This is a genomic window from Streptomyces sp. NPDC026575, assembly GCF_055567415.1.
This window is the reverse complement of sequence record NZ_JBVHQM010000003.1, coordinates 171,418-229,088: the sequence shown is the minus strand read 5'-3', so window position 1 is coordinate 229,088 and position 57,671 is coordinate 171,418. Positions and strand designations below refer to the sequence as shown.

Annotated in this window: 39 protein-coding genes, 3 pseudogenes and 3 CRISPR repeat arrays (2 of these 45 only partly in view); of the genes and pseudogenes, 23 read left to right on the top strand and 19 right to left on the bottom strand. The window is 68.0% G+C overall.

The window, feature by feature from the left end; genetic code table 11:
• Nucleotides 1-4,070: the 3' portion of a P-loop domain-containing protein gene (locus tag ACZ4NB_RS05420; protein WP_467658456.1), read on the top strand. Its footprint begins 172 nt before the window's first position; 4,070 of the gene's 4,242 nt are visible here — the last part of the coding sequence; its start codon lies beyond the left edge, outside the window; its stop codon occupies nucleotides 4,068-4,070.
• Between the two features lie 4 nt (nucleotides 4,071-4,074).
• Nucleotides 4,075-4,929 (top strand): lipase family protein, encoded by an 855-nt coding sequence (locus ACZ4NB_RS05415; RefSeq protein ID WP_467658455.1) that lies wholly within the window; start codon nucleotides 4,075-4,077, stop codon nucleotides 4,927-4,929.
• Here ACZ4NB_RS05415 and ACZ4NB_RS05410 read toward each other — a convergent pair.
• The 14 genes and pseudogenes from ACZ4NB_RS05410 to ACZ4NB_RS05345 form a co-directional block, all read right to left on the bottom strand.
• A protein-coding gene (locus tag ACZ4NB_RS05410; protein ID WP_467658649.1) for an IS5 family transposase occupies nucleotides 4,868-5,718 on the bottom strand; the annotation gives its coding sequence in 2 pieces (ribosomal slippage) (nucleotides 4,868-5,376 and nucleotides 5,376-5,718; 852 coding nt in all). The two genes, ACZ4NB_RS05415 and ACZ4NB_RS05410, sit on opposite strands and share 62 nt — an antisense overlap.
• Before the next feature lie 40 nt (nucleotides 5,719-5,758).
• Nucleotides 5,759-7,579, bottom strand: a complete 1,821-nt coding sequence (murJ, locus tag ACZ4NB_RS05405) for a murein biosynthesis integral membrane protein MurJ (protein ID WP_467658453.1) — start codon at nucleotides 7,577-7,579, stop codon at nucleotides 5,759-5,761.
• Between the two features lie 282 nt (nucleotides 7,580-7,861).
• Nucleotides 7,862-8,037: pseudogene (locus ACZ4NB_RS05400) on the bottom strand (DNA helicase); the annotation flags it as partial.
• 230 nt (nucleotides 8,038-8,267) lie between these two features.
• Nucleotides 8,268-11,163: direct repeats of the CRISPR family, unit length 28 nt; unit sequence GTCGTCCCCGCACCTGCGGGGGTAGTTC.
• A gap of 353 nt (nucleotides 11,164-11,516) precedes the next feature.
• The gene (gene cas2e, locus ACZ4NB_RS05395; RefSeq protein WP_467658452.1) at nucleotides 11,517-11,855 is read right to left on the bottom strand and encodes a type I-E CRISPR-associated endoribonuclease Cas2e; all 339 of its coding nucleotides are present in this window, start codon (nucleotides 11,853-11,855) and stop codon (nucleotides 11,517-11,519) included.
• Entirely contained in the window at nucleotides 11,852-12,838 is a 987-nt protein-coding gene (gene cas1e / locus ACZ4NB_RS05390) for a type I-E CRISPR-associated endonuclease Cas1e (RefSeq protein ID WP_467658450.1), read from the bottom strand. The genes cas2e and cas1e overlap by 4 nt, the downstream gene beginning before the upstream one ends.
• Nucleotides 12,831-13,628: a type I-E CRISPR-associated protein Cas6/Cse3/CasE gene (cas6e, locus tag ACZ4NB_RS05385; protein ID WP_467658449.1), complete on the bottom strand. Its 798-nt coding sequence runs from the start codon at nucleotides 13,626-13,628 to the stop codon at nucleotides 12,831-12,833. The genes cas1e and cas6e overlap by 8 nt, the downstream gene beginning before the upstream one ends.
• 4 nt (nucleotides 13,629-13,632) lie before the next feature.
• Entirely contained in the window at nucleotides 13,633-14,424 is a 792-nt protein-coding gene (gene cas5e, locus ACZ4NB_RS05380) for a type I-E CRISPR-associated protein Cas5/CasD (protein WP_467658448.1), read from the bottom strand.
• Nucleotides 14,424-15,584, bottom strand: coding sequence for a type I-E CRISPR-associated protein Cas7/Cse4/CasC (gene cas7e, locus ACZ4NB_RS05375; protein ID WP_467658446.1), 1,161 nt, complete (start codon nucleotides 15,582-15,584; stop codon nucleotides 14,424-14,426). The genes cas5e and cas7e overlap by 1 nt, the downstream gene beginning before the upstream one ends.
• Nucleotides 15,585-15,692: 108 nt before the next feature.
• Complete coding sequence (gene casB, locus ACZ4NB_RS05370) at nucleotides 15,693-16,838, bottom strand: type I-E CRISPR-associated protein Cse2/CasB (RefSeq protein ID WP_467658444.1); 1,146 nt, start codon at nucleotides 16,836-16,838, stop codon at nucleotides 15,693-15,695.
• Nucleotides 16,835-18,538, bottom strand: coding sequence for a type I-E CRISPR-associated protein Cse1/CasA (gene casA / locus ACZ4NB_RS05365; protein WP_467658443.1), 1,704 nt, complete (start codon nucleotides 18,536-18,538; stop codon nucleotides 16,835-16,837). Before casA ends, casB begins: the two co-directional genes overlap by 4 nt.
• A gap of 290 nt (nucleotides 18,539-18,828) precedes the next feature.
• Nucleotides 18,829-21,744: a CRISPR-associated helicase Cas3' gene (gene cas3, locus ACZ4NB_RS05360; protein WP_467658648.1), complete on the bottom strand. Its 2,916-nt coding sequence runs from the start codon at nucleotides 21,742-21,744 to the stop codon at nucleotides 18,829-18,831.
• Between the two features lie 145 nt (nucleotides 21,745-21,889).
• Nucleotides 21,890-26,494: direct repeats of the CRISPR family, unit length 28 nt; unit sequence GTCGTCCCCGCACCTGCGGGGGTAGTTC.
• A gap of 92 nt (nucleotides 26,495-26,586) precedes the next feature.
• A CRISPR array of direct repeats spans nucleotides 26,587-27,042; the repeat unit is 28 nt; unit sequence GTCGTCCCCGCACCTGCGGGGGTAGTTC.
• Nucleotides 27,043-27,168: 126 nt separating this feature from the next.
• The gene (locus tag ACZ4NB_RS05355) at nucleotides 27,169-27,759 is read right to left on the bottom strand and encodes a hypothetical protein (protein WP_467658442.1); all 591 of its coding nucleotides are present in this window, start codon (nucleotides 27,757-27,759) and stop codon (nucleotides 27,169-27,171) included.
• 30 nt (nucleotides 27,760-27,789) lie between these two features.
• Nucleotides 27,790-28,269 (bottom strand): hypothetical protein, encoded by a 480-nt coding sequence (locus tag ACZ4NB_RS05350; protein WP_467658441.1) that lies wholly within the window; start codon nucleotides 28,267-28,269, stop codon nucleotides 27,790-27,792.
• Nucleotides 28,270-28,605: 336 nt separating this feature from the next.
• Nucleotides 28,606-28,884 (bottom strand): helix-turn-helix domain-containing protein, encoded by a 279-nt coding sequence (locus tag ACZ4NB_RS05345; protein WP_467658439.1) that lies wholly within the window; start codon nucleotides 28,882-28,884, stop codon nucleotides 28,606-28,608.
• A gap of 754 nt (nucleotides 28,885-29,638) precedes the next feature.
• On the opposite strand from ACZ4NB_RS05345, the gene ACZ4NB_RS05340 reads away from it, so the two are divergent.
• From ACZ4NB_RS05340 to ACZ4NB_RS05330, 3 genes are read left to right on the top strand one after another with little or no spacing between them, the layout of a single operon-like run.
• Entirely contained in the window at nucleotides 29,639-30,019 is a 381-nt protein-coding gene (locus ACZ4NB_RS05340; RefSeq protein ID WP_467658438.1) for a hypothetical protein, read from the top strand.
• Nucleotides 30,016-33,222 carry a WD40 repeat domain-containing protein gene (locus ACZ4NB_RS05335; protein ID WP_467658437.1) on the top strand — a complete coding sequence of 1,069 codons (3,207 nt, stop codon included), beginning with the start codon at nucleotides 30,016-30,018 and terminating at the stop codon, nucleotides 33,220-33,222. The genes ACZ4NB_RS05340 and ACZ4NB_RS05335 overlap by 4 nt, the downstream gene beginning before the upstream one ends.
• A gap of 2 nt (nucleotides 33,223-33,224) precedes the next feature.
• Nucleotides 33,225-33,446, top strand: coding sequence for an Imm49 family immunity protein (locus tag ACZ4NB_RS05330; protein ID WP_467658436.1), 222 nt, complete (start codon nucleotides 33,225-33,227; stop codon nucleotides 33,444-33,446).
• 110 nt (nucleotides 33,447-33,556) lie between these two features.
• Here the strand turns inward: ACZ4NB_RS05330 and ACZ4NB_RS05325 are convergent, their stop codons facing one another.
• Nucleotides 33,557-33,769, bottom strand: coding sequence for a LexA family protein (locus ACZ4NB_RS05325; RefSeq protein ID WP_467658434.1), 213 nt, complete (start codon nucleotides 33,767-33,769; stop codon nucleotides 33,557-33,559).
• Nucleotides 33,766-33,999 (bottom strand): hypothetical protein, encoded by a 234-nt coding sequence (locus tag ACZ4NB_RS05320; RefSeq protein WP_467658433.1) that lies wholly within the window; start codon nucleotides 33,997-33,999, stop codon nucleotides 33,766-33,768. Before ACZ4NB_RS05320 ends, ACZ4NB_RS05325 begins: the two co-directional genes overlap by 4 nt.
• Before the next feature lie 340 nt (nucleotides 34,000-34,339).
• On the opposite strand from ACZ4NB_RS05320, the gene ACZ4NB_RS05315 reads away from it, so the two are divergent.
• Nucleotides 34,340-34,966, top strand: a complete 627-nt coding sequence (locus ACZ4NB_RS05315) for a hypothetical protein (RefSeq protein ID WP_467658432.1) — start codon at nucleotides 34,340-34,342, stop codon at nucleotides 34,964-34,966.
• A 246-nt stretch (nucleotides 34,967-35,212) separates the two neighbouring features.
• Complete coding sequence (locus tag ACZ4NB_RS05310; protein ID WP_467658430.1) at nucleotides 35,213-36,910, top strand: cutinase family protein; 1,698 nt, start codon at nucleotides 35,213-35,215, stop codon at nucleotides 36,908-36,910.
• On the opposite strand, the pseudogene ACZ4NB_RS05305 reads toward ACZ4NB_RS05310, so the two are convergent.
• Nucleotides 36,892-37,674, bottom strand: a pseudogene (locus tag ACZ4NB_RS05305) (radical SAM protein); the annotation flags it as partial. The gene ACZ4NB_RS05310 and the pseudogene ACZ4NB_RS05305 sit on opposite strands and share 19 nt — an antisense overlap.
• 15 nt (nucleotides 37,675-37,689) lie before the next feature.
• Here ACZ4NB_RS05305 and ACZ4NB_RS05300 point away from each other — a divergent pair.
• Nucleotides 37,690-37,889, top strand: a pseudogene (locus ACZ4NB_RS05300) (TldD/PmbA family protein); the annotation flags it as partial.
• A 1,954-nt stretch (nucleotides 37,890-39,843) separates the two neighbouring features.
• Nucleotides 39,844-40,761 carry a DUF5655 domain-containing protein gene (locus ACZ4NB_RS05295; protein WP_467658428.1) on the top strand — a complete coding sequence of 306 codons (918 nt, stop codon included), beginning with the start codon at nucleotides 39,844-39,846 and terminating at the stop codon, nucleotides 40,759-40,761.
• Nucleotides 40,762-40,854: 93 nt separating this feature from the next.
• Here ACZ4NB_RS05295 and ACZ4NB_RS05290 read toward each other — a convergent pair whose 3' ends face one another.
• Nucleotides 40,855-41,604, bottom strand: a complete 750-nt coding sequence (locus tag ACZ4NB_RS05290; protein WP_467658427.1) for a DNA-methyltransferase — start codon at nucleotides 41,602-41,604, stop codon at nucleotides 40,855-40,857.
• A gap of 609 nt (nucleotides 41,605-42,213) precedes the next feature.
• Between ACZ4NB_RS05290 and ACZ4NB_RS05285 the strand changes: the two genes are divergently transcribed.
• From ACZ4NB_RS05285 to ACZ4NB_RS05240, 10 genes are all read left to right on the top strand, one after another.
• The gene (locus ACZ4NB_RS05285) at nucleotides 42,214-43,335 is read left to right on the top strand and encodes a C40 family peptidase (protein WP_467658425.1); all 1,122 of its coding nucleotides are present in this window, start codon (nucleotides 42,214-42,216) and stop codon (nucleotides 43,333-43,335) included.
• Nucleotides 43,336-43,418: 83 nt separating this feature from the next.
• Nucleotides 43,419-43,727, top strand: a complete 309-nt coding sequence (locus ACZ4NB_RS05280; protein WP_030068283.1) for a DUF6112 family protein — start codon at nucleotides 43,419-43,421, stop codon at nucleotides 43,725-43,727.
• Nucleotides 43,727-44,416 (top strand): hypothetical protein, encoded by a 690-nt coding sequence (locus tag ACZ4NB_RS05275; RefSeq protein WP_467658423.1) that lies wholly within the window; start codon nucleotides 43,727-43,729, stop codon nucleotides 44,414-44,416. The genes ACZ4NB_RS05280 and ACZ4NB_RS05275 overlap by 1 nt, the downstream gene beginning before the upstream one ends.
• 31 nt (nucleotides 44,417-44,447) lie before the next feature.
• Nucleotides 44,448-45,833, top strand: a complete 1,386-nt coding sequence (locus ACZ4NB_RS05270; protein WP_467658422.1) for an SCO6881 family protein — start codon at nucleotides 44,448-44,450, stop codon at nucleotides 45,831-45,833.
• 96 nt (nucleotides 45,834-45,929) lie between these two features.
• Nucleotides 45,930-47,402, top strand: coding sequence for an SCO6880 family protein (locus ACZ4NB_RS05265; RefSeq protein ID WP_467658421.1), 1,473 nt, complete (start codon nucleotides 45,930-45,932; stop codon nucleotides 47,400-47,402).
• Between the two features lie 44 nt (nucleotides 47,403-47,446).
• Nucleotides 47,447-47,902, top strand: coding sequence for a DUF6238 family protein (locus tag ACZ4NB_RS05260; RefSeq protein WP_467658420.1), 456 nt, complete (start codon nucleotides 47,447-47,449; stop codon nucleotides 47,900-47,902).
• Between the two features lie 19 nt (nucleotides 47,903-47,921).
• Nucleotides 47,922-49,430, top strand: coding sequence for an ATP-binding protein (locus ACZ4NB_RS05255; protein ID WP_467658419.1), 1,509 nt, complete (start codon nucleotides 47,922-47,924; stop codon nucleotides 49,428-49,430).
• 284 nt (nucleotides 49,431-49,714) lie between these two features.
• Nucleotides 49,715-50,821, top strand: coding sequence for a hypothetical protein (locus ACZ4NB_RS05250; protein WP_467658418.1), 1,107 nt, complete (start codon nucleotides 49,715-49,717; stop codon nucleotides 50,819-50,821).
• 85 nt (nucleotides 50,822-50,906) lie between these two features.
• Nucleotides 50,907-51,620 carry a hypothetical protein gene (locus tag ACZ4NB_RS05245; RefSeq protein WP_467658416.1) on the top strand — a complete coding sequence of 238 codons (714 nt, stop codon included), beginning with the start codon at nucleotides 50,907-50,909 and terminating at the stop codon, nucleotides 51,618-51,620.
• A gap of 27 nt (nucleotides 51,621-51,647) precedes the next feature.
• The gene (locus ACZ4NB_RS05240; protein ID WP_467658415.1) at nucleotides 51,648-52,418 is read left to right on the top strand and encodes a hypothetical protein; all 771 of its coding nucleotides are present in this window, start codon (nucleotides 51,648-51,650) and stop codon (nucleotides 52,416-52,418) included.
• A 546-nt stretch (nucleotides 52,419-52,964) separates the two neighbouring features.
• Here the strand turns inward: ACZ4NB_RS05240 and ltrA are convergent.
• Nucleotides 52,965-54,476 (bottom strand): group II intron reverse transcriptase/maturase, encoded by a 1,512-nt coding sequence (ltrA, locus tag ACZ4NB_RS05235; protein WP_467658414.1) that lies wholly within the window; start codon nucleotides 54,474-54,476, stop codon nucleotides 52,965-52,967.
• Between the two features lie 689 nt (nucleotides 54,477-55,165).
• Between ltrA and ACZ4NB_RS05230 the strand changes: the two genes are divergently transcribed.
• The 4 genes from ACZ4NB_RS05230 to ACZ4NB_RS05215 all read left to right on the top strand — a co-directional run.
• On the top strand, nucleotides 55,166-55,402 hold the full coding sequence (locus tag ACZ4NB_RS05230) for a hypothetical protein (RefSeq protein ID WP_467658412.1): 237 nt from the start codon (nucleotides 55,166-55,168) through the stop codon (nucleotides 55,400-55,402).
• A gap of 6 nt (nucleotides 55,403-55,408) precedes the next feature.
• Entirely contained in the window at nucleotides 55,409-55,531 is a 123-nt protein-coding gene (locus ACZ4NB_RS05225) for a hypothetical protein (protein ID WP_467658411.1), read from the top strand.
• Nucleotides 55,532-55,671: 140 nt separating this feature from the next.
• Entirely contained in the window at nucleotides 55,672-57,465 is a 1,794-nt protein-coding gene (locus ACZ4NB_RS05220; protein ID WP_467658410.1) for a type IV secretory system conjugative DNA transfer family protein, read from the top strand.
• A 111-nt stretch (nucleotides 57,466-57,576) separates the two neighbouring features.
• Nucleotides 57,577-57,671 carry the beginning of a hypothetical protein gene (locus ACZ4NB_RS05215; RefSeq protein WP_467658408.1) on the top strand. The gene runs 154 nt beyond the window's last position, so the window shows 95 of its 249 coding nt (coding positions 1-95); its start codon is at nucleotides 57,577-57,579; the stop codon falls past the right edge of the window.

The following is a 57,671-nucleotide window of genomic DNA, read 5'->3' as shown; positions in this document are numbered from 1 at the left end:
CGCGGATCGACCTGTCGTACGCGGCGTTGGAACAGTCCTGGCGCGACGCCTTCCAGGCGTCCGCACTCGCCCGCTCGGGGCTGATCGTGCACTTCCTCGGCCATGGCGTCAAAGGTGCGACCGACAACGAGCTGTACCTGGCTGCCCGGGACACCAGGCCTCGCGAGCTGGCGTTCACAGCCGTCGACGTGGACCGGTGGCTGAAGCAGGTGGAAAACACCGAGAGCGGACCTCCGGTTCTTCTTCTGCTCGATGTGTGCGGGGCTGGCCGAGCCACGATGCAGCAGTGGCTGCACCGCCTGTCCGTGGACCGGCGCCGCGCCTGGGTCATCGCAGCCTGCGCTGACGACGAGAAGGCGTACGGGGCACGCTTCTCGCGGGCCACCAGCACCGTCCTGGACCGCCTCAAGGCGGGCTGGCTCGATCTGTCGCCCGGTGTTCCCCATGTGCCGGTGGAGACGTTCGCCCAGGAGATCAATCGCGAACTGGCGCGTCTCCTGCAGGCCGAGGATCGGGCCCCGCAACGAGTGCTGCGCACGGCCCACCCGGAGGCTGACGGGCCGGTACCACCGTTTCTGCAGAACCCGGCCTTCCGCGAGACGCCCGCCGACCGATACCGGCAACACATGGAGAACGGACTGTGGCAGTTCGCCGCCGCCGTCGACCCGGGACTCGACGTCGTCCACTTCGTCTCCCGCGCTTCGGGCACCCCACACCAGCAGAACATCACCCGCCGCTGCTTCTTCACTGGGCGTCGACTCCAACTCGCCCGACTCAAAGAATGGTTGGAGAACGAGAAAGCACCCACGCTGACCGTGGTGACCGGCAGCCCCGGCTCGGGGAAGTCGGCGCTGCTCGGCGTGCTTACCTGCCTGGCGCACGAGCAGCTGCGAGAGGTATCCGGGCCGATGCGCTCTGTCGTGCCGAGAGAGCTGCGCATCGAGCGGCATCCCAGGTTCGCCGCTGTGCATGCAAGGCAACGCGACCCGGCAGCAGTACTCACCTCCATAGCCTGCCAGTTGGGATTCGACGACGCACCGCACCGCGGCTGGACCACCAGCGTGCTCCTGGAGCGCCTACGCCAGCCGGCACCCGCCCAGCAGCCCGCCATCGTGGTCGTCGATGCCCTGGACGAAGCGTCCCTCGACAAGGAGCTACTCCGCACAGTCCTGCTACCGCTGGCCCGCGCGCGCCGGGACCAGCACGGCACCCCCGTATGCAAGGTCGTCATCGGCGTACGCCCATGGTGGGACCGGTTTCCCGAACTTCAGCCGGGAATCGGCTCTTTGCACTCCATCAACCTCGACGACACGCCCGCCAAGGAACGCGAACGGGAACTGGGCGACTACCTGTCGGACCTTCTGGAAGAGGTCCGCGCGTACAACGGCCCAGGCACGTCCACGGTGCGGAGAAAACTGGCCCGCGAGGTCGCCCGACGGCTCGTCGCAGTGCAGCACAAGGGGGGGTTCCTGCTCGCCTCACTCTTCGCGCACTACCTCGCCGAACACGACAGACCGCTGACAGTGGCCGAGGCGGTCCGGCGTGTGCCGGACGATCTGCCTGGCATGCTCGACCTGCATCTCAGCGTACTGACCCGCAAAAGGCCCGCCATCCGCTCGGTCATGTCCGCCGTCGCCCACGGCCTCGGCCAGGGCATGCCATTGGAGATCATCCACTTGGTGGCCACCACCCTCACCGCACCACCAGAGGCCCCGCCGAGCCTCGACGACACCCGGGACGCCATCGAGGCGGCCTCGTTCTATGTGCGCACCGCTACGGACACCGACGGGCGTCGCCTGTACCGGTTCTTCCACCAGAGCCTGGCCGACCATCTGGCGCAGGCCGACGACGCGGACCGCCGCCGGCTCTACGAAGCCGTACGCGGCTCGGTGCCGGGCCGTGACGAGCACGGCGAACCGGCGTGGGACCTCGCCCTGCCCTACGTACTCCGACATGCCGCTCAACACGCCGTTTCGGCCGGGCAGTTCGACGGGCTCCTTAAGTCGCCCAGCTTCCTCGTGCACGGCGATCCCACCGCGCTGCGTGCGCAGTTGAGCAACGCGCGGTCCCTGCGGGCCCGGCAGGTCACCGAGCTCGTCACCTCGGCACTCGCCCCGCAGGACGATCCCTGGGTGCGCTGGGAGTGGCTCCGCACCAACGCCGTGGCTTGGCAGGAGGAATGGCTGGTCCAAGGCCTCGACGCGCTGCGCACCCCGGAAAGTCAGTCTCGCGACGTGCTGACTCTCCAATGGGGTTCTCAGACACGCGAGTTGGGGGAGAGCGACTTCCGCTACCCGGAGCAGGCAGTCTTCGCCGAGACGGAAGAGGGGCCCGTCGCTGTCGTCGCGTACGCGGGCGGCGCGGTCCAGCTCAGAGACGCCGGAACCGGCGGAGTGTTGACCACGCTGTACTCCAACGGTGACGTCACCGCGCTCGCGGCGAGCGCGATCGACGACACCGTGTCGGTGGCGGTCGGCACCGCGTCCGGGAACCTCGCGCTGTGGCACATGGGAGACATACAACCGTACTGGGAAATCGAGTTGCCGGGCGAGGTGACCGGCATCGCGATCGGAACCCTGCGCGGCGCGTGGGTGGTGGCAGCATGTACTACCTGGGCGGTCGCGGTGTACTCCATCGGCGGCCGCCGCCTCTGGAGCGCCGATCTCCCGGGGTGCACGGTCGCCCTCGCCGAATTCGACGGAACACCCGCCGTGATCGTGGGCACCGCGGCCGGTGCCGTCAAACTCTGGGACGCCGAAGGCGGCAGCCACCGCAGCTACGCTGTGCACACGTCCCGCATCCACAGCGTCACGCCCAGCCGGCACGGCAGCACTCGCCACGTCGTGGTCTGCGCGGACGACGGAGTGCGGACGCTGAACCTGGACGACGGCTACATCGACGACCTGCCTGCCTCGGGCGGCATGGCGCAGCCGGTGACCCTTCTCGAGATCAACGGGAAGGAGCACACGGCCATCGGACGCCTCGGACGTGTCGAGATCCGCACGCCGAAGGGCACTACGTCGCACGCACCCGCTCCCCCGGACGGGGCGAGCTTGAGCGCCCTGGCCTCGGACGGCCCGCGCCTTTATGCCGTCGCGGAGACCCGCCACCATCAGGCAGCCATCCTCACGTGGATCGCCCCCGATCAGCAGCTCTCCACGTGGGAGGGGCACGACGCCGACGTGGTGTCCGTCGCCCTCATCAGCCACGAAGGACGGCAGCTGGCGCTGAGCCTGAGCGATGACGGGACGCTGCACACCTGGGACACCGAGGACGGACTGTGCGTGTACTCCGGACGCCACCCGATGGCCCTGTCCGCGGTGGCGGGTGTGCTGGACGGTGAACCGGTCGCCGTCCTGAACGAAATGCGCGGCACCGCGCGCCTCATCGGTCTGACGGACGGCCGCACGCGCCGCACCTGGCGCTGGCCGTCCGAGCTTCAGAGCCTGCGCTGGATTCGTTACCAGGGCAGGGACACCCTGTGCGGTCTCGACTCCACCGGCGTCGCCCTGGTCGATGCCGCCGCGCCCGAATCCGTCCGCCGGATCCGAGAGAGGAACGTCACCGCTTACGCAGCGGGTGACGTCGGCGACTCCAGCCTGATTGCTCTCGCGCGATGGGACGGCAACCTTGAGGTCCTCGACGGTCGCCGAAGTCGGGAGTTCCCGGTCCGGGACTGGGACGCGGGGGAAGAACTATCGGTCCCGGACGCGCTGGCCTTCGGTCTGCACGACGGCCGCCCCGTCGTGGTCTCGGCGTTCTCCGACGGCCTCGTCACCGGGCACGACGCCGTCAGCGAGCGCAAGGTGTTCTCGTTCCACACCGGCGACGACGTTGACGTCCTCGCGCTCCACACAGTGGCACGGGGCTCGTCATTCCACGTACTGACCGCCTCGTACGACGGGGCGATCCGTGTCTGGTCACCGTTCGAGTGGCGGGAGCCGCTCGGTGAGGTCCAAGTCGCCGGAGAATACGTCCGATTGGCAGTGTCCGGCGCCGGAGTGCTCGCCGCTCACGGGGCTCGCATCATGTACTTCAGCTGGGCCACTGGACAGCAGACGGAAGGATGACGCAGTGACGCGACACGACGTGGTGATGGTGCACGGCGTACAGAACTGGACGCCCGGCGCGCTCCCAGCCGAGGCCGCCGCTGCCCTTGCCGACGGCTGGTCGGCGCGGCTCGCCGCGGGCTACGCGGCCGCCGGGCTCGGCCATGTGCCGCCACCGCGCGTGCACGCCGCGTACTACGCCGACCTACTCAACAACGCCGAGTCCCAGGCCCCGCAGGATGACGACGTCGATGGTCTTGGACCGGGGGAACAAGAGCTCCTGCTGCTTTGGTTGAGGGCGGCGGGCCTGCCCCCGGAACCGGACGATGGCCAGGCCTGGGGCACGATGCCGGTCCGTCAGGCCCTCTCCTGGTTCGCAAATCGACGCGGCATGCCGAGTAACGTGCTGGCGAGGATCGCCGTTGCCCTGCTGCCTGAGGTGTACACCTACCTAACTTCGTCGAAGCGCCGCGCTGCGGCGCGCGAGGTGGTCGCCGACGCAGTACGGGCGTCGGGCGCTCAGGTCATCGTCGCCCACTCGCTTGGTTCGGTCGTCGCCTACGAGGCCTTGCACTCCCACGAGTTGCCTGGGGTGGAATTGCTCGTGACCCTTGGCTCGCCGCTCGGGCTGCCAGGTGGTGTCTTCGACGCGCTGGAACCCGCGCCGGAAGGCGGCCGGGGCAGCCGGCCGCCCGGCCTGGCACGGTGGGTGAACATCGCCGACCCGGGCGATTTGGTTGCTGTCCCCCGCCGCCTCGGCGACCGCTTCACGGTGGATAGTCATCACGAAGCGCACATCGCCGCTGTCGACTTCCACACTATGAGCAGCTATTTGAACTGCGGCCTGACGGCGACCGCGCTGGCGCCGTACCTCTCCTGAGGGCTCCAGTCCAAAAGCAGATGAGGGTGCAGGCGATGCTTGTGAAGGCTAGGAAGTGCTCGGCTTTGCGTTCGTAGCGTCGGTGGAGACGGCGGCAGCCAGCGAGCCAGGCCATGGTGCGTTCGATGGTCCAGCGGTGACGGCCCAGTCGCTGGGAGGTCTCGATGCCCTTGCGTGCGATGCGGTGGGCGATGCCCCGGCTGCGTAACCATCGCCGCAGGCGGTCGTAGTCGTAGCCCTTGTCTGCGTGAAGCTTGGCCGGTCGGCGACGCCGTGGTCCGCGGCGGGAACGGATGGGCGGGATACCGCGGACGAGTGGCTTCATGGCCTGGCTGTCGTGGAGGTTGGCTCCGGAGATGCCGATCGAGAGGGGCAGTCCCGACCGCTCCGTGATCAAGTGAATCTTTGAGCCCTTCTTGCCCCGATCCACAGGATTCGGACCTGTCAGGTCCCCCCTTTGAGGGCCCGCATGTTCACCGAGTCGATCGCACACCGCGACCAGTCCAACTCGCCGCGGGAGCCGAGCTCGTCCAGGACCAAGCGGTGGAGCTTGGCCCACACCCGGGCCTTGCTCCACTCGCTGAATCTCCGGTGGGCCGTCGACCCAGACGGCCCGAACGACGAAGGCAGCTGTCGCCAGGTGCAGCCGGACGTCGCCACGAAGATGATCGCAGCCAGCACTTCCCGATCCCCATACCTCCGTCGGCCGCCACCTTGTGGCCTCGTCGGAGCTGGCGGCACCACGCGTCGAAACAGCTTCCACAACTCATCCGGCACCAAGCGCAGCACAGCCACCAAACCACCGTCTCCCCATCCAACACACTGAAACTCAGCGGCCGAGGCGGCCCCGAACCATCCCGGCCATGGCGCTGACTTCGGTTAGTCGCATGAGGTGAGCGATGGCCATGAAGACACCGATCAGGACGCTCCCGCCGGCGAGCAGTGCTACGAGCGAGCCCGGGGCGCCGCTGCCGAGGGCCTTGGTGACCGCGTAGGCCACGCTTCCGCCGGCCGCGGCAGCAGGAGTCGCGGCTGCGACAAGACGAGCGTAGGTACGCAGGACGCGAGAGCCATCCAGGTCGCCGCCCAGGCTCTTGCGCAGTCGACGCCAGGCGACTCCCACACCCACCGCGTAGGCCAAGCCGTAGGAGGCGGCCATACCAGCAACGGCCCAGCGGGGGCTGAGAAAGGCGAAGCACAGTCCGGAAGCGACGGCGTTGACTATCGCGACGATGACGGTGTTGAAGAAGGGCGTGCGCGTGTCCTCGTAGGCGTAGAAGCCGCGCAGTACGACGTATTGCACCGAGTAGGGAATGAGTCCCAAGCCGAAGGCCATCAGGACGTAGCCAATGCCGCGGGCGCCCTCGGCCCCGGAGCCGGCGTAGAGCAGCGTGGCCATCGGTACGCCCAGCGCCAGGAAGGCGAAGGCGCAGGGCACGATGGCGACGGCTGAGGTTCGTAGGCCGTAGGAGATGTCGTCACGGACCGCTGCTGAGTCCCCGTCCTGGGCCGCGCGGGAGATTCGCGGCAGTACGGCGGTCATCACGGACACGGTGATGATGGCTTGCGGCATCTGCCACAACAGCAGGGCGTAGTTGTAGGCGGTGATGCCGGAGCCGGTGTGTCCGGACTGTTCGGCGAGGGAGCCTGCCTTGGTGGCGAGCTGGGTGACGACGATCAAGCCGAGCTGGTTGGCGAGAACGAACAGGAGCGTCCATTTGGCCAGGCCCAGGGCCTTGCCTAGGCCCTGCCCCCGGAAGTCGAAGCGCAATCGCAGTCGGAAGCCGGCATCGCGCAGGTACGGGAGCATGGCAAGGGCTTGAACGGTGAGGCCGAGCAGGGTGCCGAATCCAAGGAGCCGTACCCCATCGGGGGTGACGGTTGAGGGGCTGACGCCGGAGTCGGTGAAGGAGCCGAAGGCCCAGGTGAAACTGCCGAAGGACGCGATGATCACGAGGTTGTTGAGGACTGGGGTCCACATCATTGCGCCGAAGCGGCCCCGGGCGTTGAGGATCTGTCCGAGCACCACATGGGCGCCCATGAAGAACATGGTGGGCAGGCAGTACCGGGCGAAAGCCACAGTGACGGCCATACGCTGCGGATCGGAGGCGATGTCCGGCGACATCATGCGCACCAGGAGCGGGGCGGCCAGCACGCATATCGCCGTGATGCCCGCCAGGACGACCATGACCAGGGTGAGCAGGCGGTTGGCGTACGCCTCGCCATCGTCGTCGTCCTTCTTCATGGCCCGCACGAGTTGCGGAACGAAGACCGCGTTCAGTGCGCCGCCGCCGACGAGCACGTAGATCATCGTGGGCAGGACGTTGGCAACCTGGTAGGAGTCGTTGAGCGTGCCGACACCGATCGCCGCAGCCATGACCAGAGTGCGGAGAAAGCCCGTAATACGGGAGACGATTGTGCCCGCTGCCATCACGGCGCTGGACTTCATCAAGCCCGAAGAGTCCCCGGCTCGTTGCCGCTCCGGGATCGGCTCGGGAGCATCAAGCGTGGCTGAGCTGCTCGGCCCAGGCTCATCGGGAGGCTCGGTCGCGTGCATGATGGCAGCAGGTGGACGCTGTCGCACCGTGTCGTCCGCCCGGTAGCTGGCCTCTGGCCCCCAGCCGTCGTTCTGGTCGTACGGCGCCCTCATGCCTGCCCCACCTTGTTAGCCCCAGCCCATCAAATGTCCGACGTTGTTTCGACGGGACACTCTTTCACCTGGCTTCTGACGACCCAACATTTCACCTGGTGAACGCAGTGTAGGGACAGCATTACAGATGGCGGGTTAGCGAAGGGCCCTCCGTGCCAGGACCCGAACATGCAGCTCTTGGGTCAACGATGGAGGCAGATTCCAGTGCGCATCGAGCGTGCCTGCACCTACACATCGGATCGGTGCCCTTCTCACTGTCCACCGGCCAATTGAGACGGCCTCTAAGTGGATCGGAGCGTCGCCGACGGCCAGCCACCGATTGGCCTCTCCGCCAAGCGAGGCCCAAAGCGAAAGGGCTGGGATAGCGAGAGCGCGGTGGCAGCGAAGCCGGTCATCACGTCGCGGGCGCCGCGCCATTGGTAGTTGGCCTGTGCGAAATCGCCGACCATGACCAGCTGCTTCCCTCATAACCGGGATACCCTGCCAACTGTCTCCTCCGGCAGTCTCTCCCCCCCCGACATCCAGTGGACACTTGACCGGCTGTGCTCCATCAGCGCATCCCCCTCCGTACAGTGGATCCGTCCCATAGCCCCGCCCGCTGACATTGGCCCTGGACCGCATGCCTAAACCGCCGACACTGCCAAATGAAAACCGACCCCACTCCTAGCATCCACGCAGGTCATGAAGTGTCGTCCCCGCACCTGCGGGGGTAGTTCGGCCTGGCTGGTGGCGAGGAGGTTGTAGGAGCAGTCGTCCCCGCACCTGCGGGGGTAGTTCGATGACGTCGAAGGCCTGGCTGGTGGCGAGGAGGTCGTCCCCGCACCTGCGGGGGTAGTTCCCTGGAGGTGCGCACGCTGGTCGCGGCTGGCATGTCGTCCCCGCACCTGCGGGGGTAGTTCGCGGTCTGGGCCGAGAACGAGGACGGCGTGGGCGTCGTCCCCGCACCTGCGGGGGTAGTTCTGGGCGCCTGAGGCTGGAGACGATCCTCGACCTGTCGTCCCCGCACCTGCGGGGGTAGTTCGCAACTTCTTCCACGGCGGCCGGCACTCTCGCAGTCGTCCCCGCACCTGCGGGGGTAGTTCTCATTCCGCCGCAGTTCCGGGGTCTGTGGGTGAGTCGTCCCCGCACCTGCGGGGGTAGTTCCTTCATGGTCAACTTCTCCGTTTTCCTTTGAAGGTCGTCCCCGCACCTGCGGGGGTAGTTCCGGCACTCCGCAGGTGCACGTCGTGCTGATGTCGTCGTCCCCGCACCTGCGGGGGTAGTTCCTGCGGGTGCGCGCGTGGCTGCTGCGCCGGATCGTCGTCCCCGCACCTGCGGGGGTAGTTCGGGCGAGAGCATCCGGCAGTGGCTCACGGTCCCGTCGTCCCCGCACCTGCGGGGGTAGTTCAGTTGGGGCAGGTGGCGGCCCAGACCGACGCGAGTCGTCCCCGCACCTGCGGGGGTAGTTCCTCGCTGTCGCACGCCGAACAGAACCGCATCTTGTCGTCCCCGCACCTGCGGGGGTAGTTCCTGGTCGAGTCCGCGAAGTCGACCTGCTCTGCGGTCGTCCCCGCACCTGCGGGGGTAGTTCGACATCGACGCGGGCGCGCGCCTGGTGCTTCGGGTCGTCCCCGCACCTGCGGGGGTAGTTCCTGCGCACGCCTCTGCCCCAATTCATCCACTTTGTCGTCCCCGCACCTGCGGGGGTAGTTCGCGGGGCCGGCAGGTGTCGGCGGTGCGGGCGCGGTCGTCCCCGCACCTGCGGGGGTAGTTCCCAGCTCGACACTGATCACAAGACGGAAGTGGAGTCGTCCCCGCACCTGCGGGGGTAGTTCCCTGCCAAGCTCGATGTTCTTCCAGGTTGTGCCGTCGTCCCCGCACCTGCGGGGGTAGTTCGGTGATCAGGGCCCGAGCGAACGCCGTCGACAGGTCGTCCCCGCACCTGCGGGGGTAGTTCGTCGGTGCAGGAGTGGGCGCAGCAGCACGCCGAGTCGTCCCCGCACCTGCGGGGGTAGTTCCGCCGCGGCGTCTGCGCCGCCGTGCGCGTCGAAGTCGTCCCCGCACCTGCGGGGGTAGTTCCTCTCAACTTCGAGACCGTCCGGCTGGCAGTGCGTCGTCCCCGCACCTGCGGGGGTAGTTCGTCGGCTGACGGCCAGGCGCGGACGCTAGCGAAGTCGTCCCCGCACCTGCGGGGGTAGTTCTGATCGTCTCCCGCACCTGGAGGCTCAGGCCTTGTCGTCCCCGCACCTGCGGGGGTAGTTCCCGTCTGGGACACGCTGCTGGACGGCGCCCGAGGTCGTCCCCGCACCTGCGGGGGTAGTTCTGCCCACAGCAGGCGACCAGCTGCCCGCGGACCGTCGTCCCCGCACCTGCGGGGGTAGTTCCGCTGGTTCCGGGAGTTGAACGAGTCCCTCACCGTCGTCCCCGCACCTGCGGGGGTAGTTCGCCCTTTCTCAACCGATCCGCTGATACTTTTGCGTCGTCCCCGCACCTGCGGGGGTAGTTCGCCGAACCAGTCACGGCCGATCCGCACAAAAGCGTCGTCCCCGCACCTGCGGGGGTAGTTCGAGGTCCTGAAGGGAGTGCACCTGACCGCGGAGGTCGTCCCCGCACCTGCGGGGGTAGTTCCGCCGATGGCATCCTGATGCGGGACGGCGCGCAGTCGTCCCCGCACCTGCGGGGGTAGTTCCCGCTCCGGAAACAGCTGCCGGTCCTCCCACGCGTCGTCCCCGCACCTGCGGGGGTAGTTCCAGGGACCCGTGCGCTCGCTCACCCGCGGGCAGGTCGTCCCCGCACCTGCGGGGGTAGTTCCTCCTCGGCGTGAGCCCGGCCACCGCCGGCCGTGTCGTCCCCGCACCTGCGGGGGTAGTTCGGGTGCTGCCAGTGCCCACTGTCACACTCCGGACGTCGTCCCCGCACCTGCGGGGGTAGTTCGCCCGGCCAAGGTCCCCCGCCCCGCGTGCAGACGTCGTCCCCGCACCTGCGGGGGTAGTTCCGAACAGCGTGACCGCTTCAAGGGCCACGTCGAGTCGTCCCCGCACCTGCGGGGGTAGTTCGCTGCACGGACCTCGCGAGGTCACCGAGGGCGGGTCGTCCCCGCACCTGCGGGGGTAGTTCTCCGCGTGGGTCGCTGTTGTCGTCGCTCCACTCGTCGTCCCCGCACCTGCGGGGGTAGTTCTCCGCATGGGTCGCTGTTGTCGTCGCTCCACTCGTCGTCCCCGCACCTGCGGGGGTAGTTCCCCGGACAGCGACGGCACGACCGGCACCGTCGCGTCGTCCCCGCACCTGCGGGGGTAGTTCCCGCACGCTGCGCCGCCTTCTGGCCGGGGGTGGGTCGTCCCCGCACCTGCGGGGGTAGTTCCCGCGGGGCGGAGCCGATGGAGCCGCCCGCGCCGTCGTCCCCGCACCTGTGGGAGTAGTTCGGGAGTCCGGCTGTGACCGCATCCCGCCCGGCCGTCGTCCCCACACCTGCGAGGGCAGTTCTGCCCTCTATGGTCGCGGGGATCTCCACCGGTTGTCGCCCCCGCACCTGCGGCGGTAGTTCCCCGCCGCACCCCATCGTCGTCGGCCCCGGGCCGTCGTCCCCGCACCTGCGGGGGTAGTTCTTGACGATTGCCCGCGTCTACGCGGCGTGGGTGGTCGTCCCCGCACCTGCGGGGTAGTTCGCTGTACTGAAAAGTCGAAATGAGCGAGCCCACGTCGTCCCTGCACCCGCGACCGCGCGCTTGGAACGGAGCGGGTGTGGGGATGACGACGCGAAGTGGACTCCGCCATCGTCTGAAGTACCCGATGGTTGCGGGATGACCTGGTCCGGATCGAAAACCGGCCTGAAAGGCCGGGAGCTATCCCTTCGGGTTCGGGGATGGCAGGCTGTCTTGGTCTGACTCCTAGTGATGCCGTGAACTACCCCTACCTGTGCTGCTACGGCGCTTGTCACCCTGGGTCGATTGTCACGTGATCACGGCGTTTCGTTCACTTGACTCGCGGCCTTCCACAGCTGCCCAGCGTTCCCCCTCGGCCTGGCCATGAGGGTGAGTCCGTCGAAGTCGGTGGGGGTCCAGCGGTCTTGGCCGGCTGTGCGGACGGCCCAGCCCTGTTCGGTCCGGGCAGGTTCGATCATGACTGCCTGGCCGTCACAGATGCGGTCAGCCAGGACCTTCCACAGCCCGTCGCGAATACGCACATTGGGGCTGCCGACGAAGACTCCTGGGGCGACTTCGACAAACCAGCGGGTCAGGTGGCCCCGGAGGCCGGGCGGGGCGGCGATGAGCACCACGACCGTGGTCACAGCGCTCATGAGCCTGTGCTCCCGCTCAGGTCAGGAATGACGTCAAGATGGCCATCAGGGCCGAAGGGGTCCGAACCCCAGTTGCGGCCGCCACTGACGACGCCGTCTCCATCGCCCCACAGTCCTCCCAGGTCTTCCTCCAGCAGGGCGGCGCCTTCCGGGACCAAGAGGTCCTTGATATCTGCGACAACGCGGGACAGCAGCTTGCCCTCAACGACAGCATCGCGAAGAGCCGTACGGGCGTCGCGCTCCGAGGTCAATCCTTTGGCGGCGAGGTCGAAGGCCAGCGGGATGGTGAACTCGGCCTTGTAGAGGTCGGCGACGTCGAGGACGAAGGACAGTGCGGAGCCTGTGTGGACGAAGCCGAGTGCTGGGCTGGCGCCGAGGCCAGTGATGACGGCGTGGCAAATGCCGTACAGCGCGGAGTTGGCCGCGGACAGGAGTCGGTTGACGTCGTCGCCCTGCGCGAAGGCGTCTCCGGGTTTGTATTCCCGTTTTGTCCAGGGCACTCCGGTGCGTTGGGAGTGTTGGGCGTAGAGCCGGCGGACGCGTGTGCCCTCGCGTCCTCGTAGTTGCTGAAGGGTGAGGCCGGCGGTGTTTTCGTCGGGGAAGCGCATGTCGTACATGCGGCGGGCGACCGCGACGCGTTCCTTGGGGCGGGTGACGAGCCATGCCTGCCGCAGCTGGAGCTGGGAGCCGCGCGCGACGCCGTGGCCTGAGGCGTAGAGGCGGACGCCGTGCTCGCCGACCCAGCACAGCGAGGTGCCGGAGTCGGCAAGCAGGGTGACGGCTCCGTGAGTGATGCGGCTTCCGGGGCCGATGAGGAGGACCGCGAGCCAGGCCGCCGGAACGTGTACGACTCGCGCTTTGTTGACCAGGACGACGGCGTTGTCGTCCCGGTCGATATGGCAGCGTTCGACGTACAGGCTGGAGACGCGGTCCTCCAACCTGTGCACTTGCTGCGGACCGGCCCGCCACCAAGGCTCAGGCACTGGTCACCGCCGCTTCCGCTCTTACCGGGGCCAGAGTGAGCAGTCCCTGCCCATATCCCTTGGCCGGCCCGACGCCTCCCAGTAGCGCCGCGCGCAACGCGTGGGGGTCGGTGACTCTCAGCCGCCCTTCGAAGGTGGCCGTCGAGAGGGTGATCCGCGGCCCATCGCGGTGTTTGTTGAAGCGCAGGATGTCGCGGCTGACGATGGATACGGCAGGTCCCGGACCGAGGAAGTCTTCCGGCTTGAGTCCTGGGGCTGGCGCGTGGGAATGGGCTTCGGGGACGGTGAAGCCATGGCGTTCGGCTCGGGCGAGGAGCCAGTTGAGTTGCTGGGCTGCGGTTCGGTGGGCCACGCGGAAGCCCCGCGGACGGTGGGCATTGGCGTCAGGTTGTTCTGCGTGGGCTTTGAGGCGGGCGTTTTGCTGCTCGCTGGGCTTTGTGGGGCGCTGCACACTCTGGACGGGGTTGGCGGTCAGCCGAAAGCCGAATTCCCTGCCGAGTGCGATGCGTTCCAGCAAGGGTGTGTAGTCGGCGATGAGCGGTTCGCCGCCGTCGGCTCCGGGCCAGCCGGCTTCGTCCACAAGGTGCTGCCAGGAGGGGCGGCTTTCGGTGAGGACGAGGATCTCGGCGCGATGGGTGGTGTTGTTCTCCATTCGCCACAGGACGCGCTCGGTGACGGGTTGCACGGCGAGGCCGGTGAGGATCGCCGCGTGCAGGCGGTGGGGGTTGGAGAGTAGGGAGACCGCTTTGCGGCGGCGCGGGTTGAGGGCAATCTTCGACAGGTAGGGCATCAGGTCACCAGCCCAGGAGTGCGAACGGGTCGTGGCCGGGGTTGACCGGAGGGGATTTGCCGTCAGCGGGTTCTGTCGGTCGCTGGCCGGTGGGGACGGTGACCCATAGGTGCCTGACGGTCCGGCGGCCGAAGAGGGTGCCGGTCTTGAGGTCGTAGGTGTCAGGGACATCGACGGCCAGCTGGTCGCCGGCGAGATCCTCGACTGTGGCCTCCAATGTCACTTCGGTCGCCCGAACTTGGTTGCGGCGGTGGGCGGATGCCTGCCACGGAACGACCGCCAGTGCATCGGGGAGTTCGACATCGGCGTGCAGGCCGAGGCTGAGCGGTCCGGTGGGTGGGCAGGAGCGGCGACCAAGGGAAAGCGGGTAGACGGGGTGGCGTACGGCGTGCTCCAGGCGCTCCAACAGGGGCGTCGGGCCGCGCAAAGCGGCGACGAAGACGGCGTCTTGGAGGTAGAAGCGCTGGGTGACGCCGGTGTACTTGGCCGGGCTGGTCTTGGTCTGCACGCCCTTGGCGTTCACTTTTGCGGAGGGCAACGGTATGCCACGGTGGTCGCTGAAGGTGTGGTAGTCGCGCAGCAGCGAGCCCGGCTGGTCGACACGCACGCCGAGCCGAAGGTCGAGGAGGTCGGTGATCGATGCCTCGCGGGCGCGGCCCTCGGCGGCCGCCAGGAGTCCGAGGACGCCGGACTTGGTGGGTTGGGGCCGGGTCTCGCGCCGGTTGTAGCGGGAGGGGCCGCCCCAGGACTGCAGTGGCGCGGCCAGCCTGAGGGTGAGGACGGCATGGCCGGTCATCAGGCGCCGGCCTTGGCGATCTCGCTGTCGGCGAGCCACTGTCCGACCAGTTCACCGAGGGAGTCGAGCAGTGTCGGGAAGGTGGTGGACGGGCCGAAGACCTCTGTGAGCTTGTCGGCCTCGACGTTGTAGGCGGCGAAGGTGCTGACCGGTTCGGCGCCCCAGGTGGCGCCGACGGACTTCAGCTCGTCGGCCAGGCGAACCGCGGACTCGGTCGCCAGGCCGGTGACGCCCACGACCGGCTCCTCGTACGCGGAGACCAGGTTCACCGGCTGATCCGTGCGGAGGGTGAGGAGCACGAGGTGGGGCAGAGTGCGGTGGGCGAAGGAGTTCTGGTGGCCGGTGGGCATGGAGCGGGTGAAGGCTTCGACGAACCGGATGGCCGTCTCGCGTGTGTCCTGGGCGGAGCTGAGGTTGTCGCGCAGCTGGTGCACGCCGAGGACGGCGTAGCGGTAGAGGGTGGAGGAGTTGAACTCGACGGTGCCGATCATGCCTGCACCGTGGTCCTCGGTGTTCTCGTCGTCCACGGCGGTGTAGTAGTCGAACTCCGTGCGCACGGCATGGGTGGACAAGGCATGGGCGACCTGGACAGCGGCGTCCACGTTGAGGGCGGGCAGGTCGGCGACCATGCGGCCGAAGAGCGCGACCTCCGCCGGGTGACCGGTCGAGAGGGTGGCGACCATCGGGAGCTTGCCGACCTCGGCCTTGAGGTCGGCGTCGGACAAGGCGACCAGTTCCGCAGCGCGGCCGTTCAGCAGCTTGACGATGTCATTGAGCTGCCGCTTGCCGAAGAAGAGGAGGTAGGCGGACTGCTCCTCCTTCTTGGACGACTTGGTGATCCCCAGGGGCTCCAGCAGGGCAGCGGCCAAACGGTCGGCCTGGGCGGCTTCGAGTCCCGCACCCCCCTCGGTGACCGCCAGGGTGAGCCGCTCGGCGAGCAGCGCGGCGATCCGCTTGGTCCGCGTTGCCCGGTCGGCCGGCTCGACGGCTTTGGCGAACTCGGTGCGGGTGGCTCGCTTCCACGCCTGGGAGGAGACCCGGGCGCGGCGGGCTCCGCCGTAAAGCGCCTGCTTGGGAGTCCCGGAGTCGTCACGGTTGGCGTTGGAGGGGGGCAGACTCTGCAGGATGTGGACCTCGACAAACAGGGTGGGCTGAGTCATGAAGGGCTCCTCGGTGACATCACGTGTCGCCGAGCGGCAACACGATGCTGGGCAAGGGAGGCTGATGCGGCGCCGGACGACGAAGCGGCTGTCCGTCCGGCGTCGGTGTCAGGAGTTCTTGGAAGTGGGTGCGACTCGGAAGTCGCGGTCCCAGCGGTCACGGAAACGGCCGTGGGCGTTCGGCCGCTTGGGGTCGTCCCAAGTCCGCAGGGCGGTGCGCAGAAGGTCGTAGTCGAGTCCGACTTCGGCGCGGGAGAGCAGGGTGACGAAACCGCGCAAGTGCATGGCGAGCTCGCCGCTGTCGATCGAGGTGAGGAGGGCGCCGAACCGGCGCTCCAGCGCTTCCTCTCCGCTGCCGGTCTTCGCCAGCAGCAGGCGCGCTGCGGTGCCCGGGGAGTTTCCGGGGACGTGCATCGTCCGGCTGCGGCCCTGCTGGTGCCTCCCGAAGAGGGCAAGTGCGGCATGCTCGGCGATCAAGTCCCGGGTGAGGGCCCCCTGCTCCCGCAGGTCAGAGGGCATACGGGTCCGGTAGTGCGGCCACATCGCGGGGATCGTGCCAGCCTCGCGGCCTGTGCCGGACCGCAGGGCCGCGAGCTGGGCACCGGTCTCCACCCGGTCCGGTGCGAAGCGGGTCCAGTACGGGGTGGAGTGGGCGTTGTCCTCATCGGCGGCGGACGGTTCGATGTACTGCAGTCCCCAGGAACGCAGGACCCGGTCTCGGCCCGGGCTCTCCCAGGTGGCAAGGTTGTACATCAGCCGGGTGTAATCGAGCCCGATACCTGCCTGTGCCAGCAGCGGGACGAGCCGATGCAGGTGCTGGACAAGCTCATAGAGGTCCTGTGCAGTGGCCGCCGCAATCAGCCGCTGCTCCATAGCACTTGCCGAAAAGACTTCGGCGCGACGCAGTTCCCGGCAGGCCGTGCCCAGGCCAGCCTTCGGTCGATGGGCGGGCTCGGCAGCTGTTTGCTGGTGCCGGCCGAAGAGGGTGAGGGCTGCGTGCTCGGCGATGTAGAGGTCGGGCAGGCGGTCCGAGTCCCGGGCTGCGTCTGTCAGCCGCACCCGGTGGACGTCCCACATGGCGGGAACGGTGCCCGGCTCACCGCTGATGCCGTCGCGCAAGCCGCGCAGCTTCCGCGCGACGTGCTCGGAGAACCGGGGACGGCCCTCCTGGCTGCCAGCTCGCCAGTCGGCTGCTGCCTCGTCCCAGAAGTAGGTGCGCAGGCCGCTGCGGGTCCTGCCGGTTGCGGTGCTCATGCCGCCGCCTCCCCGTTGTCCGAGCCGCTCCCGGGGAGCCGGGTCAGGATCTCGGCGAGCTTCTTGTGGAAGAGGCCGACGGCCTTGCCGCTCCGGTACACGACCTCCTTGCCGTTGTGCTTCGCAACCCGTCCCACGACCGCGCGGGGCGGCGCGGCAGCAAGGAGTGCTTCGGCCTCACGGACGGCGGCTGCCCGTACGGACAGCTCCCAGGCGAGCTGGGCGCGCTCCAACAGGTCGTCGTCCTCACCGACGGTACGCAGCCCGGCGAGCAGCCGGCGCATCGTTGCGTCGAGACTGTGCAGGAACTGGGAGGAGGGGCGCTGGCCCTTGTCCCGCGGCAGTGGATCGCCGCCGGAAGCCCGTCGCAGATCGTTGTTGAGGTTGTCCAGTGCGCGGCCGACCTGGTCCGCCTGGCTAATACACTCCAAGATGGCGGCGCGCAGCCAGTCGTCCTCGGCGAGTAGGGAGGCCACCGGCAGCGGCAGGCTGTCACCGATGGCGTTTTCGACGACAGCGGACTGGGTGCCGTATTCAAGACCGCAGATCTCCACGCCGAGCGGGTAGTCGGCGGGCAGGACGTCTTCCGCGCCCAGATCACTGGTCTGGCGGAGGAGGACGGATGTGTACGGTCCGTCGCCCTCGACGGGCACGGCCAGCGCGAGCAGGGTGCCCAGTCCTTGCCAGGCCGAACGGCCGGAGGCGTGGCGGCGGGGGCGCCGCGGGGGCTGACCTGCCTTCGGCTTGGCGGTGTGGGACCAAGCAGTGTGGGGATCCCATTCCGGGGTCTGGGCAAGGCGGTCGCCGGCACAGACGATTGCCCGATGCACGAGCGGCCCCTGCTGCGTCTCGCACGGGATCAGTCGGATGCGGCGGGCCTGGAAGGTGAGCAGGTCCAACAGTCCGCCGGCCGCGCGGGGCGACCACTCGGGACCGGCCGGCGACTTCCAGTCGAGCGATGCCGGGCGCTCGTCCCATGCCCACTGGGGCCGGTCCGCCGGGTCCAGGCCGTCGGGCACAATCGGCGTGTTCAGCATCAGCGTCTCGAACAGGTTCCGGCCCACCGGGACGATCACCCCGAGCTGACCGAGAGACCCCGTCACGTTTCCGGTCGTTTTGCCTTCTTTCGCCTGTGGATCACCGACGGCTCCGGTCTTGATGGAAGCCGTGTCCCAGCAGTGTGCGTGCAGCAGCCACAGCAAAGCCTGACCAGGCTCCAACAGCAGCTCATCGCCCTCGGTGACTGAACTGAAGAGCGGCACGTTGTTGCCGGAGGCGATCGACGGCACGAGTTGCGCAGGCGACTTTGTCTCTCCGTTGAGCGCTTCCAGGCGAGCGACCTGCGCAAACGGGCGCTTGTCGTCGAAGAGCCGGAAACGGTCGCCGTAACGGGGGCCTAGGTAGTCGGTCAGCCGCCCCACCTCGGCGTCCGAGAATCTGCCGCGCTCGAACCGCTCCGCCCACTCCTGCCGCGTGCGCGGCACGCCGATGGCATCAAGCACCACGGGCAGCAGCATCTGTCGCAGCAACGCGGGCAGCATCGTGGGCACCGGCAGCTCCAGCCTCCGGACCGTATGCGCACCCACCAGCACGGGCAATAACCCGGCCGTGCGGGTTGCGCCGTCGGTATCGCCTGTGGTGAGCCAACCGCCGTGAACGAGTTCTCCGTCGCCCATCGTGGTTCCCCCTCCGTAGATCATGCGCGCGCCTCCCCAGGCGCGCAGGAGGACAGCACAACTCCTGCCCGAACAGGGGGAGTTGGCGTGTCACTCGACGCAATCAGGCTTGCACACAACGCTTATTGCTTACAACCGAATCCGGCGCATTCGATGGCTGCACGCCCCCGCGGCCAGCCCGAGCGGCGGCCCTGTACCCTGCCCGACGGCGCACGGAGCCGCTCCTCCCCGGATACGGGGGTGTTCCCGCTTACTGCTTCACGTCGTCCCCGCAGCGCGGGGTAACAGGACTCCAGGCCGGCTCCGCGCGCCGTTCACCCTCGTTGGACGACCAATCCCAAAACGTCGTCGTACGAGACCCTGTCCTGGCCCAGTACAGCCGTCCCGTCTTCCTCCAGCACCAGCGCCGGCGTGTACCTGAGCCAGGGATGACCGACCCACCCAGGCAACGGAACGAGTCCGGTCCCCTCCGCCTCCGCAGCCTCCGTCAGCCGGGGAGGCAGCCGCACTGTGCCACCCAGAAGTCGGCCGATCACCGTTTCGTCATCCACCTCACCGTGCACGCCGATCCAGGTCCCGTCGATCGCCCGATAGCCGCCGGGCGAGCGCCGGACGATCACGGCCTCCACCGACCGCTTCCCATCCCGCACCACGGCGTCGAGGTCCTCTTCGGATGCCGCCCGAACGCCGGCGTAGTGGAGCCCCTCCAACGTTGGCGCCGCCCATTCCCGCGGGCGGGACAACAGGAATCCCTCCGCGTTCTTCTCCCGCTGCTGCTCCTTTGCCCGCCACACCTCACCAGCTGCGGCCTCGCCCCAGTCCGGTGGGCAGAGCTCCGCCTCCCCGTAGGCCCTGGCAACCAGACCCGGCACATCGGCCGGGATGCTCCACCCGTCCTTCTGCCGCGTTCCTCCGCTCAGCGGTCCCGCGGCTTCGGCGACAAGGGCAGCCGCCCTTAGCAACGCCCACTCCCCATAGATCTGCTTGGACGCGGGCAGGAACCGCGGACGGCCTCTTTCACCTGCCACCACACCCGTCACCAGTACACGCGGTTCGCCGAACGCAGACGGCCTCCGGGTGCCGCTGTGCCGGTGGAGCCGCCCGATGCGCTGCAACAGAAGGTCGACGGGAGCAAGGTCCGTGATGAGTAGATCCGCATCAACATCAAACGACTGCTCGGCAAGCTGTGTGGCGATCACCACCATCCGGCCAGGCCGCTCCTCCTTGGCCTCTGGCCCCAGCAGTCGCAGGCATGCCTCGGTGCGCTCTGCTCGGTGGGCGGCACACAACCTGCCGTGCAGCAGTTGCACCTGCCCCTCGAAACCGGCCTCCGTCAAGGCACGGTGAATGGCCTGGGCTCGGTCGACCTGGTTCACCACCACCAGCGCCACCCCGCCGTCGGCTACCTCTTCCTTCACCGCCGAGGCGAGCAGCTTCCCGTCCTGGGCGACATCGGGCAACCAGTCGATCCGCGTCGGCGTCGACGCACGCCAGGACGGCACCACTTCACACGAACTCTCTGCCACAGAAGCCCCGTTGAGGGCATAGGCCACGGTGACACACGGATAGCCGGCTGGCTCTGGCACCGGACAGACCGCATCCGCCATGCTCAGAGCGCCCGACAGATATCCATCGACGCATGCCTGCCGCTGCGCCGGCGGAAGCGTCGCCGAGAGCAGGACCACCGGGACCTTGGCCTGCCCGAGCCAGCGCAGCGCCTCCAGGAGGAACTGGCGCATATAGACGTCCGCGGCGTGCACCTCGTCCACCACCACTACCTTGCCGACCAGCCCGGCGAAGCGCAGCATCACGTGCCGCGTGCGGGTCGCCGCGTGCAGGAGGTGATCCACAGTGCCGACAGCAAAAGCCGTCAGCAGGCCCCGTTTGTTACCCAGGAACCACCGAGCCGGGCCGTCACGCCCCTCTGGAGGTTCGCAGGTTCCGGCCGATGGCCAGGAAGACAGGCCGTACTCGGCGTCCTCCTCGATCGACCCGTAGACGTCGAACGGATCCAAGGCCACCGACTCTTCGCCCTGGCCGGATTCTCCAACGGGGCCTTTGCGCTTGCTTTCCCAGATCTCCCGCCATGTCGGGTTGAATCGACGTTTCCCATGCAGTAGCGCGACCTGCGCTTCCAACTCTGGGTCGAACGTCCGCGCCCACTCCAGCACCTGCTCATACATCGGGTCGCTCGTCGCCTGCGTCGGCATGGCCACGAAGACACCGTCCAGCCCGAACCGTGCTGCCAGCACCTCGGCCGCCGCTAGCGCGGCCTTTGTCTTGCCCTCCCCCATCGGGGCCTCGGCCACCATCAGCCCCGGTACCGGCATCGACCAGGCCCGCTCAACGAGCTCCTGCTGCGAGGCCCTCGGGGACACGCCCAGCCGCCCGGTCAGAGGAGCAAGCCGACCGTCGGGAACCGCAAGTTCGTTCCACCCACCTCGCAGACCAAGCCGCTGCCACGCCGCCTCAGCCCTCTGGCGGGCTGAGGCCAGCGACACCTTCCGCGCATCTGCGATCCCCTCGAACTGCTCGCTGTCACTGGCGATCCAGTCCGCCATGACGATCAGCCCAGACAGTCCCAGTTGCTCCGCCCTGTTGAGGGCTCCCGCCGGCCGCGCATCGGCCAGATCCGCAAAGCCCACGGCTCGCGTGAAGACGTCTACGACCGCCCTCTGTGCCTCGTCCCACGCAGCTCCGCGCCCCTGCACTTCCCGATGTTTCGGCTTCAGGCCCTGGACGGAGGGAAATGTCCCGTGGTGGCCGGCCACCAACGGCCACACCCATGCCGCGCTCTCCGAACTCCCCCACTCCGCGACCAGCCTCGGCCGCAGCAACGCGGCGCCCGCCACGTCATGCCGCCACCGCTGCCGCCGGTCCGTCGGCAACCTCCCCCACCCCAGGCCCGCTGCCCTGACCGGAGCAGCCTCGGCATCGTCCAGTGCCTGGAAGGCAGGGCACGCCTTTCCGCAGTCATGAATCCCACAGATCCACATGAACCACAGACGCCCATGCCCGCCACTGACCTCCTCCAGCCGGTGCCGCAACGCAGCCGACAGGTACCGCTCCCACATCACCTCCGCCACGGCAGCGGTGTCCAGCAAATGCCCGAGCAGCAGGTGCGTCCGCCCGCCGTTCCGCGCCGCGGACTTCCCCCATAACCGAGACACCCTGGCAACCGTCTCCTCCGACAGCCCCATCCACCGCATCAAGTCGACAATCGACCGCATGTGCTCCACCAGCCCAGCCCCCTCCGTACAGTGGATCCGCACCATAGACCCGCCCACTGACATCGACCGTGGACACATGCCCCGACCCCCGACACTGGCAAATGAAAACCGGCCGCACCGCTAGCATCCACGCAGGTCAAGAAGTGTCGTCCCCGCACCTGCGGGGGTAGTTCCTCCTTGACCTTGCGGCCCCGGATCGTTCCCTCGTCGTCCCCGCACCTGCGGGGGTAGTTCGGTGACTACGCCCATCGTGGCTGTGTCCTGGTCGTCGTCCCCGCACCTGCGGGGGTAGTTCCGTACCGCCGCCAACGCCACCGCGCACCGCAAGGTCGTCCCCGCACCTGCGGGGGTAGTTCCGGGGGTGTCTCGGCTCGGGCGAATCGGTACATGTCGTCCCCGCACCTGCGGGGGTAGTTCCTTGTCCGGGTCAAGGATCGGCGCGCCTTCGGGGTCGTCCCCGCACCTGCGGGGGTAGTTCTCTGCCACCTCGCCCGTTATCCCGGCTCCGGCGGTCGTCCCCGCACCTGCGGGGGTAGTTCGGTGCACGACGGTCTGCCGGACCACCCGAAGGTGTCGTCCCCGCACCTGCGGGGGTAGTTCGCTGGCACACCTCTATCCACGCTGCCGTGGTGGGTCGTCCCCGCACCTGCGGGGGTAGTTCGACGAGGAGATCGAGCCGGCGCGAAACCGGTATGTCGTCCCCGCACCTGCGGGGGTAGTTCCCCCCTGACGCGTCTTCGCGCGTTCCTCGATCCGTCGTCCCCGCACCTGCGGGGGTAGTTCTCGGCCGCCGCGGTTGAGCTGCCAGCCGAAGGAGTCGTCCCCGCACCTGCGGGGGTAGTTCCGGGCTCAGGGGCACGCACCGGGGCCGGGACGGGTCGTCCCCGCACCTGCGGGGGTAGTTCCTGTTCCCAGGCTGCGGCTGGGGGCGATCCGGAGTCGTCCCCGCACCTGCGGGGGTAGTTCTCCCCCTCCCAGCGCCCGGTCCGCGCCGTGTGGGTCGTCCCCGCACCTGCGGGGGTAGTTCCTTACGTACCACGTCGAACATGGGCCTGTAGCGGTCGTCCCCGCACCTGCGGGGGTAGTTCGCACAGCAAGGTGAACAGCTTCACCCTCGACGAGTCGTCCCCGCACCTGCGGGGGTAGTTCCGAGCCTTTGTAGGCGATACGGCGCAAGGTTCCGTCGTCCCCGCACCTGCGGGGGTAGTTCGCCCTCCTTCACCTCGGCCCGAGGTCACCGTCAGTCGTCCCCGCACCTGCGGGGGTAGTTCCCGGTCGATCTGCCGCTTGGCCCGCTTCTGGACGTCGTCCCCGCACCTGCGGGGGTAGTTCTCTCCTTCTCCGCTCGCTGGCCCTTGGTACGGCGTCGTCCCCGCACCTGCGGGGGTAGTTCCGGCTTGGGCGCGCTTGTTCGGCGTGACGTCGTGTCGTCCCCGCACCTGCGGGGGTAGTTCGTCTGGAGCCAGCCTCCCCCACCTCACCGAGGCGTCGTCCCCGCACCTGCGGGGGTAGTTCTGACACGGTCCCTCCCGCCCGGCACCACCGAGGGTCGTCCCCGCACCTGCGGGGGTAGTTCGCGGGGGGTGGGCTGGGCGGTGGGGCTGCTGTGGGTCGTCCCCGCACCTGCGGGGGTAGTTCGCTGACCGTCCCGCGCCCAGTGCCGTTCCATCAGTCGTCCCCGCACCTGCGGGGGTAGTTCCCGCCCCGGAGACCCGCTATGACCGTCACTGGAGTCGTCCCCGCACCTGCGGGGGTAGTTCCTCTCCCGCGTAGAACTTCGACGCCCAGAACCGGTCGTCCCCGCACCTGCGGGGGTAGTTCCTCCAAGCGGCGTCCCTGCGGTTGGCGCGTGCCGTCGTCCCCGCACCTGCGGGGGTAGTTCCTGACCGCCGTGCCTCACGGAGGGGACGCATGAGTCGTCCCCGCACCTGCGGGGGTAGTTCGCTTGCCCCTCTCGCGAAGGCCACCCTCGCCGAGTCGTCCCCGCACCTGCGGGGGTAGTTCGATCCCTGACAAGACCGTACGCGTTCAGATGAAGTCGTCCCCGCACCTGCGGGGGTAGTTCTTGATTGAGCATCATTCGGCGCACCATAAAGGGGTCGTCCCCGCACCTGCGGGGGTAGTTCGCCGCGTACCAACGCCAGCTGGTGGCGGCCCGGGTCGTCCCCGCACCTGCGGGGGTAGTTCGCCGCCCCCGGCACCGAAGCCTGAATTGCCCACGTCGTCCCCGCACCTGCGGGGGTAGTTCGGGCGGCACGGTCCGCGGGTACCTGCTCCACCGGTCGTCCCCGCACCTGCGGGGGTAGTTCGATCCACGGCATCACCACCGACCGGGCCCGCGCGTCGTCCCCGCACCTGCGGGGGTAGTTCCTACCCCAGAGACGCCAATCATCACTAACCACTGTCGTCCCCGCACCTGCGGGGGTAGTTCCGTCGGCACGGACACCCTGGATATCGCCCCGACGTCGTCCCCGCACCTGCGGGGGTAGTTCCGACGATCGGGGCGCCGCCGCCTCCGCACCACAGTCGTCCCCGCACCTGCGGGGGTAGTTCGGCCGAGGAGTCAGAGAGCCACGCCAGCTGAAGGTCGTCCCCGCACCTGCGGGGGTAGTTCGTTTTCCGTCGACAGCAGCACCACGATCATCGCGTCGTCCCCGCACCTGCGGGGGTAGTTCCTTCGGGACCGGGGGCCGCCGTCGGGTCGGGTGGTCGTCCCCGCACCTGCGGGGGTAGTTCCTGTCAGATGAGTGTCAGAGAGGGGCTGTTCCGGTCGTCCCCGCACCTGCGGGGGTAGTTCCACTCCTTTCGTACGGGTGGCCGCCCGCGGGCGGGTCGTCCCCGCACCTGCGGGGGTAGTTCTTCACCCAACGCGTCCAGGCCCTCACCGGAACCGTCGTCCCCGCACCTGCGGGGGTAGTTCCGGCACCAACGCCTTGAGTTCGCGGGAGCCCTTGTCGTCCCCGCACCTGCGGGGGTAGTTCGTCCGTCCGCGGGTTGACCAGGTTCGGAGAGAGGTCGTCCCCGCACCTGCGGGGGTAGTTCGTCCCTGATGCCGTACGCCGGGGGGATCATCACGTCGTCCCCGCACCTGCGGGGGTAGTTCGGTGTCCACCCGGGGTGTCCACCGGCAACAGCCGTCGTCCCCGCACCTGCGGGGGTAGTTCTGGGGGCAGGGCGCGAAGCTGGGTGGCGGCGGGGTCGTCCCCGCACCTGCGGGGGTAGTTCCCAGCTGCCGATCGCCGCCTCACCCCCGCAACCGTCGTCCCCGCACCTGCGGGGGTAGTTCGTTGTGCAGCCTCGCGCTGACCAGCTCTACCGAGTCGTCCCCGCACCTGCGGGGGTAGTTCCCCGCGGGATTCGCCCCCGAGCCCGCAGACCCAGTCGTCCCCGCACCTGCGGGGGTAGTTCCCTCGAACGCCACCGACTCCACCGGCTCTGGTGGTCGTCCCCGCACCTGCGGGGGTAGTTCGCCACCGGCGAGGTCGACGCCCAAGAGGCGACGGTCGTCCCCGCACCTGCGGGGGTAGTTCGCCACCGGCGAGGTCGACGCCCAAGAGGCGACGGTCGTCCCCGCACCTGCGGGGGTAGTTCCCGGCTCGGGTACCGGGCCGGCGCTCCGTACAGGTCGTCCCCGCACCTGCGGGGGTAGTTCCCCTGCCCTCTCTCAGCGCTTCCTCGGTGAGATGTCGTCCCCGCACCTGCGGGGGTAGTTCCGTGCTCCTCGGATGTACGTTCGCTCACCCCTGGTCGTCCCCGCACCTGCGGGGGTAGTTCGCCCTACTGCGCTGGCCCGTATTGCCAACTGCGGTCGTCCCCGCACCTGCGGGGGTAGTTCCCCCCGGCACCGACGCCCGAGCGGAAGCGCGAGGTCGTCCCCGCACCTGCGGGGGTAGTTCCTCGACGGACGCGGAGCGGGAGATCTACCGGCTGTCGTCCCCGCACCTGCGGGGGTAGTTCTTTCAGAAGGCCAGCCGCGGCGGTGCCGCCACTGTCGTCCCCGCACCTGCGGGGGTAGTTCGGTCATGTTCGGCGCCACGACGGGAATCCTGCTGTCGTCCCCGCACCTGCGGGGGTAGTTCGCCGAACACCACCCCCCACACCCCCCTCTGCCGGTCGTCCCCGCACCTGCGGGGGTAGTTCCCCACGTGAGCGACGCTCACGTCCCCCGCATCCGTCGTCCCCGCACCTGCGGGGGTAGTTCTTCCCATTCGCGGGCGACGGCCTGTACCCGGTCGTCGTCCCCGCACCTGCGGGGGTAGTTCCAGGGGGCGGACTTGCGAGTGGCTCGGACGTTGGTCGTCCCCGCACCTGCGGGGGTAGTTCCTCGTCTCGACTTGCGTGGCGCGCGCTGCGCATGTCGTCCCCGCACCTGCGGGGGTAGTTCCCAGACTGAGGAGTGACCTTGAACTTCCTGAAGAGTCGTCCCCGCACCTGCGGGGGTAGTTCCCCGGCCGCATCGACGTTCACGTACAGCGGGGTGTCGTCCCCGCACCTGCGGGGGTAGTTCCGCTTCGGGGTCGGTGGTGGCGCAGGGCATGAAGTCGTCCCCGCACCTGCGGGGGTAGTTCCCCGGCCGCATCGACGTTCACGTACAGCGGGGTGTCGTCCCCGCACCTGCGGGGGTAGTTCCGCCCAGTGGATCGGCACCACCACCGGCCGCATGTCGTCCCCGCACCTGCGGGGGTAGTTCCCCCTGTGCGTCGTGTGCCTGGCCGAGGTCCGGTCGTCCCCGCACCTGCGGGGATAGTTCGTCCGCGACGTTCGCTGCCTCCTCGATCCACACGTCGGCCCCGCACCTGCGGGGTAGTTCACCCGCCTTTCGCGGTTTTCGAACAAGTGTTCAGTTGTCCCCGCACCTGCGGGGGTAGTTCGTCGAGGCGCTCGCCGACGAGATCGCCGAACGGGTCGTCCCCGCACCTGCGGGGGTAGTTCGGACGACAGGTCCACGCTCAGCGCCGGTGCCTCGTCGTCCCCGCACCTGCGGGGGTAGTTCGGCCAAAGGGCTGGAGACCCAATACGGTCGAGCGTCGTCCCCGCACCTGCGGGGGTAGTTCGCCGCTGCACAACTGCGTCGAGGCCGCGGGCCGGTCTTCCCCGCACCCGCGGGGGTAGTTCGAGCCGTCTCCGGCCTACCCCACATAGGAGACAGTCGTCCCCGCACCCGCGGGGGTAGTTCGGCTGTGGCGAGGCAGGCTGCATGCCACACACGGGCGTCCCCGCACCCGCGGGGGTAGTTCCCCCATCTCCTCAACGAACCGGGTGGCCATCTCGTCGTCCCCGCACCCGCGGGGGTAGTTCCGTGATGCCGGTGACGGGCGGACGAGTCGGCCTGTACGCCGGGTTCTGTCCCGCTAGCGAGTGGATCACGCTCTGACCTGCTGGTTAGCGCGCTCAGAGGGCTTCCGTCGCACTCCCAGCGACTTCTCAGGGACTTTCAGCCAAGATCCGTGAACCACGCTTCGATAGCGGCGAGACCGCGCGCTCCGGCCTCCGGCATGAAGTGCGTGTAGGTCCGGGGGGGGTGAACGCTGGATCGGAGTGACCGAGCCACTTCGCAAGCGACACGATCGACTCGCCCGCTTCGAGCATCACCGAGGCGTAAGTATGACGCAGGACGTGAAAGCCGTGCTCACGGCTCGGCTCCCACACTCGCGTGGCCTTCTCCCCCTTCTCCCGCTTCGGGAGAGGGAGAATCACCCCAGCCTTGGCCAGGGCCGGCTTCCAAGACTTGGTGTTCCACGTAGTCCGGTTGATTGCTCCGCCACGGGTTGTGGTGACCAGCAACGGCACCGTCACCTTGCGGCGCTCGTCCCGGGGAACATCTGGCTCTTCAGGATCGAGCCACGGCAGGGTCACCTCGATCGTCTCAAACTGCTCCTGGTGCACCAGCACCCGCTTCGCGAGGGCCTCCGTCACCGGTACGTCGCGCTCAGTGCCGCCCTTCGGTGGACCGAAGTAGAGCTGCGACTTGTACCGCAGAATCTGCCGCTCAATATGGACGAAGTCACCCCGCACGTCATCGGCGGAGAACCCGAACGCTTCCCCTTATCGCAGCCCGCACCCGACTCCGAGGTCAGCTGTGATCTGGTACCGCTTGGGAAGCTCTGCCCGCACCGCGTGGACTCGGCCCTGCGTCCAGGAGCGCGCCCTCCGCTCGGGCTTCTTGGGTGGCTTGATCGTGCTGTTGCCCTTGCATGGGTTACGGAAGAGACGCTTGTCCTCGACCGCGGCCTGCATGATCGCCTTTAGGTACACCCATGCGATGTACGCAGTGCCCGAACCCACTTCGCGCTGCACATCGGCCGACCACTTCCGCAGTTCGGCGACGCCGACATCGCGGAGTGCCAGTTCTCCGAGGTGCGGAAGCACCTGTCCCCAGATCCGGTACTCCATGCTCTCCAATGTCTGGGCTGGGTGTATCTGGGCCGGCCACCAATGCTTTTCGACATACTCACGCACGGTGATCTCGCCGTCGCGTGGATCGACGAAGTCACCGCGGCGCGAGTCCGTCTGCGTCTCGGCCAACCACGCCTTGGCATCCGCGACCGTCTCGAATGAGCGGTCGCGTACGCCCGGAATTCCCTTGACCCGGTAGCGGGTGCACTTCCCCCAGAGCGCAGTTCGCTCACGCTTACCCGTCTCCTTGTTCGGTCGCTTCTTGAGCCACCTGTCCTCTATTTACCCCGCCATGCGAGACCTCCATTTGTTCCGGCGGCTGGCCCGCTCAGCGCATCCCGGCGCTGCGCAACACACACAGACGACCTCCGTGCGCATCAAATTCCGGATGCAGCCGACGTCTTCAACTTTTGTTCTGCGGACAGGGCCACCGACGTCGAGCCGCACCAGAAACGCCTCTTGCGGTTAAGCAGCGCGACGCGCAGGACGCCGGTGCGGCGCCTTGCGCACCGGATTGAGGGCCGGGTTTGACCGCGAATCGGCGTTCTGCTGTTCCGTCAGCCATGTATCCAGCAGGTCTCGGCGATACATGACCCGCCCACCGGGGCCCATGCGGAAACTGGGCGGTCCCTGCCGCCGATGGCGCCAGACGTACAGAGTGTTCACCGAGATTCCCATGTACCTGGCTGCGTTCTGTACGTTCAAGAACGCTGCCTCGCCAGTGGGCTGTGTGTGGTTGCGCATCGCGAATCTCCCGATGAAACGTCGTCGGTCAGGTGGGCCTTTGATCGCCCACCGCCCCCGCGCGGCGCAGTACAGGACACCGCTCACGGGGGAGGATCAGGATCCGGAGAATCGCGGGTTTGGTGAAGCCGGGATTTGGTGATAAATAGCGCTCCCCGGCAGACCAAGGAGGCTCGACTCCGCACCAGGACGGTGCCGCTGGGCTCCGTCTCTCCAGTCAGCTGCGGGCCAGATGGGGAAATCGGTAAGGTGAAATGCAGCCCCGCGTCCGTGGCTGTCCGCATTGAGGTGTGGCGCCTGGATCCTGGCCATGGCCTCCTCGAGAAGCCAGGTGCATCACGGCCTGCCCCGCGGCGGCCAGCGGATTCGCGCGGTGGTGCCAGGTATACCTGCGTGCTTAGCCCGCTGCGGAAGCGCCCAACGGCGTGATCCGCGCCAATCTTTGTCAGTGCCAACGCCAACGCTTAGATTGCAAGCTTGGATGGTGTGCAGCAGTCCTGCGTGCGGGAAGCACAGGCCCTGGCTGAGCGATACAAGAGCGTGAGTTTCGAGGCGGTCTGTCACGGCGTCCTGCATCTGCTTCTGGACCCACCGCGGCGAACCATCGATGTCGGCGCCGGATCCACACCCTGAACCCAGCACGCCAACGCGAATCACGTCGATCAGGCGGATGCCATTCGCGGGAGCGAGGCGGGTGGCGTAGCCTCCGGACAGACCGCGCCACGAAAGTCCACCCGCCCGAGGAGTGAGGTGCATGTCCGTTCGATCGCCGCGGCCTCCTGGAGCGGCCTGCCGCTCTCGCGCGGCGGCCGCCGTCATCTCGACCGTGTCCGCCGCGGCCATCGCTGTCGTCATCAACATCTGGACGACCAGCTGGACTTGGCCCGCCGGGGCCGGCCTCGTCACACTGCTTGTGATCCAGGCACTCTTCGAATGGAGCCGGGCCCGCGCCGCCGACGACACCCCTTCGTCACCGTCCCGCTTGACGGTGGAGCAGCACTTCGCGGACGTCTCGGACAGCAGCATCACCGCGGCCCGCCGTCCCGCGGGAGGCAGTGACGCCGAAGTACGGCAGCGTCTAGGTTCGGTGACCCGGTCCACAATCGTCGGCATTGACGGCAACAGCAACCAGTGACGCTCGACAAAGGGCCGGGGGTCCCGGCAGACTTAACCAGGCAGTCCGGCTCTTTCGTCGGACGCGAATGGGCACTGGCCGAAATCGCATCCTGGTACAAGACCGACGAACCGCTACTCGCCGTATCGGCCGAACCAGGCGTAGGCAAATCTGCGCTCGCGGTACGGCTGGCCCAGATCTCGCTCGGTGACGTGCCGTCGACACAGGGACTTGGACCGGGCTGGCTGCACGCGTACCACTTCTGCCAGGCCCAACGATTCAGTTCGCTGAACGTTCGCAGTGTGCTGGAACAGGTGGCCGGACAGTTGTGCGCCACGCTCCCGGGATACGCCGAAGCGGTGGCGGACCGCGCTCCGGCCACCATTATTGCGGTCAACCAGGAGTTCACGGGGCCCGTGCGGGACTCCACCGTGATCGGAATCAACCGGCTGGTCCTCCCCGACGTCGAACCGCTTCAGCTGCTGGATAGTCTGTTCCGACAGCCGCTGTCCGAACTCGGGGCCGAGGCCGTCGTCCTGATCGACGCTGTGGACGAGGCCGAAGAACAGATCAGTGGTCCGCGGACGCTCGTCTGGCTGCTGTCCACGCTGCGCACCGAGCCCATACCAGGGCTACGTCTTGTGCTCACCGCACGCAACGGCCCTACTGCTGAGTGTTTCTCTCATGGTCGGCGATTGCGGCTGCTGCACGACGAACCTGCAGGGACGGACGACGTGCGCACATACCTCCAGGGACGCCTCCACGGCAGAGGAATCGCTGATCCCACTCGTGTCGCACAATCGATCGCTCAAGTAGCCGACGGCAACTTTCTGTTCGCCACCCTCGCCGCGTCCGAGGATTCCGAATTGCTGCGTCGCCTTGCCTCGGGCGAGCGTGCTCTGCCGCACGGGCTCGCGGACCTCTACAGCAGTTTCCTCGACCGTCAAGTGACTGCCGACCCCAGCCGGTGGCGCGAGGTAATCCGCCCGGTTCTCGGTCTCCTGGTACAGAGTCGAGGCGATGGATTCACACGGCATCAGCTAGCCCAGCTGTCCGGTCTTTGTCAATCAGCCGTTGACGATGCATTGGAGCTGTGTGCTCCTTATCTACGGGGTTCGTGGCCCGACGGACCCTTTCTCCCCTTCCACGGGTCATTGCGCGACCATCTCCGCTCGGCGTCCCGACACGGCGTCTACCCGCGAGAGTCGACAGAGCGGGTCATCGCGACGTTCCGCGCCGATATCACCGATCCCCATGGCGTGGAGCATCTCTTGGGCTACATGGCCGACCGTGTTCGGCTCATGCCCCCCGGCACAGGCAGCGAGCACACCGCCGAACACGACCGACGGGAACCACGAGAACTGCGCGAACTGGAGGAGACCGTCACCGACTGCGGCTATCTGAACGCGCGCATCACCGCGACAGGCGTGGACTCACTCCTGAACGAGATCACTGCTCTGCATGACCTCCTCCCGGAGAACCCGGTACTCGGTTCAATGCGCGGAGTTCTCGGACGTCAAGCGCACAACCTGCGCGGTGAATCCGGACCGATGACATCGTTCACCACCCAGCAACTCCTGTACGAGTGCTCGGTGAGCGGTCATTCCGATCTCTGCCGCATCGGTGGTCCCGAACACAAGCCGGTCATCGCGACCTTGTGGAGCGCCGCGAGCGGAAACTCCCGGCTGTTGTCTCACACGCTCGCCACCAGTGAATACTCCGTAGATGCCTTGGCTATGTCCGAGGACGGAACCAGAACGGCGCTCTGCGGATACACCTGGCACGGGAACGACATGCACAAGACCGTCCAGGTCTTCGACACGGAAACTGGTTCGGCGATTCGAGAGTTCTCGCTTGGCGAGAACAAGATGAAGGTGTTCAGTCTCCGATTCACCAACGACGGTCGGCGACTCGTAGCCCTGCGGATAGACGGAACGGGCATGGTCTGGGACCTGTCCTCCGGAACCGGGAAACCGGTGGCGCCCGACAAGTTCACCGAACTCCAGCCCACCTCCCAGCCTACGGAACTCCCGCCCTACGTCATCCCTGGGCAGGTCGGCCCGCTGGATCTTGCCGAGTTGACCGCGGCGGTCACCCCGGATCACCGGTACGCGGCCGTCTGCGCGGATCCCTTCCACTCAGTGATCGTGTGGGACCTCGACAAACGCACCACGCTGGGGCGCTACGACACCGACCTCGTCTGCTCCCTGGCCATCTCACCTGACGGCCGGCGAGTGGTCGTGGGCTCGGCCCTCGGGGGAGCCCATGTCCTAAGCCCGCTGTCTCCCGCGCCGCGACTCTCACTGGACGGGCACAGGGGCGCCGTGCGCACGGGGTCGTTGTGCGACGGCCGTGCGGCGACACTGGGGAAAGACGGAGAACTGAAAATCTGGGACGTCGCCACGGGCCGACTGCTGCGAACGATGGGCACGCCAACGATACCGGGCGGCGTAGATGCCATCGCCTTGGACGACGAGGCCAACCTGTGCGTCGTGGGTACCAGCGGCGGCAGCGCCACACTCCTTGACCTGCGGCTTTCGTCCCCGATCCGCCCACTCTTGGTCTACGGCAACCCCTGCGACGAAACCTGGCGGACGCGTGACGGCGCCCGGGACGAGGCGCTACCTCCCTTGGGCGCCGGTGACTGCCCACGCGAGCACTGGCCGACGCGCGTCAACGACCGCCATGGCTCCCCCATATCGGCCCTCGACATCTCACCTGACGGCCGCCGCATCGTGACTGGAACCTTCAACGGCGTGGTGCGTGTCTGGGATGCGGACACCGGCGATCTCGTACGCGAGGTGACACGGGCCGGGCACCTCGTCCAAGCCGCACGATTCACGCCGGATGGAAACCACCTCATCACCGTCGCCCAACTCGGCGGCCCTTTCCTCCCACGGTGGGAGGCAGTGGAAGAGTGGAACCTCGACACCGGCGAGCTGACCCAGGTTCTGTGGCCCGACGAGAACCACCCGCCCTTCCCTCTCCCCGCCGACGACACGGTCGCCGCTCTCACCAGAGACGGCCGCTACCTCGCAACCGGGCACCGCAGCGGCACGATCACGGTGCACGACCTAGCCGCCCGGCAACGAGTCGGCCGCCTGATACTGCACGGCGCCATCACGTGCCTGGCCTTCGATGGATCGCGACTCCTGGCAGGCACGGCCAACGGTGACGTCACACTGACTGATGTGCGGTCGGCGCCTGAGTCAGCGCGCGGTTGAGTGTGCGATCGGCTTCTCCCACACATACGCCTGCTGCCGGCTCCCCCGCGACGGGCTCCCCGGCTCACCCGTCCCGCTGCCCGGAATCGGGGCGGCACGGAGCACTGGACCCGCTCGCTGTTGCCTGCCTCGCCTACGACGGGGAGATCCCGATCGAGGTCGATTCTGAGTACCTGCCCAAGGAACTTCTGCAGTTCGGCTGGGCCGGCGAGGTCGACGCTTGAGCTACGACCGGCCGATCGCAGAACTCGCGCCACTCAACCACCGCATTCCTACGGCGCGATGACGACCCACGCACCGGAGTAATGCTTCCCCCGGGTCCCGCAGGCCGTGGTCATCGCCCGCAGTGTGGGCAGCGGCGGCTCGGACGGCCTCGGGTCTCGATGACGACCCCCTGCTCCCACATCCGCTTCAGCTGGTAGCTCACGGTGGAGACGGAGATCCCGGAAGCGGCGGCGAGTTCGCGCATCGATGGCGGCTCCCCGTACTCGGCGACCCAGGCGCGGGCGCTGCGAAGGAGACGCACCTGGCGATCGGTGAGCGTCATGGCCGCGTCTCGGTTCGGGTACGGGCGATCTCCTTGAGGGCCATCCGGGCCGCTGGTGTCCCGGCCGGGGTCTGCCAGTACGGATGGGCGGCGATCCGCGTGGACAGCTGCTGCAGCCGACGACGGTGCGCGGCCGTGGCGTCTGTCAACGACGGATCGGCGAGCAGCCAGTATGTGGCGTACCACTCGGCCTGGACTTCCACGAGATCGCGGGGGAAGGTGTGGTTCATGAAGCAGAGTAGATCGCATGTTCGAATTTGGTGGCAAAGGGCCAGGCTGACGCCCTGATCGCGAGTGAGTGTGACTGAGCGCTCTACCTGGCGGATCTGAGCGCGACACCTGGCCAGTGCATCGCTGAGCTCATGGCCCAAGTCGTGCCGCTGTGGGTTCTTCGGCAGATTTCGTTGCCGCGACTGCCCGCAGTCACGGTTCGGATTCTTCGCAGGTCAGGCCCCTCCAGCTACGGTGTCTGGCTCGCCGGTAGCTGGCGAGTGCGCACCTGCACCCCACCATGCGCCGGCATGCCTCGCGTGGCGTACTGGTGATCGGGGCCCCGTCACAGGAGGAACCATGGTGGAGGCACCAACGTATCGGACGATTTTCGTGGCGTACCCGTGGACCTTGGTTCGACCGAGTCGGCCGGAGTACAAGAGGGCTCTCAAGGAGGTTGAGAAAGGCTTCCAGGTGAAGTTCCAGTTCGCCGAGGTGTCCTTGTCGTCGGGGACGGTGCTGGACAAGATCAGGGGGATGATCGCTTCTGCGGCGTTCGGGATCTACGACTTCACGGGGTGGAATCCGAATGTGACCTTGGAGTACGGCCTGGCGCTCGGAATGGGGCGCAGGGCGTTCATCGGGTTCAACCCAGCCGTGACTCCGGCGAAGAACGTGCCCAGCGATGTCCAGGGATGGGACCGGTTCCAGTACCAAGACCTGGACGATCTGGTGCGGGAAGTGGAGAGCATCGTCATTGACCAGCTCGGTGTCATGAGTCCGGCGGACCAGTTCGAGGAGGAGCGCCTATCGGTGGTGCACGCCGTCACTGAGCAGCCGGGGATGTTGCTCCGGGGCGTCGCGGCGGCCGTGGGCAAGGACAAGGAGCTGGTCAAGGTCCTGCTTAAAAGAAGCGTCGGGGACGCCGGCGAGCTGGAGACGCAGGGAGCCACCAGAGGCACGCGGTACTTCCCGAAGACAGCTTGACCAGCACTCTGGCCGTGGCTGTTGGGCCCGCCGAGCGGAGCGCGCTAGTTGGCGGATGAGTCCTTGAGTTGGCGCGGGGGAGCGATTCAGTTGGCGGAGCCTGCTCACCTGGATGGGCCGCATCGGAAATGCGGTGGTGCCGGTGCCCATGCGCCGTGAGATGCACGGCGCTGAGCGCTGTGGTGGACTGGAATAGTCCGAGGGTCCAGCTCGGGGTGGGCCGACGCACCTACGGAGCCACCGGACATGACACGGAATGCCAATGCCTGCCTAACAATCGCCCTTGCCGCGGCTCTGGTGGTGCCTGCCGGACTTTCCGTGAGTCTGCCGTCCATACCTGCCTCCGCAGCCACTACGTGCCCGGTTCACTTCCTGGGCCTGCACGGCTTGAATGAGTCGAGCGATCTGCGATCTGATCCCATTAACGAGACCTGGAAGACGTTCGAGGCCGCGGTCGCCGCGAAGGCGGCCCGACCAATTCGGGATCTCATCTTCTTTCCCAAGGTGACGACGCAGGAATTCCTGGGCAAGACGTTCAAGAGCCGGACCGGGGTTGAGCCAGATGTGAACGCAGGCGTCTCGGCAGTCCAGCGAGCCATGGACCGGGCTGTCAGACAGTGTCCGTCCACGAAGTTCGTGCTCGCCGGCTACTCCTTGGGCGCATGGGTCGTCGACAAATTCCTACTAACCGACCCTCGCCGTCGGCCCCTTGTACTCGCGGCCCAGCTGTATGGCGACCCGCAGTGGAACGATCCCGGAAAGGGGCAAGGGCTGGCCGCCATCCTCGGCCGCGGCCTGCATACCCCCTACCCTCCATTCCCCGACCGGGTACAGAGCCTGTGCAACCACCGTGATCCGGTCTGCGGGACCGGCTACCGAGCCGGGACACTGGACCTCACGCTCCGGGCGGTGGATCTGAAAAAAGACGTGAAGTGCCCCGGCTCCGCCCACTGCTATTCCGGCCGGTCTACCACGCAGGGTGGGCAGTTCCTAGCCTCCAGAGCCAACGTCGACTGGAACAACCGCACTTACCGTTTGACCTGTGACGACATAGTCAGCAAGGCGGTACCGGTCTCGGTACGCAACGGCCAAGGGGACGCGCGAGGAAGCGGTATCGGGGACTATGACCGCTGGCAGGTACAGATTCAGCGGATCACCCGGGGCACAGTGCCGCGCCTCGGTGATGTGACCGCCGTGCTGTTCTCCTGCAGCCCCCAGCCGAGCAACTTCAGGCTCCAGGAGCTGCGCATCTACCGCACGACTGACGGCCGGGAGGTCGGCCGCACACCAACGTTCCAAGTCGCCGAACTTTCCCCGCAGTACCAACCGGACACCGTGAGGTTCCGCAGCGGACGCCTCATGGCAGACGTCAAGTTCTACGGGCCGGGCGACAGCCATGCCACCGGCCCGTCAATACTCCGCCACGTCACCTGGCGATGGGACGGCAGCCAGTTCGTCAAGCAGTCCCAGATCGACGCCAAGAAGCCCAACCGGACTGAACTCAGCACACAACGCGTCACCGTCAACGGAATTGGCCCCTTGCAGATGGGCATGACCCGCACCGAAGCCGAACGGGCGATCGGAGCCCGCATCCCCGAAGGGCCAGGCGGCCCGGACTGTAAGGACCTGTCCATCGAAGGGGGGCCGGAGGGACTGCTGCTGCGCTTCAGCAATGACGACCGACTCGTCGCGATCTCTGTCCTCTCACCCGCGTCAATCTCGACCGCATCGGGAATCCATCGGGGCAGCACACGAGACGAGGTACTGACGACATACGCCAGGGAAATCAAGGAGCCAAACACGGACGAACTCGTCTTCACTCCAAGCGGAGCACAGTTCCAAGGCAAGGTCATCACCTTCGCCATGGACGACAACGGCGAGGTGGACCGCTTCATAGCCGGTGAAAAGGAGTTCGCTATCCCCCTTCCCTGCGGTAGCGATTGAGGCCGATCTGATTCCTTAGCACAGGTGACGTCGTCAGCAGAACAGCCACGTCGTAGCGGCTTGCGGACTGAGCGCTGTAGTTGGCGAGTGAGCCGTTGACTTGGCGGGCCTGAGTGCTTGAGTTGGCGGGCAGGGCAGCGGGCTGGCTGGCCGTCGGCGGTCAGCCGGGCGCGGTCGCAGGTGCGCAGAACGGGCGGGTGACGGAGGCGATGACGCCGACGAGGCGCAGGCCGCCGTTGACGAGCCGGCGTTCGGCGGGGGGCTAAGCCGCGCTGCTCGTCACCATCGGGAGTCAGCTCGAAGCGGGTGCGGAGGAGGCGAGGATGTCGTCGGCGGTGATCCGGCCATCTCCCTTCCAGCCGTGCTGGGCGTGCAGGGGCATCTGCTCGATGAAGCGCAGTTCGTAGTCGTGCTCCACCGTCCATGCCAGGTGTTTCGGCGGCCTCGTCGGCGTTGAAGCCGGGCACCAGGGCAGTGGCCATGCGCTTGACCTCGATGCCGTTGGTGGTCAGCGACATCTGGGGCGCAGGGTGAGGGCGGCGGCGCGCTCTTCGAGGCCGGGACACAGCAGGGCTTCGCCACCGGTGAAGTTGACCTCCTCCATAGCGAGGGAGGTGGCTGCGATGTCGATCACGAGGACGATCTCGTCGTGTGCGAGCCGGGTCAGGCTCGGCAAGCCACTGCAGGCCCTCTTCCGGGATGCAGTACGTGCAGCGCAAGTTGCACCGGTCGGTCAGCGAGACCCTCAAGCCCGGCGGAGGCAACGGGCAACAGCTCTCACGCGCGGGCTGCTGCTGACCTGTCCCTGGTACAACCGCGAGGTCGACTCGGCGACGCTGCGGATGACCGGGATGACCTGGGACGGCGTCTACCTCGTGAAGAACGGCGAGGTCACCGGCGAGGTGGACAACTTCCGGTTCCACGAGTCACCGGTGGGGCTGCCGGGGTGGGGCGTACGGAGAAGACGCTGCCGAGGAAGGACGCGGCGGACATGTAGTCGCCGGCGATGGCCAGGCCGTTCTGGAAGCCCGCATCCAGAAGAGGCTGTAGAGCACCGCAGGTTGGCGAAGGCGGCGACCGTCCAGGCCAGCGACACCCGGCCGGCCACGTCCAGGTCTCGGGGAGGGTGACCACGCCGATAGGTAGGGCACCGGTGCCGACGGTCGCCCAGCGGGTCGCGTTGACCTCCTGCTACTTGTCTGCCATCCACAACATGGCGCCGAGCTGCGTCAGCGACGAAGGACAAGGCCAGGACAGGCCGACGACGACCGCAGGAACCGCGTCAAGGGGCGACCGGCAGCAGGGCAGCCAGCCGGAGCGGGTGGCGCTGCCTGCCCGGGAGGATCACTGGTTAGCCCAGTACGAGTACTCCGATGATCGCCCACAGCCAGCCGTACGCCGCCTACCGGATATGGCCTACGCGTTATGACGTGGCACGTTCGCTCAGGTGGCAGGGCCCCGGACCTATGGCGGCGGAGGCGCGGCGTAACGTCGATGTGCCTGGGGCGCGGTTTTCCCAACGGGTACGGGCCGAGGAGAGTCCGATGCGGTCGGATGGTGGAATGTGATGCGGAAGCGGCATAGCGACGGCAGCACCGAGGCTTCCGGATCACCGGGGCTCGGACAGGTCTCTCCACCAGGGACGCTGACGGCCAGACAGCACAGCAAGGACGGCACGGCCTAGAACACTTGCACCCAGGTTGCGCCCTCATACGGCCGCTGGCGGCGCATCACCGGCACGGCGCCCCGTCCACGGAGTCGTTCACCTCGACGGATCCTCCACAGGCGGGTCCAGCAAGGCCCAACAAGGCTGCTGACCTCAAGAAAAGCTCAGATCAATCATGCGGTTCCGGTGCACCGCGCAACATTCCCCATGCTAAATCTATGTGCGCGCTCCGCATCCCCCGTCGGAGCGACGGACTGACGCCGGGCGGCTCCCGTCGGGGCTGTCTGGCGTCGCCTGCCTAGGGGGCCTTTTGTACTCACCAGACGAAGGGTGAAGAAATGACTGACCTCCAGCAGAACCCTCGCAAGGGTTGGACTGGCCCCGAGAAGTGGCAGGTTTGGATCGGGCTGCTCGGCTTAGTTGTCGCAGTCACTGGATGTGTGGGGCAGCTCGTTCGATAGGGCACCCACCCATGAGACGGTCGCGGGACCGGCACTGCACGCGCAGAAGCCCGGTCGACAGCTAGGCGACCGGGCTTGTGAACCGCATTGGAGGGTCTGGCTCGGGGTGTCTCCCAAGTCGGGCCCTCCAATGTCGCTCGGGATTGGGTGGAGGTTGGCACCCCCCGTTCGACAGGAAGAAATGTACCTCGCGTAAGCCACCGTTGAGCCGGTTCTCGCGGTTCCGCAGCACTTGGGGATCCGTCCGTGTCCATGTGAACGTCTTGATCAGGCCGACGCGACGGGAGTTTGATGGTCGCGTGCCCACGCTGCTCTCGGCGACAGCCGATTCAGCCGACGCCGCCAGCTACGGCGCGCCCAGCTCTGAGCTACGGGCTGTCCAAGATGTTGACTACGTCAGAGACGACATCTACCGGGGTGCCGAGTGCGCACGGTGTGGCTGGTCCGACGGTCGTGAGATGTAACCAAGTAGGCACCGATTCATCGAATTGACCCTGCCTGATGCCGACCCGCAACAGCGGCGGGCCCTGGACCACGCAACGCAATTCGAGTACCGGCTGTACCGCCGCGGCTCGCTGGTCTACGAGTCTCCGCCCCTGAAGGCCAGGGAGACGCGACGGATCAAAAACGGATCCCTGGTGGTAACCGCTTCCCCCTGAAAAGGGAGTTTTGCACTGGCAGGAGCGTTTGATTCGGGTCTGCATTGGAGCTGGTGGCGCTCACTCACTCCGAGGTCCTGCCGGAATAAATGCCCCCCGGACTCGATTATTCGTTCGCAGTGATCGAGGCGGAGTCGGGGGAGGCCGATGACCAATCTGAAGGCGTTCAGGGTGAGCGGCGGGCAGGCCGCGGAGATTCCGGGCTCGTCCGTGGCGCTGGAGCGGCAGTTGCAGACGTTGATCGAGGGCAATATGGAGGCGATGCTCGGCATCCGTTTCCTGGCGAGCGAGTATGCGACGGGCCGGCACCGGGGCCGGATCGACTCTTTGGGCCTGGATGAGAACGGGACGCCAGTCATCTTGGAATACAAACGCTTCCGCGACCAAAACGTTACAAATCAGGCGCTGTCGTATCTGTCGTGGCTCCATGACCACCACCATGAGTTCGAGAGCCTCGTCAAGGAGAAGCTCGGCACCGAAGCGGCCGAGGTGATCGACTGGAGCAATCCCCGACTCGTCTGCATCGCCGGGGATTTCACTCACCATGACACGGTGGCCATCGAGATGATCGGCCGTCGTATCGACCTGGTGAGCTACCGGGTCTTCGATGATGTGCTGACGCTGCAGCTGGTCGCCTCCGTTGCCGGCGCCGCGGTCCCGGCTCGGGGAAAAGCGGCCACCGCGGCTCGGGTCTCCAGTGCGGTTTCGCCGAAGTCGGTCCAGCAGTACCTCGACGAGTCGCCGAAGGATCTTCAGGATCTGTACGCGGACCTCGACGAGGTGCTCCTGTCGCACGAGGACATGCAGAAGGAGACCCAGCTGCACTACGTCGCGTACCGGCGGATCAAGAATGTCGCCACGGTGCGTGTCCAGCCGCGGAACCGGTTGCTGGTGGTCAATCTGAAGCTGGACCCGGATGCCGTGGAGCTGGAGGAGGGCTTTGCGCGAGACGTCCGCGGTCTGGGCTGCCTGGGGATCAAGGATGGGGTCGAGGTGCGGATCAGATCGCGTGAGGATCTCTCGCGAGCCGGTGACCTCATCCGGCAGAGCGTCGAAGCGGGCTGACTGGACAGTCAAGGGCGGTTGCGTCATCGGGTTTTCGATGACGCAACCGCCCTTGTTCTGCGTTCTGGCCCGGTCTGCCGGGGTGTGCTGTTCTCATTCCTCGGGCCCAGCGAGTGCGAAGTCGTCCTGGGTGAGGGCGCTACGAAGGCGCTGTTCGGCGATGTCGGCGTAATGGTTGGACAGTTCGACGCCGACGAAGTTGCGGCCTTCCTTCAGCGCGGCGATGCCGGTGGATCCTGAGCCTGTGAAGGGGTCGAGGACGGTGCCGCCGGGCGGGCAGACCTGGACGAGTTGCTGCATGACCTCGATGGGTTTCTGGGTGATGTGGACGCGGTCCTTGCGGGGCTGGGAGGCGATGTAGTGGCCGGGCAGGTAGAGGTCGCGGGTGTTGTCCAGGGTGCCCTTGACGCCCCAGAGGATGAACTCGGAGTCCTGCTTGGGGCCGCCCTTGCGGGGCCGTGAGGACGGCTTGATCCACGGCATCTTTCCGGACCAGGTCCAGCCGGCCATCTGCAGAGCGTCCGACGTGGTGGGGTCCTGCCTCCAGTCGGAGAAGACCATGACGACTGCGTGTTCGCGGCTGGCGCGGTATGCCTCGGTGAGCAGTTCGGTCAGCCATGCGCGGTAGGAGCGCTGGTCGCGGTTTTCACCGGGGAAGTTCGCGAGGTCGTGGCGGGCGTCGCCGCTGGTGTACTTGGCCCGTGCGGTGCGGGCGGTGCGTTCGGAGCTGGTGCGTCCGCCGGAGTTGTACGGCGGGTCGGTGATGACGGCATCGACGCTCTCGTCCGGGAGGGACTTCAGGACGGTGAGCGCATCGCCTCGGTGCAGGGTGTACGACGACATTCGGCGGATCTCTCTTTCTGGAAGACGGCCACATGCACGTACCCGTGGAACGGGATATGCGTGCAAGATCTGCTCGGGACAACCACCTGGGCGGCTGCCTGGGGCGAGCAGTGGGCTGGAGGTTAGCGCCTTTTTCCGGCCGCACCCAATGACGTGATCTTGCCTGTCACTTTTCATGATCGAGGCTCGTTTTGGTGCGGCCGGAATTTGTCTCTACAGTCTCGGCGTGTTCGCAGGACGGGCCCTGATCCCGGCCCTGTTGAGCTGTGCTGATACGTGTTGCCTCGTCCAATCGGCAGCCCGCGCAGCACCCGTGAGAACCCTGATTGATGCGAGGGAGAGGAATTCACCGTGTGGCGCCTGAGATTACGAGCGCGGCTGGCTGCCGCATTGCGATAAAGGGTCCGGCGCTTGGGAGTTAGCAGCTCCGAAGCGCTGACCTCCCTTAGGGGACTTTCGAGTATTTAACCGGTGTGGTGCCGGTGGCCTTTTCGACGAGAACGCCGGCACCACGCTGCCTACGAGTAAGGAGCTGCTGATGCAGCATGCCCAGGCACGCCCCTCCCCCGTGCCAGATATCTGGATACGCCGAGCGTCCGGTGGCCGGCTGTGAAGAAGGTCGCCGCGATAGCCGGGGGCGTCGTCCTCGCCCCGATGCTGCTGATCGCGCCCATCGCCGTCGCCCTGGCCGGCGCCAGCAACGCCCAGGCCGCCTGTGGCGAAGCCGGTGGTGCCGGTGCGGTGGACGCCAAGGCCGTGGCCAAGCAGGTGGAGTCGATCCTCAAGGGCGGCGGCAAGGGTTCGGTGTCCGTACCGGGGTTGGACAACCCCAAGGAGCAGATACCGAACGCCAAGACGATCCTGGCCACCGGCGTCGCGATGAAGGTCCCCCCTCGCGGGCAGATCGTCGCGCTGGCGACTGCGTTGCAGGAGTCGGGGCTGCGGAACTTGGACTACGGCGACCGGGATTCTCTCGGCCTGTTCCAGCAGCGTCCCAGCCAAGGCTGGGGTACCGCGGCGCAGGTCCGGGATCCGGTGCACGCCTCGACGAAGTTCTACGAGGGGCTCCTGAAAGTCTCGGGCTGGCAGTCGATGACCATCGCCCAGGCCGCGCAGGCCGTCCAGGCGAGCGGGTTCCCGGACGCCTACGCCAAGTGGGAACCGCTGGCCACGGCGCTCCAGAAGGCCATCGCCAAGAACCTCCCCGCCAAGGGTGGTTCCGGCAAGGACGCCGAGCCGGAGGTCTCCCCTGGTGGATGTGGGACGGGAGGCGATGGGAGCGGGTTCGGCCCGATCCCGGCCGGGTCCGTCCCCAAGGGCTACAAGATCCCGGCTGATGCGCCCAAGTCGGTTCGCACGGCGATCCGTTGGGGGCTCGGTCAGCTTGGCACTGCGTATCAGTGGGGTGGCAGCTGTACCGATCCGCGCGGTCAGGACCCGATGGGCCGGTGTGACTGCTCGTCGTTGATGCAGGCGTCGTACAAGGCCGGTGGTGTCTCGATCTCCCGGACCACGTACACGCAGGTCAAGGAGGGTAAGGCGGTCAGCGTCGATGCCCTCAAGCCCGGCGATCTGCTCTTCACCCGCGGCACAGCAGCAGTGCCGGAACACGTCGGGATGTTCATCAGCCAAGGGCTGATCCTGCAGGCCCCCAAGACCGGCGACGTCGTCAAGATCTCCACCCTCGCCTCCTGGCGGCCGGACATCCTCGCCGCCCGCCGAGTCGCCTGACCGACCCCTCCCCCTCTCCATCCCTCTTCTCGCCCTTCTCCCCTTTCGGGCCTTCACATGCCCAAATTCGCACTGGAGTTCCCATGAAGCTCATGCAGCACGCCCAGTACCTCGCCTACAACCCCGGCGTCACGCCGAAGCAGGGCGGGCTTCCCGGTCTCGATGTCTTGAAGAACGTGATAGGCAGCATCAACCTGTTCGGCATCATCGCCACGGTCGGCGCCCTGGTCATCTCCGCGGTCGTCTGGGCCTGGGGCCATCACAGCGGCGGCCACCAGGCCGAGCAGAACGGCAAGAAGGGCACAGCCATCGCCGCTGGATGCGCCCTGCTGCTGGGTGCCGCAAACGGCATCGTTGCGTTCTTCTCCGCCATGGGAACGCAGGTCCACTGATGCCGAAGAAGCGTTCTTTCTCCGCTGAAGAGCGCACGCACGGAGAGCCGGCCTCGGTCCTGCGGCGCTCGCTGATCGGCGGCATCATCCTCGCGGTGCTGCTGGCCGTCGCCGGTCTCGTCGCGTATCTCAACCGTACGGACAGCCCGGCCCCGGCCAAGCCCTCACCGCCGTCGACGTCCGCCCAGGAACCGTCACCCTCACCCGAGGCGACCGACGGCAAGGGTGTCGCTGTCGCGAATCCTCCGAAGACGAGCGATCCGATCGTGTTCGCCAAGGCGGCCACGAAGGCCATGTGGACGTACGACACCCGCGCCTTCTCCCAGGCCGAGCACCTGGTCGGGCTGAAGCGGTGGATGACCGGCGAGAAGAAGTACGCCGACTGGAAGTCCATCACCGACCAGGTGCCCAGCCCGGTGCTGTGGGCGCGGTTGCACGACAACCACCAGCACGCGAGCGCCACTATCGGTGAGGGCCACTTCCCGCAGGCGTTCAAGACCGCGCTGGCCCAGGATCCCGGTGCGATCACCGAGGCGTACCTCTACGCCGTCACGGTCACCGGCAACCAGACCCTGGCTTGGAAGGGCTCGGGGGCCGGTACCGAGGCCCGCTCGATGACCCTCGCCGTCCAGTGCCGGCCGCACCAGAACTGCGCGCTGGCCGCCGTCCTGCCCAACGCCGCGCCATGAGCGCCCTGATTCCGGATAAGGAGGTGCCCTGATGGGAGCCTGCGACCTTCCCCTGATGAATACGGTCTGCGACGCCGTCGGCGGCGTCGTCAGCTCCACCGGCAAGGCGGTCACCGACGGCATCGGTGCCTGGATCGCCAAGTCGATGGGCGAGGTGGCCCAGTCCGCCGCCGACCTCGCCTCCAAGGCGGTCGACCAGACCACCGCCATCGACCTGAACGCCGAGTGGTTCCGCAACAACTACGAACTGCTGTTGCCGATCGGGTTGATCCTGACGGTGGGCACGTTCTGCCTGCAACTGACCCGTGCTGCCTGGCGCCGGGACGAGCGTGCCCTTGCCCAGGGGGCGTTCGGGACTATGGTGGGCGTTTTCTTCGCTTTCGCCGCCATTGCCTGCACCACCGTCGCGATCACCGTGGTCGACGCGCTCAGTGCTGGTCTGTTCAAGGCCGCCAACAGTTCCGTCGATGATGCGGTACGCCGCATGATCAAGGTGAACGAGCTGGGGGCGATGTATGGCCTGGGCTGGGGTGTTCCCTCGATCATCGCGCTGGGCTGCGCGATCGGGGCGTTCTTGTACTGGGCCGTGATGGTCGCCCGGAAGGTCGGCATTCTCGTCTTGGTCACGCTGGCGGTCTTCGCTGGAGCCGGCGGGGGCTGGGAGGTGGCCCGGCGCTGGCGTCGCGGCTGGGTCGAGGCCACGGCCACCCTGGTCGTCTCGAAACTGCTGATGACGATCGTGTTCTTGCTGGGTGTCTCGGCCATGGGCAAGTCGGACTCGCATGGTGGGCTCGCTGCCTTGTCGGATGCGATCGCGGGCATCGTCGTGATGGTCCTGGTGATGCTGTGCCCCTACGCCACCTACAAGTTCATCCACTGGGCCGCTGATGGCGGGGGCCACGATGACCTGCACCGCACCGGCGTGGCCGGTATGGCGGTGGCGGCGGGTGCGGCCAAGACCGCAGGCCAGCTCGCCATGCAGGCGGGTACCGGGACGCCTGCTCCGCAGGGTCCGTCGAAGGTGCCGGGCCAGGGCACCGATGGTGTCGCCTCCGGCATCGACCCGACCGGTGGCTCGAGCGGTGGCGGAAAGCCGAAGCAGACGCGCTTCCGCTACGGCGAGGACCCCAACGCCACGGGCGACAAGGGCCGGGCGTTGATCCAGCGGCCTCCCACGGACGGCGACCGCGGCCAGCCTCTGATCCAGCGCCCTGGCCAGGGGGCCACCGCCTCGGGTGCGGCGGCAGCTTCGGCGCCGGTTTCGTCTACGCCTGGCGCGTCGGCGGCGGGTACGCGGATGGATCCGCCGGCGCCACGGCCCAGCGGGCCACCACCGGCAAGTGGGCCGCCTCCACAGGGCGGCAGTACGCCGCAGCGGTGGATCTATCCCAAGCCACCGGGTGGATCGGGCTCGTAGCCCTCATCTGACGGGGGCGGGTGCCAGCCGCGCTCGGCCCGCCCGCCCCCGTTTCCTCTTCCTTCTTTCTCACCACGTTCCAAGGACGGCTTCGCCATGCACCACCCCGACTTGTCCACATCCGACGGCCCGGCCACCGTGAAGTTCCCTCACCGCTCACGCCGCGGTGTACTGCTCGGCCTCTCGGTAGCCCAGCTCATCGTCGTCACCCTCACCGGCCTGGCCCTGCTCGGGGTGCTGATGCAATCCGGCGTCACCGGTGCGCTCAAGCTCATCCCACTGTGGGCGGTCATCCTGACGGCGGTCTTCATCCGCCACCGCGGGCGGTCCCTCGCCGACTGGGCGCCCATCGCCCTCCGTTATGCGCTGCGGCGTTTCAAGGGCCAGCTCATCTGGCTCGCCCGCCCCTCCCGCCGACCGCGACGCGAGGGCCTGCTCCACCTGCCCGGCACCGCGGCTTCCCTGCGGGTGGTCACGTCTTCGGGCGGCGGCTTCGGTGCGGTGCACGATCCGCACCACGGCACGCTGACCGCCGTGGTGAAGGTGTCCTCCCGCGCCTTCGCCCTGCAGGATCCGGCAACCCAGGCCAGCAACGTCGCAGGCTGGGGCCGCACCCTCGCCGCCCTCTCACGCACCGGGCACATCGCTCGCGTGCAGGTGCTGGAGCGGACCGTGCCTGACTCCGGCGATGCGCTCAACCGCTACTGGAGCGAGCACGGCAACGCCGACACCCACCTGGCCGGGCCCATCTACAGCGAACTGCTGGCCGCCGCCGGCCCCGCCGCAGCCCCACACGAGGCGTATGTCGCGCTTGCGCTCGATCTCAAGGCTGCCCGGCGCCTGATCAACCAGGCCGGCGGCGGACTCACTGGTGCCTTCGCCGTCCTGTCCCAGCTCACCTCCACCTTCGACCAGGCCGCCCGCAACTCCGGCCTCATGCCCAGCGGCTGGCTGCGGGCAAGCGAGATCGCCGCCGTAATCCGCACCGCCTACGACCCGAAGGCGTCGGCGGCCCTGGACCAGTGGTCCGAGGCCGGCCGTCCGCAGGCCGACCCCGCTGCCGCCGGGCCGGTTGTCCTGGTGGAGAAGGCGGACCGGATCCAGAGCGACTCGGCCCGCCATGCCACGTACTGGATCGAGAACTGGCCCCGCATCGAAACCAGCCCCGGTTTCCTGCACCAGCTCCTGTTCACCTCCGGCGTGCGCCGCACCCTGTCGCTGACCTACGCACCCAAGGGCCTGGACGCCGCACTCAAGGACGTGCAACGCAAGAAGGCCACCGTGATCGCCGACGCGGCCGAGCGGCAGCGCAAGGGCCAGGTCGACTCCGAAGAGGACTCCGTCGAGTACGCCGACATCAAGGCCCGTGAGCGCCAGCTGATCGCCGGCCACGCCGACGTCGCCCTGACCGGCCTGCTCACCGTCAGCGCCGACACCGACGACGAACTCAACTCCGCCTGCGCCGCAATCGAGACGGCCGCCGTCGCCGCCCTGCTCGATCTGCGGCTGCTGACCTGGCAACAGGCCGAAGCCTTCACCAACGCCGCCCTCCCGCTGGCCCGCCCCTAGCGCCCCAGCACCATCACCGCGCTCAACCGAAGGGCCACTCCCCCATGCCGACCGATCCCCTGCCCGAACCGGCCTCGGACTTCGTCCCGTTCGCCACCGCGGCGCTCGACTTCCACCGGGCGATCAACCTCCCCGCCGGACCCGTGGCTGCACACCGCACCGAGCTGGACGCCCTCCACGCCCACCTCACCGCCCTGTACGGCCTGCTCGACAGCCACACCGCCCGCACCACTCCGGTGGCCGAGGCCGAGGGCGACCATCTGCGGGCCTGCCGGGTCCGGCTGTGGCAGGCCGCCGAGCACCTCCACGACGCCTACCACGCAGCCGCTCACCCCGGCATCGGCCGACCCCGCACGCGGGAGGCGTGCCGGGCCCGGCTGCCCGAAGGCGCGCCCGAACTCACCATCTGCCAGCGCCACCTGGCCACCGCCGCACACGTCCGCCGTGGCCACACGCCGACCGATCTGCGCGACCCGTTCACCGGCCTGACCCGCCACTGACCCCGCAGGAGCACAACCCATGCCCATCCACCCCCGCGACCGCGCCAGCGCCAGCCCGCTGTTCGTCCCCCGCAAAAGCGACCGACGCACCGCCCGCGCAGCCCGCGACCAGTTCGCCGCCGCCCGCGATCAAGCCCGCCATGCCGCACGTCCCCAAGCCCGCCGCGCCGAACCGGGCATCGCCCCCGAGCTGCGGGCCACCTACCCAGCCGCCGGACGGCCCGGCCCGTACTCCGCCCGCGGCGGCCGTCTCAAACTCCCCGCACACCGGATGACCACTGCCACCGCAAGCGGCGCGTATCCGTTCCTCGCCGAGGGCGGCCTCGGCGCCCAGGGGATCTACATCGGCCGCGACGTCCACGCCGAGGCGGCGTTCACGTACGACCCGTTCGCGCTGTACGGGCGTCTCGACGGGTTCACGAATCCGAACATCCTGCTTGCCGGGATCATCGGCATGGGCAAGTCCGCCCTGGCCAAGTCCCTCGCCCTGCGGGCCGTAGCCTTCGGCTACCGCATCTACGTCCCCTGCGACCCCAAGGGCGAATGGACCGTCGTCGCCCAGGAGTTGGGGGGCCAAACCATCGCCCTCGGCCCCGGCCTGCCCGGCCGACTCAACCCCCTCGACGCACCCGCCAGGCCACACGGCGTCAGCGAGGAGGACTGGGCCAATGAGGTCCGCAAACGGCGCCTTCTTCTTCTCGGCTCCCTCGCGAAGACGGTCCTGCGACGGGATCTGCACCCGATGGAGCACACCGCTCTCGACGTGGCGCTCGACCAGACCGTCGCTCACGCCGAGGCCAACGGCACGACACCGCTGCTGGGCGACGTCGCGCACATCCTCGGCTCTCCCGAGCGACTCGACTCTGCCCTCGGCGACCTGACCGGGCGGCTCGGGCACGCAGCCGAAGACCTGGCCCACGCGTTGCGCAGGCTCGTGCACGGTGACCTGGCCGGGATGTTCGATGCCCCCAGCACCGTGGCCTTCGACCCCAGTGCGCCGATGCTGTCCATCGATCTGTCGCGCCTGGGCGGTGCGGGCGACGACACCGCGCTCGTCCTGGCCATGACCTGCGCCTCGGCATGGATGGAGTCCGCGCTCGCCGACCCCACCGGCGGGCGGCGCTGGGTGATCTACGACGAGGCATGGCGCGTGATGCGGCACGTCGCCCTGCTGGAGCGCATGCAGAGCCAGTGGAAGCTCTCACGTGGCCTTGGCATCGCCAACCTCATGGTGATCCACCGCCTCAGCGATCTGCTGACCGCAGGCGATGCCGGCTCCCGGGGCCGGGCACTGGCGGAGGGTCTGCTCACCGACTGCTCGACCCGCATCATCTACCGCCAGGAAGCCGACCAACTCACCTCCGCCGCAGCCCTGCTGGGACTGACCGGCGTCGAGACCCAGGCCGTGTCCGCCCTCACCAAGGGGCGGGGCCTGTGGAAGGTCGCAGGCCGGTCGTTCATCACGCAACACCTCCTCCACCCGCGCGAACGCGAGTTGTTCGACACAGACGCCCGGATGTCCGCCTGAGCGCATCCGCTTGCCGGGCTCACACCGCGGAGGGAGCCGAAGCCGCACTTCGGCTCCCTCCCCCTCCCCTCCCAAGCATCTGAAGGAATCCATTCCCATGCCTGTGCAGACCACCATCCGCCGTGCCGCACGTCGGCTCGTCCAGCTGTACATCAACGCCGCGAAGGCCAACGCCTCGCATAGCCACATCCCTTTGGCCACAGGCCCCTTCGGCGTTCTGGATGAGACTCGCCGCACGAGTGCGGCACACCAGGTACCCGCTGGTGATCGCACCGGGACCAGTCATGGCTGAAGCGACGCGCCCCAACTCCGTCGCGCGAGCTGTCCAGCGTGAGATCACCCGCTCGTCCCACCGGCCGCAGGAACGTGCGGATCTTGCGCTGTTCGCCGAAGCGCTCGCTGCCCGCCTGCCGGGCTCGTGGACCGCAGCCACCCTCGAGCACGCGGCATACAGCGACCAGTTCCCGCTCCGCGAGCGGCTGTGGGGTTTCGGGCATGCCCGCTGGGCCCTGTCCGAGTTCGTACTGCAACGGGACGCCGTGCTCACCAGCGACTCAGGCTTGGAGCTGGTCGTCGTCGACCGTCCGCTGCGCAGGCACGAGTTCCTCGTCGCCGCCCTCGCCCCACAAGGGATCAACGTCACAGACGCTGTCAAAGCACCCGACGGCATTGTCGTCAGCGCCGACCCGGCACGAGCAGCCTCCACCGTGGCGGACCGGCTGCTCCCCCGGCACGAACAGGCCGTTCATCAGGCGTGTATCGAGCACCTCGCCGTATCCGTGGCCACCGGTGAGCGCGCCCTGGCCGCATGGGATGCCGTCTCCGACAGCCTGTGCGACGACGATCACTGGCCGCTTGATGACCGCTACGGCCTGCGCCAGCAGCAGCGGGACGCCGAGATGTGGGCCCAGTTCGCCCCCTTCCTCGACCACGGCCCGGCCCTTCTCGCCCACGCCGAAGAGACCCTCCCGCTCCTGGATCCCGCCGATCGTGCGGCCGGACGCTGGCCGAACCGGCTGATCGTTCTGCGCGAAGCCCTGGACGAAGGCGCACACGTCCAGGCGGACTTCCAGGCCGTCGCCGATGCCCTGGTACCCGACCACCCGCGCGCCAAGGAGGTCTTCGACAGGGCGGTCGTCGAGCGTAACGCCGAGGGTTGGGACTGTTCCCTGACCTGGATGGAGAACGCTGGCGCGCTCGTGCAGATGGCGCGGGCCGAGCAGGCGCTGGAGCGCAGCTCGGAGGGGCTGAAGCGTTCGGCGCAGGCCGAGGCAGCCCGCGTCCGGTCGCCACTCGCTGCGCGGAAGAGCGCCGCGCCGGCGAAGGAGTCCGCCTCACGGCCGGTCGAGGTCGGTCTGCAGGGGCACGACCGTCGGCCTCCCTCGCGCTAGCGCATTTTTCCGGCATCACCAAACCCGTCATTGGGCCGCACCCTCGTCGTCCGCACGGCCCCAACCTCTGCGAGGTGCACTTCTCGTGGCGGAAACACGTCCGCACATCACCGTCAGCCACCACGACCGCTACGGCGTCGTGGCAGCTGCTTCGCACGACAACCACGTCGCCGACCACATGCTGCGGCGGGTCGGCTTCGAGCCCCTGCCCGGCAGCAACCTCTACGCCCTCACCGAGCCGAACCGCGACCCGAACCGCCGAGGACAACAGGCAGTCCAGTCCTTGCGTGCCGCGCAGTACCACGTCACCTCCGACGCCACGTACGACCTCAATCCCCACACCCCGCTCACCCCCCACCAAGGTCTTGGCCGACTGGAGAATCGTTCCTCCGCGCAGGTGCCCAGTGCCGGGCAGGCGGCCTTCGCTTCCGCCCGCGCGCTCGACGCTGACATACGGGCTGCTCAGATCGTGGTGCACGACCAGGTTCGTGACCGTGAGGGCACGCTGCGCGCGGTCGGCACGGACGTACGTACCCGCGAGGGCCTGCTGCTCCGTGGCGAGGGCGATCTGCGGTACGTCGAGGCCCGGCTGGAGCACACCGGCCGGGCGTTCGATGCCTTCTATTCGATGCCCGGCAATGAGCGTCGTGATCCGAGGCTGTCGATGATGCAGCGTCGCGCTCAGGCCGCCACCGCCGTCTCCCCGGCCCGTGCGGGCGTCGCGCTGCCGCAGCAGCCAGCCGCCACCGTCGCCTACCGGCCGGCTACCGCAACCCAGCAGCCGGTCCGCGCCCGCTAACGCCTCTGCCTCGAAGGAGCCTTCGCAATGGATCTGCCGTACGAGCCCGACGTTGCCTTCGGAGTTCACCCCGATCTTGGTATGGGCGCCGCCGTAGCGGATGACCGGCCGCACCTGGACGAGGTCCTGCGCAAGCACCACTTCCGCTACAGCCAGGACCTGGACGTCTACCTCCTGCCGGAGGGCACACCGCACAACACCGCGGTCCGGACAGTGGCTGCCGCCACCCGCGAATTTCAGGACGCCGGCCTCTCCGTCGCTGCCGATCCCCGCATCATGCTGCCGCCGCCCGTCCCCACGCCAGACGGCGTGGCCGCACGTAAAACGCTGCCTGGGCAGTCGTTGACCGCGCTGACCGGCGAGCTGCACGAGCTGCGCCGCTCGGCCGACGTCGCCGATGTGCTGGAGCAGATCCTTGATGAGCACCACGGTGCCGTCGGCGATCTGGAGGAGTTCATCGACACCGCCGCCGCCTGGTGTGGACGACTCGATACCCCAGGCGGCCGGGAGCTGGGCCAGCACCTGCGCACGATCGCGCACCATGTCGCCTTCCTCGGCGACCGGTTGGCCGACGCGCAGCTCGATCTGTCCGTCATGCCGGACGTGACGCCGCAGGATGCCCCGCCGCTGGCCGACGTTCCGCTCCCGGCTCGGCACGAGGTCCCCTCCGTCACGCACACCGCCCGTGCTCGCGCGGCCGTGGCGTCCTCACCCAAGCGCCCAGCCGACCTTGCTACAGCCCCGGAAGAAGCACCCTGCTCCACGGCCGCGCCGCCCAGCCCCCGCCGTACACGCTGACCACCCCTTTTCGATCCCAGAAGCACAGAAGAAGGAGTTCCTGTCATGGCCGTCAAGACGCTGTGGATCATCGACCACGCCTGCGGACACACCACCGAGGCCGACCTTGCCGACCGGTCGGCGGACCGGCGTGCCGGCTACGCCCGCTGGCTCTCAGCCCGCGACTGCACGGACTGCTGGCGGGCCGCCCGGGGCGAGGATGCCGAGTCGCAGGCCGAGTGGCTGGCGAAGAAGCGGGCCGCCGAGCAGGCCGAGGCTCAGGAGTGGTCCGAGCAGTACCGCATGCCGCCGCTGGAGGGCACCGACCGTGCCATCGCCTGGGGCACCCGATGCCGCCACCAGCTCGTCTCCGCCGACTTCACCGCCCTCGTCCTCGAAGGCGCCACCAGCGAAGCGGAATGGGAGGCCATAGAGAACGCGGTGCGACCCCTGAGTGGAGTCGGCCGGGAGCGCGGCGCTGGTGTTGCCACCAGTCCGTCTCTCCCGGCCGCTCGCCCGAACCGGACGTGCGAGTCTCCCCGCATCCGGCTCTCCACGAGTCCCGCATCAGCTGATGGCGGGCTCGGGTCGCAGGGCCCACGGGGTTGGGATCGTGTCGCCTCGGTAGCGGTAGCGCGTAATCGCTGTCCAGCCCGGAGGTCTGATCTCTACTCCGTTCGCCTCCGGCCACCACTTCCCACCGGGGTAGTAGCGCCGGTTGATCCACTTCTTGCCTCGGTTCGGATGCTTCTTCACCAGCCAGGTCAGAGTCCGCCACCACAGGAAGTGGTCGAGGTCTTGGAAGGCCGCTTTGGATGCTCCGTGCCGGAAGTAGAGGGCCCATCCGCGGGTGATCCTGTTCAGTTGCCGGAACAGCTCGTCCGCTGTCTGGTTCGGGATGTGTCGTGTGGCTTCTTTGACCTTTCGTTTGACCGTCGCGCGCGATCTCCGCGACGGGTAGCTGTAGATCAGTTGCCGGTCGCTTCCCCACTGCTGATGCCGCTGGATGCGGAACCCGAGGAAGTCGAACCCCTCGTCGATGTGCACCACACGGGTCTTGTCGGGGGCGAGCCTCAGCCCGACCCGGTTCAAGACCCCGCTCACCTCGGCGAACAGACCCAGGGCCTGTTCCATGGTTCCCTTCACCATCACCACGAAGTCGTCGGCGTACCGGACCAGCCGGTAGGTCGCGCCTCCGCGCTGACGGAAACGGGTGCGGGAAGCGTTGCTTCCGTGCGCCTGCCAGAGCCCGGTGAAGTGCTCATCGAGTACCGACAGTGCGACGTTGGCCAGCAGCGGCGAAAGGATGCCGCCCTGGGGAGTGCCGGTGGAGGTGTCCCGGAGGACATCCAGCTCGTCCAGCAGGCCCGCCTTGAGGAACGCCTTGACCAGGCTCAGGACACGCCTGTCTGCGATGCGTCTCCGCACCAGCTCCATCAGAGCGGTGTGGTCGATCTCATCGAAGCAGGCCGCAACGTCGCCCTCGAACACCCAGGTGTAACTCCGTGGGTTCGTGGCGTAGTTGCGGATCTCCTCGATCGCGTCCTGTGCCCGTCGTTCCGGACGGAACCCGTAGCTGCACGGCTGGAAGTCGGATTCCAGGATCGGTTCCAGCACCAGCTTCAAGGACGCCTGCACGACACGGTCACGGACCGTCGGGATGCCCAGGCGGCGCAGTTTGCCGTTCGCCTTGGGAATCCACCGCTGCTTCACCGGCAGCGGCCGGAACGTACGGGCCTTCACATCGGCCCGCAGTTCCTCCAGCAGCCCTGCCGCACCGTGCGCACTTCGCTCGATGCCGTGGACGGTCCTTCCGTCCACACCCGCGCTGCGCGCGCCCTTGCTCTCCCGGACCCGCTCCCACGCCACGGCGAGGAATGCCGGGTCCACCACGAGGTTGAACAGATCACCGAACCGGCGACCCTGATCGGCCACCGCCCAGTGGTGCAGTTTCGTCTGAATCTCCAGTACCCGCCGCTGGGCCCGGAACGGGCTCAACAGCATGGCGCCGATGTTCACCGGCGCATCTTCTGGCATGACAGCCTTTCCACTGCTCGACTCGCTGCCGCCCTTCGCCATGTGACCGGCTTTCCCGGCCTCCGACTACTACGGCGGCTCCGCCCCGCATCCGGTCCGTCAGCCGACGGTGGGCCTATCCCGCCGTCCACTGGATGCGGACTGCTGGCGGGAGAACCGGTGCGGTTCCCGTGTTCACTTGCTGCCGATCGACGGGTTAGGCGCCCAGCTTTGCCCCGGAGGCCCCCGCGCGTACGCCGCAGTTCTTCCGCGCGGGCTGCCCGGTCGCGATGGCTTCGCTCCGGACGGGCGTCATCTCCACGATCTAGATGACAACGCACCCCAACGCCGGCCCAGATCCACCAGGTTTCGAGCCGGCTCCACCTAACGAGGGTTCAAGCACTGGTTCCTCGCGTACACCTTCCCGTCTCGCTCGCCGGACCTGAACTGTCTGGCAGTGCCAGCCCATCCCGGCTTTGTCAGGGCTGCTTCCCACCCTCCCCGGCACCTCCCGGGTCAGGCTGCCCTCAGCTTCACCGGACCTCTGCGACGGCCCGGAGATGAAGGTCTTGCACCTCCATTCGGAACAACAAGCGCCTCACGGCACACCCCGCGCCGGCTGGTGGATCGACCAGCGCGACGCCGACCCCGCCGACCTGCCTGAACTACTGCGAGCCGCCACCGACGGCGACCGGCCGAACGAAAACCCCCACTTCTAAAAGCCTTCTCCCGCCCCGCAGAAAGGTTCACTCATGTCCCGCTTCAGCCGCGTCCGGTCCCGCTGTATCGCCTTCCTCCACGAGGTGTACATGGACGACGTCGAGATCTACCGCAAGCCGCGCGGCACCGAGGTCCTCGCCGACAGCCACCACCCCAACGCCGACAAGATTCTCCGGGAGTTCGGCTTCGAGGAGCCGCAGGGCTCCAGGCACCAGTTCCGCCTGCCCGAGGGGCTGAGCGAGGCGGAGAAGAAGGCCCGTGCCACGTAGGCTGCGATGCATCTGATCGCTGCACGCCATTCCACCAACCTCGATCTCGACCTCATCTGTCCTGCCGCCGGCGAAGCCGCACGGGCCGAGATCTATGGCAACCGCTCGCGTCCCACCCCGGCCGCCTAGACGAACTGCCAGCGCGAGGTCTGTCCCCGCCGCCCTGCTCATCCCCTCCGACTCTGCCATAGGAGCACCGCCGTGATCACCAGAAGAACGCGCCGCCCCGTCCTACCCTCCTCTCGCGCCGCGCACCCCTGGAACTCGCCTTGTCAACGCCACGCACCACCACGCCCTCGACCACCACCGGCACCGACCTCCTCCTCTACCTCCTGATCGCCCTCGCCGGGCTCGGTATGGGAGGAGGCTCGCTGGCCTGGCTGTTCGGCAATCTCGCCAATACCGTTGCCGGCACCGACCGGTGGGCCGCCTATCAGCCAACCACGGCCCTCCTCCACCCCGAGCAGGTCTGGCCCCATCTCGCCCAGCCTGCCGTCATCACCGGCTGCTACGTCCTGCCCGCCCTAGTCCTCATAGCCGCCGCCGTCGTAGCCGCGAAGGTCTGGCTGTGCTACCGCAGCAGCCCGTCGGGGCTGGCCACCCGACGTGACCTGGAGCCTCTGCTGGCGAAGCAGATCGCCGCCAAGGCCATCGACCTGCGCCCCAGCCTGGCGGGCAAGAAGCCCAAGGACATCGCCCCGGACGACCGGGGCGTCCTGCTGGGAACCTTCACACCGGGCAAGGCCGAACTCCGTTCCTCCTGGGAGGACGTGATTCTGGCGATCATGGCCCCCCGCTCCGGCAAGACCTCCGGCCTGGCCATCCCCGCTATCCTGCGCGCCCCCGGCCCCGTGCTGCTGACCTCCAACAAGGCGGCACGCGACGCCTACACCGCAACCATCGACGCACGTGCCAAGGTGGGGACAGTGTGGACGCTGGATCCGCAGCAGATCGCCCACGCGCCGCAGACCATGTGGTGGGACATCCTCGCCGACGCCCGCGATCTCGCCGGAGCCCGGCGGCTCGCCGGGCATTTCGTCACCGACTCCGTCGACGAATCCAGCGCCGGCGACTTCTGGTCCACGGCCGCCGCCAACACCCTCACCGCCTTCTTCCTCGCCGCCGCCCATGCCCGACGCCCGATCACGGACGTCCTGGCCTGGCTGGCTTCGCCGGCCGACCGCACGGCGATCGATCTGCTGCAAGACGCTGGGTTCGACGCGGTCGCAGCCCAGCTCCAGGGCACCGTGGCCGGGGCGGTCGAAACCCGCGACGGCATCTTCGAAACCGCCCGCCAGTACGCCAGCTGCCTCCTCGACCCCGGCATCGCCGCCTGGGTCACCCCGCCCAACAGCCTTGAAAAGGTGCGGGAGTTCAAGCCGGAGGCGTTCGCAACCAGCAAGGACACCTTGTACCTGCTGTCGAAGGACGGCGGCGGCTCCGCCTCGGCGATCATCGCCGCAGCCGCCGACGCCGTCATGCGCGCCGCCGTCATCCAGGCCGAACGCGACGGCGGCCGTCTCGATGCTCCGCTGCTGGCGATCCTGGACGAGGCCGCCAACGTCTGCAAGATCGCCGACCTGCCAGACCTGTACTCGCATCTCGGCTCCCGCGGCGTCATCCCGATGACGATCCTGCAGTCCTACCAGCAGGGCGTCCGCGTGTGGGGGCAGTCCGGCATGGACTCCCTGCTCTCCGCTGCGACGATCAAGGTGATCGGCTCGGGCATGGACGACGCCGACTTCGCCGACAAGATCTCGCGCCTGGGCGGTGAGCACGACGTGCGCACGGTCTCGGTCTCCACCGGCGAGTCGGGCAAGTCCACCTCGGTCTCGATGCGCCAGGAGCGGGTGCTGCCACTGGACGTGCTCCGCGCAATGCCCAAGGGCACCGCCGTGTTGATGGCCACCGGTATCCGCCTCGCGCTCATGGACCTCAAGCCCTGGTACAAGGGCCGCGACGCCAAGAAGCTGGGGGCCGCGTCCGCCAAGGCCACGGCCGCGATCAGCGAACGCGCTGCCGCCAAGGCGCTGCGCCAGGACGACTTCACTCCCGCGGCATGACCGGCCCCGCGCAACTCCGCACCCGGGCGAGACCGCGCGGCGCGACCCCCGCGCCGCGCCGCCCGCCCGATCTACTCCCCGGCCTTCGCCTTCTTCACGAGGTGCTCTCCCATGCCACACCCCGCACCGTCCTGGACTTCCCTCAGCCAATCCGAGCGGCTGGCCGACGCTCCCGTCGTACGCCGCGCCGGCCGCTGGTGGCTCGT

What these genes read in the sequence shown, in the direction of transcription:
- murJ (WP_467658453.1), bottom strand. Translation starts at nt 7,579, where the DNA reads ATGAGGGCGCCGTACGACCAGAACGACGGCTGGGGGCCAGAGGCCAGC.
- cas2e (WP_467658452.1), bottom strand. Translation starts at nt 11,855, where the DNA reads ATGAGCGCTGTGACCACGGTCGTGGTGCTCATCGCCGCCCCGCCCGGC.
- cas6e (WP_467658449.1), bottom strand. Translation starts at nt 13,628, where the DNA reads ATGCCCTACCTGTCGAAGATTGCCCTCAACCCGCGCCGCCGCAAAGCG.
- cas5e (WP_467658448.1), bottom strand. Translation starts at nt 14,424, where the DNA reads ATGACCGGCCATGCCGTCCTCACCCTCAGGCTGGCCGCGCCACTGCAG.
- cas7e (WP_467658446.1), bottom strand. Translation starts at nt 15,584, where the DNA reads ATGACTCAGCCCACCCTGTTTGTCGAGGTCCACATCCTGCAGAGTCTG.
- casB (WP_467658444.1), bottom strand. Translation starts at nt 16,838, where the DNA reads ATGAGCACCGCAACCGGCAGGACCCGCAGCGGCCTGCGCACCTACTTC.
- casA (WP_467658443.1), bottom strand. Translation starts at nt 18,538, where the DNA reads ATGATCTACGGAGGGGGAACCACGATGGGCGACGGAGAACTCGTTCAC.
- cas3 (WP_467658648.1), bottom strand. Translation starts at nt 21,744, where the DNA reads ATGCGGTCGATTGTCGACTTGATGCGGTGGATGGGGCTGTCGGAGGAG.
- ACZ4NB_RS05345 (WP_467658439.1), bottom strand. Translation starts at nt 28,884, where the DNA reads ATGCGCAACCACACACAGCCCACTGGCGAGGCAGCGTTCTTGAACGTA.
- ACZ4NB_RS05340 (WP_467658438.1), top strand. Translation starts at nt 29,639, where the DNA reads ATGTCCGTTCGATCGCCGCGGCCTCCTGGAGCGGCCTGCCGCTCTCGC.
- ACZ4NB_RS05325 (WP_467658434.1), bottom strand. Translation starts at nt 33,769, where the DNA reads ATGACGCTCACCGATCGCCAGGTGCGTCTCCTTCGCAGCGCCCGCGCC.
- ACZ4NB_RS05320 (WP_467658433.1), bottom strand. Translation starts at nt 33,999, where the DNA reads ATGAACCACACCTTCCCCCGCGATCTCGTGGAAGTCCAGGCCGAGTGG.
- ACZ4NB_RS05315 (WP_467658432.1), top strand. Translation starts at nt 34,340, where the DNA reads ATGGTGGAGGCACCAACGTATCGGACGATTTTCGTGGCGTACCCGTGG.
- ACZ4NB_RS05310 (WP_467658430.1), top strand. Translation starts at nt 35,213, where the DNA reads ATGACACGGAATGCCAATGCCTGCCTAACAATCGCCCTTGCCGCGGCT.
- ACZ4NB_RS05295 (WP_467658428.1), top strand. Translation starts at nt 39,844, where the DNA reads ATGACCAATCTGAAGGCGTTCAGGGTGAGCGGCGGGCAGGCCGCGGAG.
- ACZ4NB_RS05290 (WP_467658427.1), bottom strand. Translation starts at nt 41,604, where the DNA reads ATGTCGTCGTACACCCTGCACCGAGGCGATGCGCTCACCGTCCTGAAG.
- ACZ4NB_RS05280 (WP_030068283.1), top strand. Translation starts at nt 43,419, where the DNA reads ATGAAGCTCATGCAGCACGCCCAGTACCTCGCCTACAACCCCGGCGTC.
- ACZ4NB_RS05275 (WP_467658423.1), top strand. Translation starts at nt 43,727, where the DNA reads ATGCCGAAGAAGCGTTCTTTCTCCGCTGAAGAGCGCACGCACGGAGAG.
- ACZ4NB_RS05270 (WP_467658422.1), top strand. Translation starts at nt 44,448, where the DNA reads ATGGGAGCCTGCGACCTTCCCCTGATGAATACGGTCTGCGACGCCGTC.
- ACZ4NB_RS05265 (WP_467658421.1), top strand. Translation starts at nt 45,930, where the DNA reads ATGCACCACCCCGACTTGTCCACATCCGACGGCCCGGCCACCGTGAAG.
- ACZ4NB_RS05260 (WP_467658420.1), top strand. Translation starts at nt 47,447, where the DNA reads ATGCCGACCGATCCCCTGCCCGAACCGGCCTCGGACTTCGTCCCGTTC.
- ACZ4NB_RS05255 (WP_467658419.1), top strand. Translation starts at nt 47,922, where the DNA reads ATGCCCATCCACCCCCGCGACCGCGCCAGCGCCAGCCCGCTGTTCGTC.
- ACZ4NB_RS05250 (WP_467658418.1), top strand. Translation starts at nt 49,715, where the DNA reads ATGGCTGAAGCGACGCGCCCCAACTCCGTCGCGCGAGCTGTCCAGCGT.
- ACZ4NB_RS05240 (WP_467658415.1), top strand. Translation starts at nt 51,648, where the DNA reads ATGGATCTGCCGTACGAGCCCGACGTTGCCTTCGGAGTTCACCCCGAT.
- ltrA (WP_467658414.1), bottom strand. Translation starts at nt 54,476, where the DNA reads ATGGCGAAGGGCGGCAGCGAGTCGAGCAGTGGAAAGGCTGTCATGCCA.
- ACZ4NB_RS05230 (WP_467658412.1), top strand. Translation starts at nt 55,166, where the DNA reads ATGTCCCGCTTCAGCCGCGTCCGGTCCCGCTGTATCGCCTTCCTCCAC.
- ACZ4NB_RS05225 (WP_467658411.1), top strand. Translation starts at nt 55,409, where the DNA reads ATGCATCTGATCGCTGCACGCCATTCCACCAACCTCGATCTCGACCTC.